This is a genomic window from Propioniciclava soli (assembly GCF_014858005.1).
In the GTDB taxonomy this organism is placed as follows: Bacteria; Actinomycetota; Actinomycetes; order Propionibacteriales; family Propionibacteriaceae; genus Propioniciclava; species Propioniciclava soli.
This window is the reverse complement of the sequence record NZ_JACYOT010000011.1, coordinates 114,679-171,501: the sequence shown is the minus strand read 5'-3', so window position 1 is coordinate 171,501 and position 56,823 is coordinate 114,679. Positions and strand designations below refer to the sequence as shown.

General features: G+C 72.1%; 50 protein-coding genes (2 of these 50 cut by a window edge). 27 read left to right on the top strand and 23 right to left on the bottom strand.

Annotated elements, in window-relative coordinates; all coding sequences use genetic code 11:
- Positions 1–8, top strand: partial view of a GH1 family beta-glucosidase gene (locus tag IFY26_RS12575; protein WP_232549349.1) — the 3' end only. It extends 1,348 nt beyond the left edge of the window; the window shows 8 of its 1,356 coding nt (coding positions 1,349–1,356); its start codon lies beyond the left edge, outside the window; its stop codon occupies positions 6–8.
- A complete protein-coding gene (locus tag IFY26_RS12570) occupies positions 5–1,039 on the top strand; it encodes a LacI family DNA-binding transcriptional regulator (RefSeq protein WP_232549348.1) in 1,035 nt (344 codons plus the stop codon). The genes IFY26_RS12575 and IFY26_RS12570 overlap by 4 nt, the downstream gene beginning before the upstream one ends.
- A gap of 561 nt (positions 1,040–1,600) precedes the next feature.
- On the opposite strand, the gene IFY26_RS12565 is transcribed toward IFY26_RS12570, so the two are convergent.
- Entirely contained in the window at positions 1,601–4,072 is a 2,472-nt protein-coding gene (locus tag IFY26_RS12565) for an ExeM/NucH family extracellular endonuclease (protein WP_232549347.1), read from the bottom strand.
- Between the two features lie 169 nt (positions 4,073–4,241).
- On the opposite strand from IFY26_RS12565, the gene IFY26_RS12560 reads away from it, so the two are divergent.
- From IFY26_RS12560 to IFY26_RS12550, 3 genes are all read left to right on the top strand, one after another.
- A complete protein-coding gene (locus IFY26_RS12560; protein WP_232549346.1) occupies positions 4,242–5,021 on the top strand; it encodes a phosphotransferase family protein in 780 nt (259 codons plus the stop codon).
- Between the two features lie 35 nt (positions 5,022–5,056).
- Positions 5,057–5,323 carry a hypothetical protein gene (locus tag IFY26_RS12555; RefSeq protein ID WP_232549345.1) on the top strand — a complete coding sequence of 89 codons (267 nt, stop codon included), beginning with the start codon at positions 5,057–5,059 and terminating at the stop codon, positions 5,321–5,323.
- A 69-nt stretch (positions 5,324–5,392) separates the two neighbouring features.
- Positions 5,393–10,006, top strand: a complete 4,614-nt coding sequence (locus IFY26_RS12550) for an ATP-dependent helicase (RefSeq protein ID WP_232549344.1) — start codon at positions 5,393–5,395, stop codon at positions 10,004–10,006.
- 53 nt (positions 10,007–10,059) lie between these two features.
- Here the strand turns inward: IFY26_RS12550 and IFY26_RS12545 are convergent, their stop codons facing one another.
- The 3 genes from IFY26_RS12545 to IFY26_RS12535 are packed head-to-tail and all read right to left on the bottom strand — an operon-like array spanning position 10,060 to position 12,353.
- Positions 10,060–11,031, bottom strand: coding sequence for an aldo/keto reductase (locus IFY26_RS12545; protein ID WP_232549343.1), 972 nt, complete (start codon positions 11,029–11,031; stop codon positions 10,060–10,062).
- A gap of 45 nt (positions 11,032–11,076) precedes the next feature.
- Positions 11,077–11,955 carry a pyruvate, water dikinase regulatory protein gene (locus tag IFY26_RS12540; protein ID WP_232549342.1) on the bottom strand — a complete coding sequence of 293 codons (879 nt, stop codon included), beginning with the start codon at positions 11,953–11,955 and terminating at the stop codon, positions 11,077–11,079.
- On the bottom strand, positions 11,952–12,353 hold the full coding sequence (locus IFY26_RS12535) for a hypothetical protein (RefSeq protein ID WP_232549341.1): 402 nt from the start codon (positions 12,351–12,353) through the stop codon (positions 11,952–11,954). The genes IFY26_RS12540 and IFY26_RS12535 overlap by 4 nt, the downstream gene beginning before the upstream one ends.
- A gap of 371 nt (positions 12,354–12,724) precedes the next feature.
- Here IFY26_RS12535 and IFY26_RS12530 point away from each other — a divergent pair, with 371 nt between their 5' ends.
- The 5 genes from IFY26_RS12530 to IFY26_RS12510 all read left to right on the top strand — a co-directional run bounded on the left by IFY26_RS12530 (position 12,725) and on the right by IFY26_RS12510 (position 18,778).
- Positions 12,725–14,092 (top strand): L-serine ammonia-lyase, encoded by a 1,368-nt coding sequence (locus tag IFY26_RS12530; RefSeq protein ID WP_232549340.1) that lies wholly within the window; start codon positions 12,725–12,727, stop codon positions 14,090–14,092.
- Between the two features lie 401 nt (positions 14,093–14,493).
- On the top strand, positions 14,494–14,886 hold the full coding sequence (locus tag IFY26_RS12525; RefSeq protein WP_232549339.1) for a DUF1304 domain-containing protein: 393 nt from the start codon (positions 14,494–14,496) through the stop codon (positions 14,884–14,886).
- 203 nt (positions 14,887–15,089) lie between these two features.
- Entirely contained in the window at positions 15,090–17,387 is a 2,298-nt protein-coding gene (locus tag IFY26_RS12520; RefSeq protein WP_232549338.1) for a beta-glucosidase, read from the top strand.
- A gap of 3 nt (positions 17,388–17,390) precedes the next feature.
- On the top strand, positions 17,391–18,377 hold the full coding sequence (locus tag IFY26_RS12515; RefSeq protein WP_232549337.1) for an acetylxylan esterase: 987 nt from the start codon (positions 17,391–17,393) through the stop codon (positions 18,375–18,377).
- Between the two features lie 26 nt (positions 18,378–18,403).
- The gene (locus tag IFY26_RS12510; RefSeq protein WP_232549336.1) at positions 18,404–18,778 is read left to right on the top strand and encodes a nuclear transport factor 2 family protein; all 375 of its coding nucleotides are present in this window, start codon (positions 18,404–18,406) and stop codon (positions 18,776–18,778) included.
- Here IFY26_RS12510 and IFY26_RS18255 read toward each other — a convergent pair.
- Both IFY26_RS18255 and IFY26_RS12500 read right to left on the bottom strand, forming a co-directional pair.
- Positions 18,765–19,856 (bottom strand): ketopantoate reductase family protein, encoded by a 1,092-nt coding sequence (locus tag IFY26_RS18255; protein ID WP_232549335.1) that lies wholly within the window; start codon positions 19,854–19,856, stop codon positions 18,765–18,767. The genes IFY26_RS12510 and IFY26_RS18255 overlap by 14 nt on opposite strands.
- 9 nt (positions 19,857–19,865) lie before the next feature.
- Positions 19,866–20,864, bottom strand: coding sequence for a zinc-dependent alcohol dehydrogenase (locus tag IFY26_RS12500; protein WP_232549334.1), 999 nt, complete (start codon positions 20,862–20,864; stop codon positions 19,866–19,868).
- A 337-nt stretch (positions 20,865–21,201) separates the two neighbouring features.
- Between IFY26_RS12500 and IFY26_RS12495 the strand changes: the two genes are divergently transcribed.
- The 8 genes from IFY26_RS12495 to IFY26_RS12460 all read left to right on the top strand — a co-directional run bounded on the left by IFY26_RS12495 (position 21,202) and on the right by IFY26_RS12460 (position 27,169).
- Complete coding sequence (locus IFY26_RS12495) at positions 21,202–21,504, top strand: urease subunit gamma (protein WP_232549333.1); 303 nt, start codon at positions 21,202–21,204, stop codon at positions 21,502–21,504.
- Positions 21,505–21,516: 12 nt separating this feature from the next.
- Positions 21,517–21,825 (top strand): urease subunit beta, encoded by a 309-nt coding sequence (locus IFY26_RS12490; protein ID WP_232549332.1) that lies wholly within the window; start codon positions 21,517–21,519, stop codon positions 21,823–21,825.
- Positions 21,826–21,852: 27 nt separating this feature from the next.
- Positions 21,853–23,565 carry an urease subunit alpha gene (ureC, locus tag IFY26_RS12485; RefSeq protein WP_232549331.1) on the top strand — a complete coding sequence of 571 codons (1,713 nt, stop codon included), beginning with the start codon at positions 21,853–21,855 and terminating at the stop codon, positions 23,563–23,565.
- Between the two features lie 7 nt (positions 23,566–23,572).
- Positions 23,573–24,058: an urease accessory protein UreE gene (locus tag IFY26_RS12480; RefSeq protein ID WP_232549330.1), complete on the top strand. Its 486-nt coding sequence runs from the start codon at positions 23,573–23,575 to the stop codon at positions 24,056–24,058.
- Positions 24,039–24,761: an urease accessory protein UreF gene (locus IFY26_RS12475; protein WP_232549329.1), complete on the top strand. Its 723-nt coding sequence runs from the start codon at positions 24,039–24,041 to the stop codon at positions 24,759–24,761. Before IFY26_RS12480 ends, IFY26_RS12475 begins: the two co-directional genes overlap by 20 nt.
- A 13-nt stretch (positions 24,762–24,774) precedes the next feature.
- Entirely contained in the window at positions 24,775–25,398 is a 624-nt protein-coding gene (gene ureG, locus IFY26_RS12470) for an urease accessory protein UreG (RefSeq protein ID WP_232549328.1), read from the top strand.
- Positions 25,395–26,216, top strand: coding sequence for an urease accessory protein UreD (locus IFY26_RS12465; RefSeq protein WP_232549327.1), 822 nt, complete (start codon positions 25,395–25,397; stop codon positions 26,214–26,216). The genes ureG and IFY26_RS12465 overlap by 4 nt, the downstream gene beginning before the upstream one ends.
- Before the next feature lie 68 nt (positions 26,217–26,284).
- The gene (locus IFY26_RS12460) at positions 26,285–27,169 is read left to right on the top strand and encodes an urea transporter (RefSeq protein ID WP_232549326.1); all 885 of its coding nucleotides are present in this window, start codon (positions 26,285–26,287) and stop codon (positions 27,167–27,169) included.
- Between the two features lie 46 nt (positions 27,170–27,215).
- On the opposite strand, the gene IFY26_RS12455 is transcribed toward IFY26_RS12460, so the two are convergent.
- Entirely contained in the window at positions 27,216–29,210 is a 1,995-nt protein-coding gene (locus tag IFY26_RS12455) for a M3 family metallopeptidase (RefSeq protein ID WP_232549325.1), read from the bottom strand.
- A gap of 100 nt (positions 29,211–29,310) precedes the next feature.
- Positions 29,311–30,918, bottom strand: coding sequence for a serine/threonine-protein kinase (locus IFY26_RS12450; RefSeq protein ID WP_232549324.1), 1,608 nt, complete (start codon positions 30,916–30,918; stop codon positions 29,311–29,313).
- A 71-nt stretch (positions 30,919–30,989) separates the two neighbouring features.
- On the opposite strand from IFY26_RS12450, the gene IFY26_RS12445 reads away from it, so the two are divergent.
- Complete coding sequence (locus IFY26_RS12445) at positions 30,990–31,730, top strand: phosphotransferase enzyme family protein (protein WP_232549323.1); 741 nt, start codon at positions 30,990–30,992, stop codon at positions 31,728–31,730.
- Positions 31,731–31,795: 65 nt separating this feature from the next.
- Here the strand turns inward: IFY26_RS12445 and IFY26_RS12440 are convergent, their stop codons facing one another.
- A complete protein-coding gene (locus tag IFY26_RS12440; RefSeq protein ID WP_232549322.1) occupies positions 31,796–32,347 on the bottom strand; it encodes a P-loop NTPase family protein in 552 nt (183 codons plus the stop codon).
- A gap of 237 nt (positions 32,348–32,584) precedes the next feature.
- A complete protein-coding gene (locus IFY26_RS12435; RefSeq protein ID WP_232549367.1) occupies positions 32,585–33,091 on the bottom strand; it encodes a glycine cleavage system transcriptional repressor in 507 nt (168 codons plus the stop codon).
- Positions 33,092–33,265: 174 nt separating this feature from the next.
- Between IFY26_RS12435 and IFY26_RS12430 the strand changes: the two genes are divergently transcribed.
- On the top strand, positions 33,266–34,462 hold the full coding sequence (locus tag IFY26_RS12430; RefSeq protein WP_232549321.1) for an MFS transporter: 1,197 nt from the start codon (positions 33,266–33,268) through the stop codon (positions 34,460–34,462).
- Positions 34,463–34,468: 6 nt separating this feature from the next.
- Here the strand turns inward: IFY26_RS12430 and serB are convergent, their stop codons facing one another.
- Positions 34,469–35,665 (bottom strand): phosphoserine phosphatase SerB, encoded by a 1,197-nt coding sequence (gene serB / locus IFY26_RS12425; protein WP_232549320.1) that lies wholly within the window; start codon positions 35,663–35,665, stop codon positions 34,469–34,471.
- Between the two features lie 55 nt (positions 35,666–35,720).
- A complete protein-coding gene (locus IFY26_RS12420; protein ID WP_232549319.1) occupies positions 35,721–36,929 on the bottom strand; it encodes a DUF2207 family protein in 1,209 nt (402 codons plus the stop codon).
- A gap of 25 nt (positions 36,930–36,954) precedes the next feature.
- On the opposite strand from IFY26_RS12420, the gene IFY26_RS12415 reads away from it, so the two are divergent.
- Both IFY26_RS12415 and ilvD read left to right on the top strand, forming a co-directional pair.
- Positions 36,955–37,467, top strand: coding sequence for a hotdog fold domain-containing protein (locus IFY26_RS12415; protein ID WP_232549318.1), 513 nt, complete (start codon positions 36,955–36,957; stop codon positions 37,465–37,467).
- Positions 37,468–37,582: 115 nt separating this feature from the next.
- Positions 37,583–39,445, top strand: a complete 1,863-nt coding sequence (ilvD, locus tag IFY26_RS12410; protein ID WP_232549317.1) for a dihydroxy-acid dehydratase — start codon at positions 37,583–37,585, stop codon at positions 39,443–39,445.
- A 36-nt stretch (positions 39,446–39,481) separates the two neighbouring features.
- Here the strand turns inward: ilvD and IFY26_RS12405 are convergent, their stop codons facing one another.
- Positions 39,482–39,904: a hypothetical protein gene (locus IFY26_RS12405; RefSeq protein WP_232549316.1), complete on the bottom strand. Its 423-nt coding sequence runs from the start codon at positions 39,902–39,904 to the stop codon at positions 39,482–39,484.
- Between the two features lie 63 nt (positions 39,905–39,967).
- Here IFY26_RS12405 and IFY26_RS12400 point away from each other — a divergent pair, with 63 nt between their 5' ends.
- Positions 39,968–41,368, top strand: a complete 1,401-nt coding sequence (locus tag IFY26_RS12400; protein WP_232549315.1) for a DUF2252 domain-containing protein — start codon at positions 39,968–39,970, stop codon at positions 41,366–41,368.
- A 521-nt stretch (positions 41,369–41,889) separates the two neighbouring features.
- Positions 41,890–42,717, top strand: coding sequence for a shikimate 5-dehydrogenase (locus IFY26_RS12395; protein ID WP_232549314.1), 828 nt, complete (start codon positions 41,890–41,892; stop codon positions 42,715–42,717).
- Positions 42,718–42,722: 5 nt separating this feature from the next.
- On the opposite strand, the gene pdxH is transcribed toward IFY26_RS12395, so the two are convergent.
- Both pdxH and IFY26_RS12385 read right to left on the bottom strand, forming a co-directional pair.
- On the bottom strand, positions 42,723–43,355 hold the full coding sequence (pdxH, locus tag IFY26_RS12390) for a pyridoxamine 5'-phosphate oxidase (protein ID WP_232549313.1): 633 nt from the start codon (positions 43,353–43,355) through the stop codon (positions 42,723–42,725).
- A 27-nt stretch (positions 43,356–43,382) separates the two neighbouring features.
- Positions 43,383–43,562: a hypothetical protein gene (locus tag IFY26_RS12385; RefSeq protein WP_232549312.1), complete on the bottom strand. Its 180-nt coding sequence runs from the start codon at positions 43,560–43,562 to the stop codon at positions 43,383–43,385.
- A gap of 219 nt (positions 43,563–43,781) precedes the next feature.
- On the opposite strand from IFY26_RS12385, the gene IFY26_RS12380 reads away from it, so the two are divergent.
- The gene (locus IFY26_RS12380) at positions 43,782–46,334 is read left to right on the top strand and encodes a PEP/pyruvate-binding domain-containing protein (RefSeq protein ID WP_232549311.1); all 2,553 of its coding nucleotides are present in this window, start codon (positions 43,782–43,784) and stop codon (positions 46,332–46,334) included.
- Positions 46,335–46,423: 89 nt separating this feature from the next.
- A complete protein-coding gene (locus IFY26_RS12375) occupies positions 46,424–47,767 on the top strand; it encodes a pectate lyase family protein (protein ID WP_232549310.1) in 1,344 nt (447 codons plus the stop codon).
- A 91-nt stretch (positions 47,768–47,858) separates the two neighbouring features.
- Here the strand turns inward: IFY26_RS12375 and IFY26_RS12370 are convergent, their stop codons facing one another.
- The 7 genes from IFY26_RS12370 to IFY26_RS12340 all read right to left on the bottom strand — a co-directional run bounded on the left by IFY26_RS12370 (position 47,859) and on the right by IFY26_RS12340 (position 55,198).
- Positions 47,859–48,893 (bottom strand): LacI family DNA-binding transcriptional regulator, encoded by a 1,035-nt coding sequence (locus IFY26_RS12370; protein WP_232549309.1) that lies wholly within the window; start codon positions 48,891–48,893, stop codon positions 47,859–47,861.
- A 69-nt stretch (positions 48,894–48,962) separates the two neighbouring features.
- Positions 48,963–49,886, bottom strand: coding sequence for a glycoside hydrolase family protein (locus IFY26_RS12365; RefSeq protein ID WP_232549308.1), 924 nt, complete (start codon positions 49,884–49,886; stop codon positions 48,963–48,965).
- Entirely contained in the window at positions 49,883–50,842 is a 960-nt protein-coding gene (locus IFY26_RS12360) for a carbohydrate ABC transporter permease (protein WP_232549307.1), read from the bottom strand. Before IFY26_RS12360 ends, IFY26_RS12365 begins: the two co-directional genes overlap by 4 nt.
- A gap of 3 nt (positions 50,843–50,845) precedes the next feature.
- On the bottom strand, positions 50,846–51,784 hold the full coding sequence (locus tag IFY26_RS12355) for a carbohydrate ABC transporter permease (RefSeq protein ID WP_232549306.1): 939 nt from the start codon (positions 51,782–51,784) through the stop codon (positions 50,846–50,848).
- A gap of 17 nt (positions 51,785–51,801) precedes the next feature.
- A complete protein-coding gene (locus IFY26_RS12350) occupies positions 51,802–53,097 on the bottom strand; it encodes an ABC transporter substrate-binding protein (RefSeq protein ID WP_232549305.1) in 1,296 nt (431 codons plus the stop codon).
- Between the two features lie 249 nt (positions 53,098–53,346).
- Positions 53,347–54,123: a VOC family protein gene (locus IFY26_RS12345; RefSeq protein ID WP_232549304.1), complete on the bottom strand. Its 777-nt coding sequence runs from the start codon at positions 54,121–54,123 to the stop codon at positions 53,347–53,349.
- A 325-nt stretch (positions 54,124–54,448) separates the two neighbouring features.
- A complete protein-coding gene (locus tag IFY26_RS12340) occupies positions 54,449–55,198 on the bottom strand; it encodes a helix-turn-helix transcriptional regulator (RefSeq protein WP_232549303.1) in 750 nt (249 codons plus the stop codon).
- Positions 55,199–55,263: 65 nt separating this feature from the next.
- Here IFY26_RS12340 and IFY26_RS12335 point away from each other — a divergent pair, with 65 nt between their 5' ends.
- Positions 55,264–55,983, top strand: coding sequence for a DUF72 domain-containing protein (locus IFY26_RS12335; protein ID WP_232549302.1), 720 nt, complete (start codon positions 55,264–55,266; stop codon positions 55,981–55,983).
- A gap of 29 nt (positions 55,984–56,012) precedes the next feature.
- Here IFY26_RS12335 and IFY26_RS12330 read toward each other — a convergent pair whose 3' ends face one another.
- Positions 56,013–56,823 carry the 3' portion of an alpha/beta hydrolase-fold protein gene (locus tag IFY26_RS12330; RefSeq protein ID WP_232549301.1) on the bottom strand. Its footprint extends 497 nt past the window's final position, so only the last 811 of its 1,308 coding nucleotides appear in the window; the start codon falls outside the window, past its right edge; it ends in the stop codon at positions 56,013–56,015.

Below are 56,823 nucleotides of genomic sequence, written 5' to 3'. Positions count from 1 at the left end.
GCTCATGACCGAGCCCTCACCCCGGGGTGGCCAGGCCCCCACCGCCGGCGCGGCACCCACGCTGCAGGACGTCGCCCGCCTCGCCGGGGTGTCCCGGGCCACGGTGTCGCGCGTGGTGAACGGGGGGTCGCTGGTCAGCCCAGAGACGGCCGAGACCGTGAACGCCGCCGTGCGCGAACTCGGCTACCAGCCGAACCACGCCGCGCGCATGCTGGTGACACGCCGTTCGGGCGTCGTCGCCGTGCTGGTGCCGGAGACCGATCTGCGCGTGTTCTCCGACCCCTACTTCGCCGCCACCTACCACGGGGTCATTTCCTCCTTCTCGGGCCACGAGGCCCAGGTGGTGCTGGCGATGAGCAAACCCGGCGAGCCCGCCGAGCGGTTGGTTGAATACCTGACGAGCGGTCGCATCGACGGCGCCGTCGTCGCGTCCCACCACGGCTCGGACCTCCCGCGCGCCCTGGCCGGGGTGAGCCAACCGGTCGTCTTCATCGGCGATCCCGGCGTGCCCGGGCTGGCCTACGCCGACCTGGACAACACCCGCGGCGCCGTCCTCGCCACCCAACGGCTCATCCAGAGCGGACGCCGCCGCCTCGCCACGGTGACCGGCAGCCTCGACATGGTGGCCGGGCAGCACCGGCGTGCCGGCTTCACCCGGGCGTGCGCCGAGGCGGGGATCACGCCGGTGGCGATCATTCCGGGGAGCTTCACCGAGGCGTCCGGGCGCGAGGCGGCACGCTCCGTGCTGAGCGCCCGCCACGACATCGACGGCCTGTTCGTCGCCTCGGACCTCATGGCCGCGGGGGTGATGGCCGAGTTGCAGCACGCCGGCGTCCGCGTGCCCGAGGACATCGCGATCGTCGGGTTCGACGACTCCGAGATGGCCCGTCGGGTACGCCCCGCCCTGACGACGGTACGCGGCCACGCCCACGAGGTCGCCCAGGAGGCGGGCCGCATGCTGCGGGAGCTGCTGTCGGGCTCCACCCTGCCGGCCCCGGTCATCCTGGCCCCCGACCTGGTGTTGCGCGACTCGGCCTAGCCGCGGCGTCCGGTGGAGCGGTCGCTGCGGTGACGGGTTGTGCGCGGGTCTTGCGGGCGGCTCTCTGGCACTGACGCCGCCACCCTGCCGTACAGGGGCGGCTCCCTGCCGTAGGCGCCGCCACCCTGCCGCAGGGCCACCTCCCTAGTGCTGCAACGGCAGGGGGGTGGCCTTACGGCAGGGGGGCAGCGTCAAAGGCAGGGGGGGCGACGACAGCGGTGGGGAGGTGGCGCCCACCTGTGTCCACTTGGCACGCGTGGGCCTCACGTGGCGCACCTGGGCCTCACGTGGCGCACCCCAGATCCACGTGGCGCAGCGCAGCTCACCTGGCGGGCCTTCTGCGGGCCGCCACGTGAGCTCCACTGCGCCACGTGAGCTGTTGCAGCGCCAGGTGGGGCTCCACTGCGCCACGTGAAGCGCCAGGTGGAATTCCATTGCGCCAGGTGAGGCGCGACTCAGGGGCACCCATCCGCTGGGTACCCACCGGGGGCGTCCACCTGCGGGGTCACCCACCGGGACGACCCCGGAACGACCCGACCCGAGCGACCCCGGGCGCTCCCGTCAGCCCCGACCGCGCGGGCCGGTGTTGACGCCCACGAGCACCGGATCGTGGTCGGAGCTGGCGTAGGGGTCGGGGGCGTGGAGGTCCACCACGTTGTAGTTGCGCCGGCTGTACTGGAACGCCACGGACTCGTCGCCGTTGATGTCCCAGATCGCCGCACCGGTCACCAACCGCCGCGCGGCGCCGTTGGCGAAGGCGTGGTCGAGGGAGCCGAGGCGTCCGGAGAACTGGTAGCTCGTACCGGACGGATCGAACCGGCCGGCGAGGTTCAGGTAGCCGGCGTTCTCGATCAGCTCGATGGGCGTCTCGGCGCTGTAGGCGTTGAAGTCGCCGACCAGGAACACCGCCTCACCCCGGAACATGTCGCGTGTCCAGTCCACGAGCTGCCTCGCCTGTGCGACGCGCGACGGGTTGGACAGGCCCTGGCCCGTCCCGTCGTCCTCACCGGAGCCCTTCGACTTGAAGTGGTTCGCCACCACGACGAACGGCTTGCCGCTCCCGATCACCTTGAACTTCTGCGCCAGCGGGTAGCGGGCGTTCGCGAAGGCCTCGTGCACGTCGATGTACGACGGGCCGAGCAGTTGGACCTGCGTCCGGTCGTAGATGAACGCGGTGCGGATCACGTCCTCGTTGCTCGGCACCACCGTCGGCGAGGGTACATACGCCCAGCGCTCGGTGCCCGCGGCGGCGTTCAGTCCGGCCACGAGGTCGGCCAGGGCGGCGTCCCGCGGGTGGTCGATGTAGCTGAGCCCAGCGGAGTTCTCGATCTCGGACAGGGCCACCACCTCGGCGCCGAGCCCGTTGATCGCAGCCACGAGCTTGGCCTTCTGGTCGGCGAACGCCTCCGGGGTGTACGCGCCGCGGACCTGGCAGTTGTTGGTGGTGACGGGGTTGTTCTCCCGGTCGGTGTAGGCGCGGCACCCCGCCTCGTCCTGCCCCAGATCGGTGAAGTAGTTGAGCACGTTGAAGAAGCCGATCTGCACGGCGCCACCCACGTTCGGAGCCTCGGCCGGTCGGTCGTTCTCCCGCGTGATCGGAATGAGCGGGCCGTCAGCGCCCACGATCTGCCCGGTCGGTTGGTAGTTCCACTGGAACCGGTGGTCCAGGATCACCGGCTGGGTGAACGTGACCTGCGACGCCGTCCGCATCGGCGTGGCCGCCGAGAGGTACGGCAGCGGCGAGTTCTTCGCCGTGGTGTTGGTCAGGTAGTTCCACGACGACCCGTCGTCCAGGGTGATGTACTTCGCCAGGTTGGCGGCCTCGTAGGCGGCGGCCTGCTGCCACGGCACCACGTCGGTCGCCTGGAGCAGCGGATCGGTCCCCACGGCCAGACCGGCCTGCCCATACTGGTTCAGCGCGTAGTTGTTCGTGATCGTGTACGGCCCCTGCGGCAGCACGAGCATGCCTTCGTAGGGCTCCTTCTCGGCATCGGACGCCGGCAGCGTCGCCAGCGGTGTGGCCGTCACCGGGGCACACCCGGTCGTCACCGTGACGAACGGATTGCCCGCGAGCTGCGTGAGCCCGTTGTACTCCGCCGCGGTGCCCTCGACGCGCACGCAATCGCCGATCGCGGTGTTGGACGCGGCCCAACTCGAGTACACGAACACCCCGTCGGACGCCTGCCCCGGCGTCCTCGCGGCGCCGCCGGTGCCGGCCGTCTGGATGTAGATGCCGCCGAAGCCGCCGCTCGGGTACGTGGCGGTGACGACGCCCTCGGTCACGACCCGCTGCCCGGCCAGCGGCGTCGCGTCCCCGGGGCCCTGGATCGCCGCGATGGGCGTCACGTCCGCCGGGGTCGGCGTCGGCGTGGGCGTGGGCGTCGGGCTGGGTGAGGGGGCCGGGCCGGACGCGGTGCTGTTCTGCGGCGTCACGTCGCTGCTGAAGGCGAAGTCGGCGGCGTTGTCGTCGGTGTCAGCTCCCCCGCGCCGCTGCAGCGACCCGGGGGTGCTGTTGCTGCCCGGGTAGGGCGCCGGCGTCGTTTCCGGGGAATTCGAGGCGCCGTAACCCAGCTTGTCGATCACCGTCTCGGCAGCGTCCGGGCTCACCGCCGTGATCGCTCGCGCCAGGAACACCGTGCCGGTGGTGCCCGACGGGTTCACCGACGCCACGAGGTCGGGGGTCGGCAACCCCGCGCCGGTGCTGCCGTTCGAGCCGAGCTGGATCAGGAAGTACCCGCCCGCAGGCACGGTGCCCGACAGCGCCGCGACGCCGCTCGCGCTGCCGACGCCCGTGGCCGAGCGGTACTGCAGCGACGTGCCCGCCAGGTCGACGGCGGCGTCCGCCGAATTGAAGAGATCCACGAACTTGTGCGTGTACGGCTGGTTGGCCGAACCGCCGCGTCCGTAGAACTCGTTGATGACCAGGTCGGTCACCGCGGCCCGCGCGGGCGGCGCGACCGCGACCAGACCTGTCAGGGCGCAGGCCGAGGCGGCTGCGACGATGACAACCCGGCGCAAGGGGGAAGACGACATGGCTGGCTCCTGACACGCGCTCCAGTTGGGGACAGCCGCAGGGTATCGGCCCGCACCGACACTTGGGCACCCCCCGGATCCCCCACCCCGGATGTTCACTCATCAGTGTCGCGCCGGACACCTCCGCCCCACGCTCCGGGGTGTCCGGGCCAACCTCTAGGGTGTGCCCATGCAGACCGTCGTCGATGACATCGTCGTCACCCGCCACCCCCTCGGGACGCCCCACGAGGCGCTGGCCGCCCGGCTCGCCGCGGCGGCGTCCGACCCGTTGCGGACGCTGTACGCCGCGCCCCTCGCCGACCATCCGATCACTGCCCCCAACGGTCAGCTCCTCACGCTGGCTCCACGCACCGAGCCGCTGCCGATGGACGAGGAGCCCCCGTGGCAGGAGGCCGGCCGGCTGCTCGCCCACCTGCACCGGACGCCCCCGCCCCCCGGCCTGCCCGAGCACGGCGGGCACAGCTACCTGCAGGTGGCGGTGGACGCCGCATCGGGCCTGCACCCCGGAGGCGCCACCGACATCCTTCGCGAGCTGGGCGCGTCCCTGCTCGCCCAGTGGCCCGACCCGCCGCGTCCGAGCGTCGTCCACGGCGACTGGGACCTGGGCAACCTCGGCCGTCTCCCCGGAACCACCACGTGGCTGCTGACCGGCCCCGAGACGCTCGGCCTCGGCGACCCGGGGTGGGACCTGGGGCGTCCCGCCGGCCTGTGGGCCGCGGGGCTGCTGGACGATGCGAGCTGGCGCGCCCTGCTCCGCGGCTATGCCGAGGCCGGCGGTGTCATCCCCCACGAGGGCGAGGCGTGGAACGCGCTCGAACACCCCGCGCGCTGCGCCGTGTTCACCGCGACCGTGCGCGAGGTGGGGCGCAGCGGCGCGAGCGAGCCGCGCACCGAGCTGGCCGACACCCTGCTCGAGGCCTGCGTCAAGATGAACGGACGCCGCTGGTGAACCCCGCCCCGCGTTGCCCGCGCTGCGGAGGACGGATGTGGACCGAGCGACGCCGCGGCGAAGACCTGCTCGTCTGCTCCGAGTGCAGCGCCGCGTGTGTGGATGCCCCCGTCCTCGCCCGGTTGCTGGGTGAGCCCGCCCCGGCGCACCGTCCCCCGCCCGAGCACGGCTATCCGGTGCACCACCCCCAGCAGGACGCCGGGCACGTGGCCCGCCGCGGCTCACCGCTGTTCGGGCCTGCCTGGGGGCTCGGGCCACGGCGTCCGGACGCCGACGCCGCCGGCCTGCTGCGCGGCCGATGACCCCCGCCCCCACCGGCGCCGACGGGGTGCGGCACGGATTGTCGGTGCCGGGTGGCAGAGTGGGCGCCGATGGATGACGAGGCCGGCACGGACGCCGCGGTGATGAGCCGCTTCTCCCCCGCCACGCGCGCGTGGTTCGAGGGCAGCTTCGCTGCGCCCACCGCCGCCCAGGCGGGTGCGTGGGAGGCGATCAGCTCGGGCCGCCACACCCTGGTGGTCGCGCCGACCGGTTCGGGCAAGACCCTCGCGGCGTTCCTGTGGGCGATCGACCGCTTGGCCACCGAACCACCGCCCGAGGAGCCCCTGCGCCGCTGCCGGGTGCTCTACGTCTCGCCGCTGAAGGCGCTCGCGGTCGACGTGGAGCGCAACCTGCGCTCCCCGCTGGTCGGCATTGGCCACGCCGCGGTGCGGCTCGGCACCGACCGCCCCGAGATCACCGTCGCGGTCCGCTCCGGCGACACGTCGCCCGAGGAGCGACGCCGGTTCGCGAAGGCGCCCGCCGACATCCTGATCACCACCCCCGAGTCGCTCTACCTGCTGCTCACCTCCCAGGCGCGGGAGTCGCTGCGCGGGGTGACGACCGTGATCCTCGACGAGGTGCACGCCGTGGCCGGCACCAAGCGGGGCGCGCACCTCGCGCTCACCCTCGAGCGGCTGGACGCCCTCCTGGACGCCCCAACCCAACGGGTCGGGCTGTCGGCGACGGTGCGCCCGATGGACGAGGTCGCGCGGTTCCTCGCCGGGGGGCGTCCGGTGACGACCGTGGCTCCGCCCGCCGACAAGCGCTGGGACCTCTCGGTGGTCGTCCCCGTGCCCGACCTCGCCGGGCTCGACACCGCTCCGGCCCCGTCGGGAGACGGCTACGGCGACCCGTCGCCGCGCGCGCAGGCGTCCATCTGGCCGCACGTCGAGGAGCGGGTCGTCGACCTCGTCGAACAGCACCGCTCCACCCTCGTGTTCGCGAATTCCCGGCGCCTCGCCGAGCGGCTCACCGGCCGGCTCAACGAGATCTCCCTCGAACGCAGGGAGGCGGCGTCCGGCCCCGACGCCCGAGCGGACGCCGCCCCCCGCTCGGCCCCGGCCGAACTCATGGGTCAGGCCGGCTCCTCGGCCGGGGCGCCCGCGGTGCTGGCCCGGGCGCACCACGGCTCGGTCTCCCGCGAGCAGCGCGCCGAGACCGAGGAGGAGCTGAAGGCCGGGCGTCTCCCCGCCGTGGTGGCAACCAGCTCGCTGGAGCTGGGCATCGACATGGGGGCGATCGACCTGGTGGTGCAGGTCGAGGCGCCACCCAGCGTGGCGTCCGGGTTGCAGCGGGTCGGACGCGCCGGCCACCAGGTGGGTGCCGTCTCCCGCGGGGTGTTCTTCCCCAAGTACCGCGGCGACCTGGTGGCCAGCAGCGTCATCGTCGAGCGCATGCGGGCCGGCGCGATCGAATCCCTGGCCATCCCCGCCAACCCGCTGGACGTGCTCGCCCAGCAGATCGTGGCCATGGTGGCCCTCGACGACTGGACCGTCGACGACCTGCACACCCTCGTCCGCCGCGCCGCGCCCTACGCGACGCTCACCCGCGGCGTCCTCGAGGCCGTGCTCGACATGCTGGCCGGCCGCTACCCCGCCGAGGAGTTCGCGGAGCTGCGGCCGCGGTTGGTGTGGGATCGCGCCACCGGCACCCTCTCCGGACGCCGCGGATCCCAACGCATCGCGGTGACCAGCGGCGGCACGATCCCCGATCGCGGTCTGTTCGGGGTCTTCCTCGCCGGGGACGGGCCCGGCCGGCGGGTCGGCGAGCTGGACGAGGAAATGGTCTACGAGTCGCGCGTCGGTGACGTGATCACGCTCGGCACCTCCACGTGGCGCATCGAGCAGATCACGCACGACCAGGTGCTGGTCACGCCCGCCCCCGGTGAACCGGGGAGGCTGCCCTTCTGGCGTGGCGACTCCCTCGGCCGTCCGGTCGAGCTCGGGGAGGCGATCGGCGCGTTCCTGCGCGAGGTGGCGTCCCTGGCCCCGAACCCGGCGATGCAGCGGCTGGCCGACGCCGGTCTCGACACCTGGGCGGCGGAGAACCTGCTGGCCTACGTCACCGAGCAGCGCGACGCCACGGGCTCGCTGCCGTCGGATCGCACGATCGTCGTCGAGCGCTTCACCGACGAGTTGGGCGACTGGCGCGTCGTCGTCCACTCCCCCTACGGCGCCCCCGTCCACGCCCCGTGGGCGCTGGCCATCGCGCAGCGGATGCGCGAGCGGTACGGCGTCGACGTCCAGGCCATGCACGCGGACGACGGCATCGTGCTGCGCCTGCCCGACCTCGGCGACGCGGACGGTGAACCGGCCCGGCACGCCGACCTGCTGGAGCTGTTGCTGCTCGACCCCGACGACGTGGCCCCCCTGGTGACCGAACAGGTCGGCGGCAGCGCCCTGTTCGCCAGCCGATTCCGCGAGTGCGCGGGCCGCGCGCTGCTCCTGCCCAACCGGCGCCCCGGCCATCGGCAGGCCCTGTGGCAGCAGCGCCAACGCTCGGCGGCGCTGCTCCAGGTGGCCACGCAGTACCCGGCCTTCCCGATCGTGCTCGAGGCCGTCCGCGAGTGCCTGCAGGATGTGTTCGACGTGCCCGGCCTGACCGAGCTGATGCGCCGTGTCCGGGCCCGCGAGGTGGCCGTGACGGAGGTGACCACCCGTCAGCCGAGCCCGTTCGCCGCGAGCCTGTTGTTCGGCTACGTCGCGCAGTTCCTCTACGAGGGCGACTCCCCGCTCGCCGAGCGGCGGGCCGCCGCCCTCAGCCTTGATCCGGATCTGCTGGCGGAGCTGCTCGGCACCGCCGAGGGCCTGGCCCTGCGCGACCTCCTCGATCCGGACGCCCTCGCCCGCACCCTGGCCGAGTTGCAACACCTCGTCGAGGGCCGCCGCGCCCGGGATGCGGATGAGCTGACCGACCTGCTGCGCACCCTTGGCCCGCTCAGCACCGCCGATCTCGCCGCCCGCGCCGTCGATCCGGACGCGGTACCCGCCCGGGTGGCCGAGCTCGCCGACGCCCGGCGCATCTTCGCCGTCGGCGAGCGGTGGGCCGCGATCGAGGACGCCGGACGCCTCCGCGACGCCCTCGGCGTGGCCCTGCCCCCCGGGGTCCCCCACGCCTTTGCCGAGCCGGTGGCCGACCCGTTCGGCGACCTGCTCGTGCGCTACGCCCGCACCCATGCCCCGTTCTCGGCGGACGCCGTGGGCGCCTGGCTGGGCGGCCTCGGCCCGGCACTGGTGCTGGACGGCCTGCGCCGCCTCGTCGCGGACGGCCGCCTCGTCGAGGGCGAGTTCACCCCGGGGGCGTCCGGACGCGAGTTCGTCGACCCCGGCGTGCTCCGCACGATCCGCCGCCGCTCGGTGGCCGCGCTGCGCGCCGAGGTGGAGCCCGTGCCGGTGGAGGACTACGCGCGCTTCCTGCCCGCCTGGCAGGGGGTGGGTGGCACGCTGCGCGGGGCCGACGGCGTGATGCGGGTGGTCGAACAGCTCGCCGGCGTCCCCCTGCCCGCCAGCGCGCTCGAACCGCTCGTGTTCGCCGCGCGGGTCAGGGACTACGCCCCGGCGCTGCTGGATGAGCTGTCCGCGTCCGGAGAGGTGGTGTGGCGTGGCCACGGTTCGCTCGCCGGCCGCGACGGCTGGGTGTCGCTGTGGCCGGGCGACCTGGCCCACCTCGCACCCGCGCCCACCGAGCCGGAGTCCGACGCCCAGCGCGCGCTGCTGGACGCCCTGGCCTCCGGCGGGGCGCAGTTCTTCAGCGCCCTGGCCCGCGCGGCAGGGCTCCCGCCGACGGCGGAGGCGTCCGATGCGCTGTGGGAGCTGGTGTGGCGTGGGCTCGTCACCAACGACACCCTCGCCCCGCTGCGGGCGCGGCTGGGGGCCGGCTCCACCACCCACAGGACGCGGACGGCCACGCCGCGCTCCCGCTACGGCCGGCCGAGGCTGCCGCGCGGCCCGCGGCCGGAGGTCGCGCGCGACGCCGGCGGCCGGTGGTCGCTCTTCCCCGCCCCGGAGGTCGACCGCACCGAGGCGATCCTCACCACCGCCGAGGTGCTGCTCGACCGCTACGGCGTGGTGACGCGCGGCGCGGTGCAGGCCGAGGAGATCCCCGGCGGCTTCGCGGGGGTCTACAAGGTGCTGAGCGCGGCCGAGGACATTGGACGCGTCCGCCGCGGCTACTTCGTGGAGGGGTTGGGGGCCGCGCAGTTCGGCACGGTCGGTGCCGTCGACCGGCTCCGTGGGGCCGGCGCGTCCGCGTCCCCCGGCGTCCGGACGGCAGCCAGCCAGGGCGCGGAGGCGTCCGGCCCCCGCGCGATGGTGCTCGCGGCCTGCGACCCGGCCAACCCGTTCGGCGCGGCGCTCGCCTGGCCCGACGCCGGCGACCACCGCCCCGGCCGCAAGGCGGGCTCGCTGGTGGCGCTGGCGGAGGGGGAGCTGGCCGCCTACGTCGAGCGCGGCGGGCGCACCGCGCTCACCTGGACCGAGGACGCCCCCACCCTCGCAGCCGTGGCGGACGCCCTCGCCGGGCTGGTCCGCTCCGGACGGGTCGCGGCCCTCACGATCGAGAAGGTCAACGGGGTGCCGACCCTCGACGGACGCCACCCGTTCGCCGCCGCCCTGCTGGCGGCGGGCTTCCACCAGACCCCGAAGGCACTGCGGCTGCGCCGCTGAGGAGCAGGGCGGCCCTGCCGCTGGGGCGCCCTCCTCACCCCCCGGGCGCGGCGTCAGTGGTGGTCGTCCCGCAGCTTGGCGATGTCTGCATCAGTGCGATTGCCGTGAATCGTCACGTGGGCCAGCTCGGCCTCGATGCGCTCGAACTCGGCGTCGGAGAGCACCACGTCGGCAGCGCCGAGGTTCTCCTCCACCCGGGCCTGGGTGCGCATGCCGGGAATCGGCGCGATGAACGGCTTCTTGTGCAGCATCCATGCCAGCGAGATCTGCGCAGGGGTCGCGTCCTTCTCCGCGGCGAAGGTGTGCAGCAGGTCGATGAGGGGCTGGTTCGCGCGGACGTTGTCGGGATCGAACCGGGTGATGGCGCGGCGGACGTCGTCGCCGGGGTACGTCTGGTCGGCCGTCACGGCGCCCGACAGGAAGCCGGAGGCGAGCGGGCTGAATGGCACGAACCCGATGCCCAACTCCTCGCAGGCCGGGATCACCTCGGCCTCGAACATGCGCTCCATCATCGAGTACTCGCTCTGGATCGCGGTCAGCGGCGTGATCGCGTGGGCCCGCCGGATCTGGTCGGCGCTGGACTGTGACTGGCCCCAGCCGCGGATGAGACCGTCGGCGATCAGCTCGCCCATGATCGCCGCGACGTCCTCCACCCCCGCGTCGTCCACCCGGTGCTGGTAGTAAAGGTCGACGTGGTCGACGCCCAGGCGGCGCATCGAGGCCTGCAGGTGCTCGCGGATCTGCCGGCCCAGATCGTCCCGCCCGGACGCCTCCGGCACGTGCAGTTTGGTGGCGATGACGACCTCGTCGCGGATCGGCGCCAGGGCCCGTCCGAGAAGCTCCTCGTTGTGGCCGCCGCCGTAGCCCTCGGCGGTGTCGTAGTGGGTGCAGCCGAGGTCGTGCGCGTGCCGCAGCAGGCGGATCGCCTCCGCCTCGTCCGCGCCGGGGCCGTAGCCGTGGCTGAACCCCATCGCTCCGTAGCCGATCGCGGAAACGGTCAGGTCGCGCAGGTGTCGCTCGTGCACGGTTGCTCCTTCGTGGGTCGGTGGCAGGGGTGGTTGGCGGGTCGGTCAGCTCGTCGGCAGGGTGCTCGACGTGTTGGCCGGACGCCGCAGGCGTCCGCCGTGCTTGCGGGCACGTTCCTCGACCAGGTCGACGATGCGCGCGGCGGCCTCCTCCAGCGCCATGCCGGTCGTGTCGAGCACCGGGCACTTGAGGCGGCGTTGCAGGGCGACGAGGTCGTCGAGTTCGTCGTAGATGGACGCAAGGTCGACATAGCCGTCCTTCATGCCCCGGACGCCCAGGCCCCGGACACGCTCGGAACGGATGAGGCGCAGCCGCTCCGGGTCCAGCGTGAGGCCGACGACGCGCCAGGGGTCGATCCGGAACAGTTCCTCGGGCGGCGCGATGCCCGGCACCAGCGGCACGTTCACCGTCTTGTACCCGAGGTACCCGAGGAAGATCGACAACGGCGTCTTGCCCGAGCGGGAGGGGCCGACGAGGCAGATGTCGCACTCCAGCAGCGACGCCGGGGCGGCACCGTCGTCATTGCGGACCGCGAAGTCGATGGAGGCGATGCGGACGAAGTAGTCGGCCTCGACCCCCACGGGACGCATGGGCACCTGGTCGGCGTCCTGGCCGCTGATGCGCTCCAGGGCGCCCATCGCGTCCGTCATGAGATCGGCATAGGGCATGTCGAGCTCGCAGCAGGCAGATCGGACCAGGCTGGCCAGCTCCTCGTTGACGAGCGTGAAGAAGACCGCGGTGGGCTGGCCGTCACGCTCGCGCAGCGCGTCGAGGGCGGACTGGAGCCGGGCCGCCGTCGTGATGCGACGGTGGCGCACGAGCCGGAACTCGACATGGGGAAACTGGGCGACGGCTGCACGGGCCAGCCGCACCCCGGATTCCCCGGTGGAGTCGGCGAGGAGGTGGATCTCGAGGTCGGTCATTCGGTGGGCCGGCGGTCGCGCAGCGAGTTGAAGAAGTTGGCGTCCATCACCGGCCCCCCGCTCGGGCCGGACGGCGCCGGGTCGTCCTCGTCGTACTCCTCGCTGCCGTCGGGCCGGTTGTCCCACTTCGTCGGGTCGAGGTTCCGGTCGGGGTTCACCAGTGCCTCGCGCGAGAGCGATTCGGCGCCACGGGCAGGCCCGGACGCCGGCGCCTCACCCGCGGCGGACGCGGCGGCGACGGCCGACGACCAGGGGGTGGGCTCGCTGACGGGGGGCGGCGGGGCCGAGGGCGGCGCGTCCGGGCCGTTGCGCCGGACGCTCATCAGCACCAGCGCTGCGATTCCGGCGATGACCAGCAGCCCGATGACCACGAACACCACGGAGATGCCGCCGCTCATGGGTCCTCCTTCGTTGGGGATGGCCCCAGACTAGACGCCCCCGGGCGCCACCACCCCCCGGAACCGCGGGATCATCGGGTGCGGCTCCGGGGCGTGCCCGGGGGTGGGGAAGGGGCCGGCAGGGCCGGTGGGTCAGGACGCCTCGGCGACCTCGCTGAGCACCGGCTGGACGGCCATCAACACGAGAGCGACCATGGCGGTCAGCAGGGCGACATCGGCGAAAGCGATCATGTCCCCCACCCTCCCCGACGCGGCCTCACCCCCGCATCGGCTCCCAGGACCGTGCGGGATCGACCGAGGTCGGGGGCCGGGCCCGACCCCGGTGGCGGGGCGATGCTTCGCGGGTCGGAGCAGCCGCTAGGGTCGGCCCCATGGCGCTCAGCGTGTTCGACCTGTTCTCGGTGGGGATCGGCCCGTCCTCGTCCCACACCGTCGGGCCGATGCGGGCGGCGTCGCTGTTCTGCGCCGAGCTCGGCGACGCGCTCACGCGCACCGCGCGCGTCCGCTGCGCGCTGTACGGCTCGCTGGGCGCGACCGGCCGGGGGCACGGCACCGACCGGGCGGTCGTGCTGGGGCTGCTGGGCGAGGCACCCGAGACCGTCGACCCGCGTGCGGCGACGGTCGAGGTGGACGCCGTCGCCTCCCGCCGCGAGCTGCTGCTGGCCGGACGCCAGCGCATCGCCTTCGACCCCGCCACCGATCTCGTGCTCGACGGCTCGGTCGAGCTGCCCGCCCACCCCAACGGCATGGTGCTGAGCGCGTGGGACGCGGCCGGTGATCTCCTCGCCGAGCGAAGCTACTACTCGGTCGGTGGCGGCTTCGTCGTCGAGGGGGACGCCGCGGCGTCCGACCCGGTGGTGCCCGACGTGACCGAGGTGCCCCACCCATACCACACGAGTGCGGATCTGATGGCGATCTGTCACGAGACCGGGCTGTCGATCGCCAAGGTCGCGATGGAGAACGAGTTGGTGTGGCGCTCGCGCGACGAGGTTCGGGCCGGGCTGCTCCACATTTGGGACGTGATGGAGGGCTGCATCGCCGCCGGCATCGAGACCGAGGGACGCCTGCCCGGCGGCCTGCGCGTCCTGCGGCGCGCGCCGGCGCTGCACACCAAGCTCATCGGCGAGGCGTCCTCGGACGACCCGCTGCGGGCCATGGACTGGATCGCTCTGTACGCCCTGGCCGTGAACGAGGAGAACGCGGCGGGCGGACGGGTGGTGACGGCCCCCACCAACGGGGCGGCCGGCATCATCCCCGCCGTCCTGAAGTACTACACGACGTTCGTGCCCGGCGCGGACGACACCGGCGTCGTCCGGTTTCTGCTCACCGCCGCCGCGATCGGCATGATCTTCAAGAACACGGCCTCCATCTCGGGGGCCGAGGTGGGTTGCCAGGGCGAGGTCGGCTCGGCCTGCTCGATGGCCGCGGCCGGCCTGGCCGCCGTGCTCGGCGGCACCCCCGAGCAGGTCGAGAACGCCGCCGAGATCGGCATGGAGCACAACCTGGGCCTGACCTGCGACCCCGTGGGCGGCCTCGTGCAGATCCCCTGCATCGAACGCAACGCCATCGCGGCGGTCAAGGCCGTCGCCGCCGCCCGGACGGCCCTGCGCGGCGACGGAAGCCACATCGTCAGCCTCGACACCGTCATCACCACCATGCGCGACACGGGGCGGGACATGCAGAGCAAGTACAAGGAGACCGCCCTCGGCGGGCTGGCCGTGAACGTGATCGAGTGCTGACACACCTCGCCGGTGGGGCTGGTGCTCGCTCCGCTCGCGCAAACAACACAGACACACCTCGCCGGTGGGGCTGGTGCTCGCTCCGCTCGCGCAAACAACACAGACACACCTCGCCGGTGGGGCTGGTGCTCGCTCCGCTCGCGCAAACAACACAGACACACCTCGCCGGTGGGGCTGGTGCTCGCTCCGCTCGCCACTGACCAAGGACACACCTCGCCGGTGGGGCTGGTGCTCACTCCGGCATGCGAAACGGGGCCTGCTGACCATCCCCCCGGGCCAGCAAGCCCCGCCTCAACCAACGTTAGGCAGGGCCCCCCGGATTCGCTATCCCCCGGGGAGGTGACTTTGCCGAATCCCGCTGCTCCGGCGCCGTCCGGCGTCCGGCCACAACCCCAGCCCTAGTGTGGACGCATGCTCATCACCGGCCTCGTCCTCGCCACCCTGGCGGCCCTGCTCCACGGCTACATCTTCGCGCTGGAATCGTTCGCCTGGGCTCGCCCGCAGCGCAGCGGACGTTCGGGCACACGGCGCAGGAGGCGGAGCGAACCCGATTCATGGCGTTCAACCAGGGCTTCTACAACCTCTTCCTCGCCCTCTTGGCGGTGGGGGGCGTCGCCGTCGGCCTCGCGGGGGCAACCACCGTCGGGCTCACGCTCGTGTTCGCCGGCGTGGGCTCGATGCTCGCGGCAGCTCTCGTAGTGGGCATCAGCTCTCCGCCGCACCGATCCGCGGCCCTCAAGCAGGGAGCCCTGCCGCTCCTCGCACTGATTGCTCTCACGATCCATCTGCTCTGACACCGCCCCGCTGCCGAGATCAGATCTATCTGCCGCGTCCCAGCGCAACCCCTCCGAACGAACGTCGCCCCCGATGCCACAGACGCCCTCAGTCCGACCTCAGCCTGGGTCACCTGGTCCCCGTCGATGTGACCCCGGCCCGAGCCGCGCCCTACCCTGGCCGGGAACCCCGAATGTTTCGGAATGCAGCGAGGATGGTGCACATGTTCCCTTGGTCAGATGCCACACGGCCCGTCGACGAGCGCGTCGAGGCGCTGCTCGACGCGATGAGCCTGGCCGAGCAGATCGGTCAACTCGGGGCCTTCTGGCCCCGACCCAAGTCCAACGGCGCCGGCCTGAACGACGTGGCCCCCATGGAGTCGGCGATGTCGAGCGGGGAGTTCGAGGAGGTGTCGGCCGACGGGCTGGGCCACCTCACGCGCGTCTTCGGCAGCGCCCCGATCGACCCCGAGACGGGGGTGGCCACGCTGGCGCGCTTCCAGCAGCAGGTGCAGCAGCGCTCCCGGTTCGGCATCCCCGCCATCGCGCACGAGGAGTGCCTGACCGGCTTCACCGCCTACGGGGCCACGGTCTATCCGGCGGCCATCGCCTGGGGCGCCACGTTCGATCCGGAGCTCGTCGGCGAGATGGCCCACGCGATCGGCTCCGACATGGCGGCCCTCGGCGTCCACCAAGGCCTGTCCCCGCTCCTGGACGTCGTGCGCGACTACCGCTGGGGCCGCGTCGAGGAGACCATCGGCGAGGACCCCTTCCTGGTGGGCACGCTCGGCACGGCGTACGTCCGCGGCCTGCAGGACGCCGGCGTCCAGGCGACGCTCAAGCACTTCGTGGGCTATTCCGCCGCGCGGGCCGGCCGCAATCACGCCCCCGTCACCATCGGTACCCGCGAACTCGAGGACGTCCTGCTCCCGCCCTTCGAGATGGCCGTCCGGGAGGGCGAGGTGGCGTCGGTGATGAACTCCTACTCCGACGTGGACGGCGTGCCCGCCGGGGCCAGCCGGCACCTGCTCACCGAGGTGCTGCGGGAGCGCTGGGGCTTCACCGGCACCGTGGTGTCCGACTATTGGTCGATCAGCTTCCTGGAGTCCATGCACCACGTGGCCGACGATCTCACCGAGGCGGGTGCCCTCAGCCTCAACGCGGGCCTGGACATCGAGCTGCCCGAGACCGGCGCCTATGCCCACCTCGCCGAGGCGGTCGAGCGGGGTCTGGTGAGCGAGGGCGTCATCCGCGAGGCGGCACGGCGCATCCTGCGCCAGAAGGTGCAGCTCGGCCTGCTCGACGAGGGGTGGGACGCCGCGGCCGCCGGCCGTGCCGTCCACCTCGACTCCGAGCGCAACCGCGAGATCGCCCGCCGGATGGCGGAGCAGAGCGTCGTGCTGTGCGCCAACGACGCCGGCGTGCTGCCCCTCCGGGCCGACTCGATCGCCCTGCTGGGCCCGATCAGCGAGAACCCGCTCACGTTCATGGGCTGCTACTCCTTCCCCAACCACGTGCTGCCCCGCTACCCCGAGCTCGCGAGCGGCCTGCCGCTGACGAGCCTCGCGGACGCCGTGCGCGCCGAGTTCCCCGACACCCGGGTGGACGTGGTGGCCGGCGTGGACATCCTCGACCCCGACACCTCCGGCATCGAGGGGGCCGTCGCGGCGGCACGCGACGCGGCGGTGGCCGTGGTGGCCGTGGGTGACCTGGCCGGCATGTTCGGCGGCGGCACCTCCGGCGAGGGCTGCGACTCGGTGGATCTGCGGCTGCCCGGCGCCCAGGCCGACCTCGTGCGGGCGGTGCTCGACACCGGGACGCCCACGGTGCTGCTGGTCGTCTCGGGGCGGCCCTACTCGCTGGGCGAGTTCGGCGACAGGGCGGCCGCGGTGGTGCAGGCGTTCATGCCGGGCGCCGAGGGCGGCGCAGCGCTGGCCGGCGTCCTCTCCGGGCGGGTCAACCCGAGTGGCAAGCTGCCGGTCGGCGTCCCCGATCATCCCGGCGGCCAGCCGGGCACCTACATCGCGGCGCCGTTGGCGTGGTTCACCGACGGGGTGTCCAACCTCGACCCGCGCCCGCTCTACCCCTTCGGCCACGGCCTGTCGTACACGACGTTCGCGGTGTCCGACCTGGCGCTGACGGCCGACGAGGTGCCCACCGACGGCACGCTCACCGCGACGGTGCGCCTCACCAACACCGGTGAGCGCGCCGGCGCGGAGGTCGTCCAGTTCTACCTGTCCGACGTGACGGCCCAAGTGGTGCGCCCGATCAAGCTGCTCGCGGCGTTCCGCAAGGTGCACCTGGAGCCGGGGGCGTCCGCCACGCTCCGCGTGGACTTCTCCACCGACCTGATGAGCTTCACGGGGGTCGATCTGACGCGCGTGGTCGAGCCGGGCGCGATGAAGCTCTCGGTGGGCACGTCGAGTGAGAACCTGCCGCTGGTGGCCGACTTCCGGCTCACCGGTGGCCTGCGCGTGGTGGGCGAGGGCCGCACCCTCAGCCCGACCGTCACGGTGGAGTGAGCCATGGCGTTCTTCGACCTCTCGCCGGACGCGCTGGCGTCCTACGCACCACCGCTGGACGAGCCGGCCGACTTCGACGCCTTCTGGGCGCGCACCTTTGCCGAGCACGGTTCGGGGGACGTGGACCTGCGCGTCGAGCCGGTGGCCACGTTCATGACCCTGGTGGACACCTACGACATCAGCTGGCGCGGCTGGAACGGTGAGCGCGTCAAGGGCTGGCTGCTGCTGCCGGCGGGGGCGTCCGGGCCGCTGCCTGCGGTGGTGCAGTACACCGGCTACTCCATCGGACGAGGCATGCCGTTCGACAAGCTCATCTACGTCGCCGGCGGGTATGCACACTTCGTGATCGACGCCCGCGGGCAGGGGTGGGCCACGCCGGCGTCCCACCCCGGCACGGACGACACGGGCACGCGGATGGCCGGTGCCGCGCGCGGGCTGATGACCGAGGGCGTCCTGGCGCCGGAGACGTACTACTACCGGCGGCTGTTCGTCGACGTCGTGCGCCTCGTGGAGGCGGCGGGAACGCACCCCGCGGTCGACCCCGCCCGCATCGCCGTCGCCGGCGGCAGCCAGGGCGGGGCGATGGCGCTGGCCGCCGCAGGGCTGGCGTCCCACCGCGGTGTGGAGGTGGCGGCGTGTTCGGCGGAGGTGCCGTTCCTGTGCCACTTCACCCGCGCGATCGGCCTCACGGACGCCTACCCGTACAAGGAGGTCGCCGACTACCTGGCCGTCCACCCCCAGCACCGCGGGCAGGTCATGGACACGCTGTCGTACTTCGACGGCATGTCGACGGCCGCGCGCGCGAGTGCCCCGGCCCTGTTCTCGGCAGGCCTGATGGACGCGATCACCCCACCCTCGACCGTGTTCGCCGCGTACCACCACTACGCCGGGGCCAAGGAGATCGAGGTGTACCCGTTCAACGGCCACGAAGGCGGCCGCGGCCACCAGGTGGAGCGCATCATGGCGTGGTTGGCGCGGGTGCTGCGCTGAGATCGTTGCCGTCGTACCGTGGCCGCATGACCGATGTCGACGCCGAGCGCGCGATCCGCGCGAACTGGCAGGCCCAGCTCACTGGCATGGACGCCGCCGACACCGAACTGCTGGCGGCCCAGTTCACCCCGGAGGCCACCCTGCGCCACATGACTGGGCACGTGCAGGCCCTCGACGACTGGATGGACGGCATTCGCGCCGGCACGTTCGTCTATCACGAGGTGTTGCCCCGCACCGTCGACGTGACGGTGGACGGCGAGCGGGCGTGGCTCACCGGGCGCATCCTCACTGGCCACCGGGCCGACGGCCGCGGTCAGACGTGGCGTCTGGAACTCGACCAGGACTTCAGCAACGTCGACGGCCGCTGGCTCTGCACGGCGTCCCGCGTCACGACTTGGTAGAGCGACGCCTCCTGCACCCGTCCTTCAAGGCAGCTCCGCTCAGTTCGGCAGCCCCGCTCGGTTTCGGCAGCCCCGCGCGGAGGGCGTCCGGGCTGAGATCACCGGGCCGGACGTCGTCGGCTGCGGCCCGGCGTCCCCACCGAGCCAGCGCCGCGTTGACCGGCGCCTCGCTACCGATCTGATGGGCAAGAGCCACGATCTCACCGTTGAGGAAGTCGGTCTCGACGTTGCCCCGCCCCTTGGTGAGCGACTGCCAAGTGGACCCGCCGAGCTCGTCGGGGGCGCCCGCGACATCGGCTGAGCGCGGCCCGGACGCCCGCGCCGCGGCCTCGGTCGCGTCGTCGACCATGACGATGCCCGCGTCCTCGAAAACCTGACGCGCCTCCTGCCGGGCCGCCTCGACCACGTCGTCGGCGTCCTGGCTGCCGAGCAGCGCCTGCACCACGTTGCCGAGGTTGCTGATGAGCTTGCGGTACTTCCACGGCATCACGTCGGAGGGCAGCGGCACGTCGAGCCGGGCGCTTTCCCAGTCGGCGCGCAGCCGGTTCAGGAGCGCGGAGTCGGCGTCGTCGGTGAGGGTGGCGGGCACCCGGGAGCAGTGCAGCACGGCCGAGGTGGGCGTGAAGCGCGCCACCACAACACCCGGCTCCAGGTTGGCCGTGGGCGCCCACACGCACACCCCGTACACACGACGGAACCAGCGCAGCGCCATCGTCTCCGCGGCGACGCCGTTGGTGGAGAGCACCGCGGGCAGCGTCTCGCCGGCCGTGGCCAGTGCTCCGTCGGGCCCGGTCACCGGCACGTCGGCCCAGCTCGCCAGGGCCTCGGCCACGTGCTGGGTCTTGGTCGCGAAGACGAGGACGTCATCGGGGCGCAGGTCCGCGTCCGACGGGTCGAGCCAAACGGGCGCGCGGAGCGTCTCGGTTCCTTCGGGCGTCATGAGGGTGAGGCCGCGGTCTCGGAGCGCCCGGCCGTGCTCCCCGCGCGCCACCCAGGCGGTGTCGATTCCGGCCTGCGCGAGGCGTCCGCCGATCATTCCGCCGACAGCGCCGGCACCGACGATCACGTAGCGAGTCACGCCGCCACCCTACGAGGCGCCACCCGACGAACTGGGCGTGATGACGACCTTCAACCCCTCGCGCCGCGTGGCCCGCTCGAACGCCTCGTCGGAGGCGTCCAGTCCGAAGGTGTGGCTGACGACGGCCTTCAGGTTGACGTGGCCGCGCTCGACCAGGGTGACCGCGCGCTCGTAGACCTCCGGCATCCGGCGGACGACCGCGATCGTCAGCCCCTTGCGGCGTGCCAGGGATGCGGGGAACGTCGTCTCGTCGGCGTCGGGGATGCCCACGAGCACCACCCGGCCGCCGCGCCGCGCCACCGTCATGGCCTCGCGCACCGGGTCAGGATTGCCGCACACCTCGAACACGACGTCGAAGTCGTCACCAGGCAGGTCATCGGAGTCGTGCACGGCGTCCGCGCCGCAGGCCAGCGCCGCCTCGCGGCGGTGTTCCAGCGGTTCGACGCCGGCGACGTGGCTGGCGAGGCCGTTCTTCGCGAGCTGGATGAGCAGCAGCCCGATGGGGCCGCAGCCCACGACGGCCACGCGATCGCCGAGGCGCACGTGGCCGAGATCCCAGGCGTGGATGGCGACGCCGAGCGGTTCGAGGACGGCGGCGTCCACGGCGTCCATGCCCGGGGGCAGGGGCACCAGGCGATCGGTGGGCCAGCTGATGACCTCGGCGAGGCCGCCGTCGGTGTCGCTGTGCCCGGCGAACTTGATGCGCTCGCACAGGTTGGTCCAGCCCTCGTGGCAGCGGGGGCAGTCGAAGCACGGAATCGCAGGATCGACGGCCACGACCTGCCCCTTGAGGGGTCCGGTCAGCGCGGTGCCGCCGATCTCGTGGCCGGGGATCGCCGGCTGGTCGAGCCCGGCGTCCCCGATGTGGCCGTCGACGTACCAGTGCAGATCCGACCCGCACAACCCGACGGCGCCCACGGCGACGAGCGTGCGGCCGGGCTCCTCCGCGGGTGTCGGCTCCTCGACGATGCGGAGGTCCCGGGCGGCGTGCAGCCTGGCTGCCTTCATGGCGTCATCCCCTTCGACTTCGTTGTGCCCCGAGCCTAGGCGATGGCCGCCGCTCGTGGCGCGTCCAGACTGCGGCCGACACGCACACTTCTGGTTCAAACTCCGCTACCGGAGGCGGAGTTTGAGCACAGAACTGGAGTTTGAGCCCCAACCCGGGGGGCGAGCACGGCGGGCCGGCCCCGTCACCCATGACCACCCGCCGTGTAAGAGCCGTGTTACACCCCGTGGACGCCCCACGTGGCGCCCCCCGACTCGCCTACCGTGTCCACGCAGGGACGCCCCCGCCCGCCGACGGACGAGGACGCCGCGCACCACCGATCCGAACCGGGAGCCCACCATGCACCTCGAACCACGCGAGCAGGAGAAGCTGCTCATCGTCGTGGCCGGAGATCTCGCGCGCCGCCGCCGCGAGCGCGGCCTGAAGCTGAACCACCCCGAGGCGGTGGCGCTCATCACCGCCGAACTCCTCGAGGCCGCCCGCGACGGACGCACCGTCGCCGACCTCATGTCCTTCGGCACCACACTGCTCACCCGCGATGACGTGATGGTCGGCGTCCCGGAGATGATCCATGCCGTGCAGGTTGAGGCCACGTTCCCCGACGGCACGAAGCTCGTCACCGTGCACGAACCGATCCGCTGACAGGAGACCCCCATGATCCCCGGCGAGTACCATCTGGCCGACGAGCCCATCGTCATCAACGCCGACCGCCCGACCATCGAGGTCGAGGTCACCAACACCGGCGACCGACCCGTCCAGGTCGGCTCCCACTACCACTTCGACGAGGTCAACCCGGCGCTCGACTTCGACCGGGACGCCGCCCACGGCTTCCGCCTCGACATCCCCGCCGGCACCGCCGCGCGTTTCGAGCCGGGTGACGCGCGCACCGTCCAGCTCGTCGCCCTCGGCGGCCGCCGCGCCGTCTACGGCCTCGCGAACCGCACCGACGGCCCCCTCGACTGACCCGACGATTCCCCAGGAGCCACGCACATGAGCCGCGAACTGAGCCGCCGCGAGTACAGCGACCTCTACGGACCGACGACCGGCGACGCCGTCCGCCTGGCCGACACCGACCTCCACGCCCGCGTCGAGAAGGACCTCACCCACTACGGCGACGAGGTGGTCTTCGGTGGCGGCAAGGTGATCCGCGACGGCATGGGCCAGAACGGACGCCTCACCCGCGACGAGGGCGTCGTCGACACGGTCATCACCAACGCCCTCATCATCGACCACTCCGGCATCATCAAGGCCGACATCGGCCTGAAGGACGGCCGCATCGTCGGCATCGGCAAGGCCGGCAATCCGGACACCCAGGACGGCGTCGACATCATCGTCGGCACCGCCACCGAGGCGATCGCCGGTGAGGGCCGCATCGTCACCGCGGGGGCCATCGATTCCCACATCCACTTCATCTCGCCGACGCAGATCGGCACCGCGCTGGCGTCCGGCGTCACCACCATGCTGGGTGGCGGCACCGGCCCGGCCGAAGGCACCAACGCCACCACGATCACTCCCGGCGCCTGGCACCTGGCGCGCATGCTCCGCGCCGTCGAGCAGTTCCCGATGAACATCGGCCTCCTCGGCAAGGGACACGCGTCCGCGACGAACCCGCTGGCCGAGCAGATCGCCGCCGGTGCCATCGGCCTGAAGATCCATGAGGACTGGGGCACGACGCGCGCCTGCATCGACACCTCGCTGCGCGTTGCGGACGAGTTCGACATCCAGGTCGCGATCCACACCGACACGCTCAACGAGTGCGGCTTCGTCGAGGACACGATCAAGGCCATCGACGGCCGCGTCATCCACACCTTCCACACCGAGGGTGCCGGCGGCGGCCACGCCCCCGACATCATGCGCATGGCCGGGCTGGCGAACGTGCTCCCCAGCTCGACCAACCCGACGCTGCCGTTCACCCGGAACACCGCCGAGGAACACCTCGACATGCTCATGGTGTGCCACCACCTCAACCCCAACATCCCCGAGGACGTGGCGTTCGCGGACTCCCGCATCCGCCCCGAAACCATCGCCGCGGAGGATGTGCTGCACGACCTCGGCATCTTCTCCATGACGTCATCGGACTCCCAGGCCATGGGACGCGTCGGCGAGACCGTCATCCGCACGTGGCAGATGGCCGACCACATGAAGAAGACCCGCGGCGCGCTGCCCGGCGACAGCGAATTCGACGACAACACGCGCATCAAGCGCTACGTCGCCAAGTACACGATCAACCCGGCCGTCACCCACGGCATCGCCGACGAGGTCGGCTCGGTCGAGGTCGGCAAGTGGGCCGACCTCGTGCTGTGGGAGCCGGCGTTCTTCGGCGTGAAGCCCAGCGTGATCCTCAAGGGCGGCCAGATCGCCCACGCCGTCATGGGGGACGCCAACGCCTCCATCCCCACGCCGGAGCCGACGCTCATGCGCGACATGTTCGGGGCGTACGGCTCGGCCGTGCACGACAGCTCGTTCACGTTCGTCAGTCAAGCAGCGGCGGACGCCGGCGTCCCTGAGCAACTCGGCCTCCACAAGCGGATCCACGCCGTCTCGGGCGTCCGCACCCTCACCAAGGCTGCCATGGTGCACAACGACGCCACGCCCACCATCGAGGTTGACCCCCAGACCTACCAGGTGCGCGTGGACGGCGAGCTCATCGAGTCCGTCCCGGCCCAGGAACTCGCGCTCGCCCAGCGCTACTTCCTCTTCTGAGGACGCCGTGATCGTCACCGAGATCGTCGGCAATCTCGCCGACCTGTCCGAGGCCGAGCGGGCGATGCTTCACGTGGAACACGTGGAGCTCGCCTCGGCCGATCTCACCAAGCGCATCCAGCGCGTCCGCACCGATCACGGCCGCGAGCTGGGCCTGCGTCTGGACGCCGCCACCGACCTCCGCGACGGGGACATCCTGCTGCGGGAAGAGCACAACGTCGTCACCGTCGCCGTGGCCTCCCAGCAGGTCATCGTCATCGCCCCCCGCGACGTCGTCGAGGCGCTGCGCGTGGCTCACGGCCTCGGCAATCGCCACCTGCCCGCGCAATTCTTCACCCACCTGAGCGTCGAGGGCCTCGACACCGCACAAGGAGTCATGGTGGTGGCCGACGACCACACGGTCGCTGCGTTCTGCGACCACGCCGGGACGCCGTATGCCCGCGTCGAGCGCGTGATGGAGGTGCCGTTCCGACATGCAGAGCACACCCACTGACGCGTCCCACGCGCCCAGCGACGCACTCCCCGCGTACCTGCTGCCCCTGCTGCAATTCGCCGATTCCGCGCTCCCGACCGGCGCCTTCAGCCACTCCTTCGGCCTGGAGACCTACGTCAGCGAGGGCGTCGTGACCGACACCGACACCTGCGCCGCCTGGCTCGACGCCTACGTCCGCGAGCAGTTGACGCCCACCGACGCCCTGGCCGCCCACCTGGTGATGACGGCGCCGGACCTCACCACCATTTGGCGCGTCGACGATCTGCTCCGCGCCCAGGCGCTCCCCCGGCAGGTGCGCGAGGCGTCCGCCCACCTCGGACGCCGCACCGTCGCGATCGCCGCCGCCAACCACCCGTCCCCCTGGTTGTGCGCCTACGCCGAGCGCATCGAGGCCGGCCTGGCCGCCGGCCATCCGGCCGTCGCGACCGCGCTGGTCGGCCGCGGGTTGGGAGCGCCGGCGTCCACCGTCGTGGCCCTGGTGCTGCACGCGGCGGTCACGTCGCTGACGCAGAACGCCGTCCGTGCGATCCCGCTGGGCGCGGACGCCGGCCAGCGCATCCTCGCCCACGTCCAACCCCGAATCGCGGAGGCCGTCGCCACCGCCGCCACGCTGCCGATCGAGGCGCTCGGCGCGGTCGCGCCCGGCCTGGAGATCGCCCAGATGCGGCACGAACGCCAACGCGCCCGCATGTTCATGAGCTGAAAGGAAGAGCCAGATGCCCACCTCCCGAGGACCCGTGCGCGTCGGCGTCGGCGGCCCCGTCGGCGCCGGCAAGACCGCCCTCATCGAGCGGATCGCCGCCGCGATGGCCGACGAGATCTCGATGGCCGCCGTCACCAACGACATCTACACGATCGAGGACGCCAAGATCCTCGCCGCCACGGGCGTGCTGCCGGTCGACCGCATCGTCGGCCTCGAGACGGGCGGCTGCCCCCACACGGCGATCCGCGAGGACACCTCGATGAACGAGACCGCCATCGCCGACCTCGTGGCCCGCCACCCCGACCTCGAGCTGGTGTTCGTCGAATCCGGCGGCGACAACCTGTCGGCCACCTTCTCCCCCGAGCTCGTCGATTTCTCCATCTACATCATCGACGTCGCGCAGGGCGAGAAGATCCCGCGCAAGGCGGGGCAGGGCATGATCCGCTCCGACCTGTTCGTCATCAACAAGACCGACCTCGCCCCCCATGTGGGCGCCGACCTTGCGGTGATGGAGGCCGATTCGAAGGTCTTTCGCGGCGCGCGTCCGTTCTGTTTCACCAACCTACGCACCGACGAGGGGCTCGACGGCGTCCTGACCTGGCTGCGCCACGACGTGCTGCTGCTCGATCTCGCATGACGGCGGCGCCCGTCCTCCCTCCGCCGACCCTGACCGGCCAGATCAGCCTGCGCGCCGAGAGGCGGGGTGACCGGACCGTGGTGACCGGCCAGCGCCACGACGGGTCGCTGCGCGTGCTGCGGCCGCTCTACCTCGAACCTGAGGGTCAGGTCACGGCCGTGGTGGTGAACCCCGGCGGCGGGTATCTCGGTGGCGACGCCTACGAACAGCGCTTCGAGGTGGGCGCGGGGGCGTCCGCCCTGGTCACGACCCAGTCGGCCACGCGGATCTATCGGACGCCGCACGCCCGAGCCACCCAGCACACCGAGGTGGTGCTGGACGCCGGCGCCCGCCTCGAACTCGTGCCCGACCAGGTCATCGCCTACGCCGACGCCCGCTACGACCAGAGCTGCCGCGTGGAGATGACCGCCGACGCCACGTTCGTCGCCACCGAGGTGGTGACACCCGGCTGGTCCCCCGACGGCCGGCCGTTCCGCTACGAGCACGTCCGCAGCCGCACCGAGGTGGTGGTGGCCGGGCGATTGACCGCGCTCGACAACCTCGTGCTCGCCCCGCACGACGGGGTCATCGGCGCGCTGGAGGGCTTCAGCCACGTCGGCACGCTGCTCGCCGTGGCCCCCAGCCTCGACCAGGCCCGCGTGGACGCCGTCGCCGCCCTGCTCGCCGACGCCGACGGCGTCCGGTGGGGGGTCTCGCGCCTGGGTTGCCCGGGCCTGAGCGTCCGCCTGCTCGGGCGCGACACCGACACCGTGACGAGATGGCTCACCGCGGTGCTGACCCTGCTGCGCGGCACGCCGCCGACGCTCCGCAAGTACTGATTCCCTCGGCTTGCCGCCGCCCATCCTGACCCAGCGCGTCCCGATCCCGTCCCCCCAGGAGAACCGCCGTGAACGATCTCGCCGACCGACTGCCCCGCCCCGTCACCGTGCTCGGCCGCGGCGTGGGTCAGATCTATCTGCAGCCGAACCTGCTCACCGGTGCGCTGATCCTGCTCGGCGTCGCGCTCGCCAGCCCGCTGATGGCGCTGCTCGCGCTGCTCGGCACGGCCGTCCAAACCGTCAGCGCCGCCGCACTCGGGCTCTCCGCCGACGACCGCCACCAGGGCCTCGACGGGTACAACGGCGCGCTCGTGGGCTGCGCCGCGTGGGTGACGTTCGACGGGGCGCTCTGGCCGGCCGCGCTCGCGACGGTGCTGGGTGCAGCCGCCTGCCCGGCCGTGGGCGCCTGGCTGGCCCGGGCGCTGGCCCCGCTCGGCCTGCCCGTGCTCACCGCCCCGTTCTGCGTGGTTGCGGGGCTGACGCTCCTGGTCGTGCGCACGTTCGTGCCGGCCACCTCCTACGACGCCGCGACCGGCGGCGGCCTGCTCGAGATCGGCACCGGCTGGCTCTCCGGCATCTCCCAGGTCGTCCTCGTCGAGAACGCCTGGGCCGGCCTCGTCATGCTGGTCGGGCTCTGCCTGGCCGGCTGGCGGGTCGGAGCCGCCGCCGCGGTGGGTTCAGCCATCGGCCTCGGCCTGGCGCTGCTCACCGGGACGCCGCCGGCGGTGGTCGCCGCCGGGCTGGCGGGGTTCTCCCCCGTCCTGACGGCCATCGCTCTCGGTGCCGTGTTCCTCACCCCCGGCGCGCGGGCCTGGGGCTGGGCCGCCGCCGGGGCGGCGGTGACGTGGGTGGTCTCGGTCGGGCTCGCCCTGACGCCGATCCCGGTCTACACCTGGCCGTTCATCCTCACCACGTGGGTGTTCCTGCTCCTCACCCGGCGCTCCGGATCCTGACGCGCAGCGCGGCGGGGGTTGCTCCCCGCTGACAGACCGGTGACCCTCAGAGGGTGATGCCCAGCCGGGTCAGCAGCGGCTCGACCTCCGGGTCACGGCCCCGGAAGGTCCGATAGGTCTCCAGAGCGTCCACCGAACCACCGGGCGCGAGCAGCGTGCGGCGGAAGTGGTCGCCGTTCTCGCGGGTGCCGCCACCGTTCTCCTCGAACCAGGCCACGGCGTCGGCGTCCATCACCTCGGACCACTTGTAGCCGTAGTAACCCGCCGCGTACCCCGAGCCCCAGATGTGGCTGAAGTACGTCGACCGGTAGCGCGGCGGCACCAGGGCGTGGTCGACGCCCCAGCGTTCCAGCGCGCGACGCTCGAAGGCCTCGACCTCGTCGGCGGAGGTGGGCAGCGCGTCCAGCGGGGTCTGGTGCCAGGACTGGTCGAGCAGCGTGGCCGCCATGAGCTCCAGCGTGCCGAACCCCTGGTTGAACGCCTTCGCCTCGGTCAGCTTCGCCAGCCACTCCGCGGGCAACACCCGGCCGGGCTGCCACGCCCAGTGCTCGTTGACCTGGGAGGGGAACTCCACGAAGTCGCGCGGCGTCGACGTGCCGGAATGGCTCGCGTACCGGCTGTCGGCGAACAGCCCGTGCAGGGCGTGGCCGAACTCGTGGAACATCGTGATGACGCCGTCCCACGTGATGGTCGTCGAGGACGGGGTGTAGTTGCAGTTGTTGGTGACGACGGGCAGCTGCCGGGTGAGGTGGTTCTGGTTCACCAACGAGTTCATCCAGGCGCCGCCCTCCTTGTTCGGACGCGCCCAGAAATCCATGACGAACAACCCGACCGGTGTGCCGTCGGCATCGTGGATCTCGTACACCTCGGCCTGCGGCGTGTGGCCGACAAGGTCGTCCCGCCGGGTGAACGTGATGCCGTAGAGGTCGTGCGCCGCGGCGTATGTGGCCTCGAGAACGGCGTCCACCCGGAGGAACTGGCGGACGTCGGCCTCGTCGAACGCCGTGGTCTCGCGGCGGACGAGTTCGGCCAGGTACGCCCAGTCCCACGGCGCGAGCGTCGCATCGGGGTCGATCTCGGCCAGGCGGGACGCCAGCGTCGCGGCGTCCGCCTCCGCCTGTGCCTTGGCGGCCGGCCCGAGCGGCCCCATCAGGGCGTTGACCGCGTCCGAGGTCTTGGCGCAGTTGGCCTCCGCCACCAGCGCCGCGAAGTGCTCGTACCCGAGCAGCTGCGCCTTCTCGGCGCGGGCCCGGGCGATGTCGACGATGATCTGGCGAGTGTCGTGCGGCCCGTCGAGCCCGCGGGACGCCGACGCCTCGAAGATGCGCTGCCGCAGCCCGCGTTGGTGCAGGCGCGCCAGGAGGGGTTGCTGGGTGGTGTTGACGAGCTCGATGCGCCACGTGCCGTCCTCGGTGGCGAGGCCGTCGATCTCGTCGTCGCTGAGCCCATCAAGCTCGGCGCGGTCGGTGACGACGACGGCCCCGGCGACCCGGGCGCGGCGGTTCGCGTCCTCGAACCGGGCCCCCAGCTGGGCGAGCCGGGTGTTGAGTTCCCGCAGCCGCTGTTGGGCGTCCGGGTCGAGCGCGACGCCACTCCGGTCGAACGCGCGCAGCAGCTCCCCGAGCGCCCAGGCGTCCTCAGCATCAAGGGTCACCTCGCCGGCCTCGGCCCGGGTCACCAGCTCGGTGAGACGGCCGTGCAGCGCCGCGTCCAGGAAGATCGCGTCGCGGTGCTCGGCCAGCCGCGGGGCGGCGTCGGAGTAGACCGCGTCCAGCGCGTCGTCGGTGTTGGCCGCCTTCACCGCGCCGAGGGGCAGCAGCGCCCGTTCGAGCAACTCCCCGGAGCGCTCCCAGGCGTGCAGCACGTTCTCGACCGTGGCGGGCTCGGCGTTGCCGGCCAGCTCGGCCAGCGCTTCGAGCTGCTCGGCCATGCCGGCCTCGATGGCGGTGCGGTAGTGCTCGGCGGTCAGCCGGGCAAAGTCAGGCAACTGGTAGGGCAGCACCGAGCGTTCGGCGAGTGGGTGCGCGGCGTCAAGCGTCATGGCCCCACCGTAGTCGTGACGGCGATCCGGACGCCGCCGGCCTGGTCACGACCCGCGCGCACCGACCCGAGGCAGAGCTCGCCGGCCCGGGGCAGGGCTCTCACCTGAGCGCGGCCTCCACCAGGCCCACGGCGACACCAATCAGCTGGGACTCGACCGCGGTGACGTCACCCTCCTCGGTGTACTCGCCCAAGGACTCACGGAAGTCGCTGACCGCCGCGACGGTGGCAGCGTGATCGTCGCTGTTCGCCGTGACGTCCGCCCACTGCTCCCGCAGATCGGCTTGGGCGTCGCGCGCCCCGTCCGAGCGGGAGGCGTCGATGCTGGTCAGCGCCGCGTCGACACCCTGGAGGGCAGCGGAGAGCGCGGCCTCGTTGACCGAGGGCAGCGTCACCGAGGGCAGGGAGATCGACGGCAGGGGTACCGGAATGAGGGTGGGCACTGACGTCGGCGCCGGCGCGCTGGTGGTGGGACTTGCCGGCGTCGGCTCGGTGGTCGAGGACGCGGCTGGCGTGGGGGACGGGGGGTTGGCCGGGGTGGCGACGCCGAACACGGAGGTTCCCAGCGCCCACACCACAGCGAGCACCAGCAACGCCACGATGATGACCACCAACCACACGGCCACCCGCCCGAGCGGGCCGCGCCGCGCGGGGCTCCGCTGGCCGGGCGGGAGTGCCATCGGCTGGCCCCCGCCGGCGCGGCTTGCCTGCTGCATCGAGGCCGGCTCCGCCATCTGGCCCGGCGGTGGCGCCTGCCAGGGCGGCGGCGGGGCACTCGCCCGCGCGGCGGCGTCCGCCGGCATGACGGCGGTCACCCCGGGTGCGTCGATGGGCCGGGACGCGACCGCGGTCGGCGGGGCGGGCGGGGCCGGACGGCGGGGGTCCGGCAGGTTGCGCGCCAGGTGTTGCAGGGCGGTGACGACCTCGGTGGTGTGGGGCCGGGCCTCGGGGTTCTTGGCGAGCATGCGGTGGACGAGGTCGTCCACGGTCGCGGGCACGTCGGGACGCCGCTGCCGCACCCACGGCACCGGATCGTTGATCTGGCGGTGGAGCACGGCGACGGCGTGGTCGCCGGGGAAGGCCGGCTGGCCGGTCAGCATCGCCATCAACACCCCACCGAGGGCGTACACGTCGGACGCCGCCGTCGCCCGCTCCCCGCGGGCCTGCTCCGGCGACATGTACGCCGCGGTGCCCAGCGTGGTGGCCGGGCGCGTGAGCGCGGCGCTGGCGTCCAGGGAGATCTGGGCGATGCCGAAGTCGAGCAGTTTGACCGACCGGGCGTCCATCATGATGTTGGCGGGCTTGATGTCGCGGTGGACCACGCCGATGCGGTGGGTGGCGACGAGCGCCCGCGCGACCTCGCCGGCGATGCGGATGGCGTCCGCGAGCGGTAGGGGGCCGTTCTCGCGGATCACCTGCGACAGCGGACGCCCTGGCAGCAGCTCCATGACGAGGAAGGCGGTCTGACCCTCGGTGTCGGCGTCGAAGATCGTGACGATGTTGGGGTGGTTGAGGCGGGCGGTAGCGATGGCCTCGCGGTGGAACCGATCGGCGACATCGGGATCCGTCGCGGCGCTGAGGTCGACGACCTTGACGGCGACGTCGCGGTCGAGCCGGTCGTCGTGGGCGCGGAACACCTGGCCCATCGCGCCGCGGCCCAGGGGCGCGCCGAGGCGGTAGCGGTCCCCGACCACATCCCCTTCGCGCATGGGGCCATGGTACGCAAGCCCCTGCTGAGGAGTGGCGGTGCGGGAGGCGTCCGGCCGGTAGGCTCGGGGGCATGGCGAAGCCGGAGAAGCCACTCGAGGGCGGCAACATGACGCCCGTCTCCCGCCGCGGCGACCAGGTGTTGCGCGAGGCCGGGCCGTGGACGCCCACCGTCCAGCGCCTGCTGGCGCACATTCGCGAGCAGGGTGTCGAGTGGGCCCCCGAGCCGCTCGGCTGGACGAAGGACGGCCGCGAGGCGCTGGCCTACCTCAAGGGCAAGGTGCCGACCTACCCGATGCCCGACTGGGTGTATTCGGAGGAGACGCTGGTGCGCGCCGGCCAGTGGTTGCGCGAGCTGCACGATGCCACGGCCGACTACACCGACCCCGAGGCCCGCTGGCGCGTCGCGGGCCGCAAACCGGCCGAGGTGATCTGCCACAACGACTTCGCGCCCTACAACATGGTGTTCAAGAACTCCGAGCTGGTGGGCGTCATCGACTGGGACTTCGCCGCCCCCGGCCCACGGCTGTGGGATCTGGCGTACCTCGCCTACCGCCTCGTGCCCCTGATGCGCGAGGAGAATCCGGCGGCACCGGCGTTCAAGATCGACCTGGCCGCCCGGTTGCAGACCCTGATGGACGCCTACGGCTCCGACGCCAGCGTGCCCGAGCTGCTGGGCACGATGGTGGCCCGCCTCGAAGACCTCGCGGCGCTCACCCACTCCATCGGGCTCGCCCGTAAGGACGACGCCCTGGTCGACGACGCGGACAACTACACCGCCGACGCCGCGTTCCTGTCGACGCTGCTGCGCTGATCTGTCCCTGGTGATGGGCCCCACTTCGGGCTGCTTGGCTCGGTCTGCTTGGTTCAAGCTGGGGCTCAGCGGGCGGAGTCCAGCAAGTGTTCGACGTCGCGAGGCCGGTGGGCCAGAAATACCTTCGGCCCGGCGGACGCCGCCGCCCACGCCCGCATGCGGGCCCGTTTCCGTGGGAACGATCGGAAATGCCACAGGATCAGCGAGTCGCGGCTGAACAGCTGCCGGAAGCTCTCGGTGTTGCCGTTGCAGATGGGCCGGCGGTCGCTGGCCCTTGCGACCGACCTGAGCAGGAGGCGTCCCAGGCTGAGCCAGCGGGGGTAGTCGAGGGCGACGACCACTTCGGTGCGCTCCCAGACCATGTCGATCCACTTCCCATAGGCGGAGTCGAGGACCCAGGCGTCCTCCGCCGCCAAGACGGACGCGATCGCCCGCTGCTCGCCGACCGGCCGTTCCACCCAGCCGGGGAGCCAGCCGATCTCGTCATCGACGAGGTGGACGGGTAGGGCCAGCGCCTCGCCGAGCTGCTTGGCAAGGGTCGATTTGCCCGCACCGCTGACGCCGTAGACCAAGATCCGCCGGGCGGCCACGACGTCGGCGGCGGTGGCGAGAGGCATGACGCGAGCATAGGGAACCGGCAGGGCCCTCGTGGTGCGGGCCGCTGTCGGGTGGGCCGTCCCAGGGTGGGCCGCGACCGGGCCACCTCGCTCCCCGGGCGTGGCAGTGCTCCTCGGGCGTAGCGCTGCTCCCCGTCCGAAATGACCTCGCTCCCCGGCCCTAGCGGCGCCCTTCGTGCAGGAAGAGCCCCGCGATGCGCGGGGAGCGAAGTGACCCGTCGGCCGGGAAACCTCGACCTACGACGCCGCCAGGGTGATGTCCACCATCAGTTCGTCGGCGAGCCGCTCGAGGTCGGCGCGGAGGGCGTCCAGATCCGTGGCGTCCGAGAGGGGCGCGACCAGTCGTGCCTCGAACAGGACGCCGCCGGCCATGGGGGCCTCCCGGGTGTCGGTGGTGAGCTCGTCGATGCTGACGCCATGGCGGCTGAACACCGCGGCGACCTCCTTGACGATGCCCGCGCGGTCGTTGCCGAGCAGCTCGAGCGTGATGACCTGCCCGGTGGGGGCGTCCGAGCGGCCCGGGGCGTGGTGGACGCCGACGTGCAGCACCCCGCCCAGCTCGTGCAGCGCACCGCGGAATGCCTCGCCGCGGTCGTCCGGCGCCTCGATCACGACGATGCCGGCGAATAGGCCGGCGAGTTCGGTCATGCGGCTGCGTTCCCAGTTGCCGCCGTGGGCGGTCACGACGTCCGCCAGCGTCTGGACGAGCCCGGGGCGATCCTCACCGATCACCGTCAACACCATGGTGGCCACGGCCTCACCCTAGCCCAGCCTCACCCCCCACTCGTCGCGACCATCCCGGCCCCATCAGAGAACCCCCGACGAACCCGCTCGCGACAACGCAGGACACGATGCGGCGCCACGACTTCGCGCGGCGTAGGCTCAGCAGGTGGTGTCGGGGACGAGGGGTGCAGACGCGTGAGCTCGGACGACAGCCGCACCCCCACGAAGACGCCCATCCCGCGAGAGATCTGGATCCTCGTCGTCTCGGCACTGCTGATCGCGCTCGGCTTCGGCCTCGTGGCCCCGGTGCTCCCCCAGTACGCCCAGTCGTTCAACGTCGGCGTGGCGGCGGCGTCCGCGATCGTCACGGTCTTCGCCGTCACCCGCCTCGCCTTCGCTCCCGCCACCGGCCCGCTCATGGCCCGCTTCGGCGAACGCTGGACCTACGTGGCCGGCCTGTTCGTCGTCGCCCTCAGCTCGTTCGGGTGCGCCTTTGCGCAGGGATATTGGGATCTCATCATCTGGCGCGCCCTCGGCGGCTTGGGCTCGGTGACGTTCACGGTGGCGTCCATGGGCCTCATGGTGCGGCTCGCCCCGCCGGAGGCCCGCGGTCGGACGTCGGGGCTGTACGGCTCGGCCTTCCTGCTCGGCAACATCTGCGGCCCGATCCTCGGCTCGCTGCTGGCTGGCTTCGGCTTCCGCGTCCCGTTCCTCATCTACGGGGTCATGCTGCTGATCGCCACCACGTTCGTCGCGGTCTTCCTCCGCGGCGCCGGCGGACGCGAGGCCGCCGACGACGTCCGCCCCCGCGTCCTGCTCGCCGACGTGGTGCGCGACCCGATCTACCGCTCGCTGTTGGTCACGGGATTCGCCAACGGCTGGACCAACTTCGGCGTCCGCATCTCCCTCATCCCCCTCATGGCCGCCGCGGTGCCCACCCTCGGCGTCGCGATGTCCGGCATGGCGCTCACCGTGTACGCCCTCGCCAACGCCATCGCCCAACAATTCACTGGTCGCTTCGTGGACGCCGTCGGACGCCGCCCCGTCCTCATGGTCGGCCTCACCGTCTCCGGGCTGGCGAACCTGGTGTTTGGCTGGTCGACGACGCCGCTGTTCTATCTGGGCCTCTCCGCGGTGGCCGGGCTGGGGGCGTCCATGATCATGCCCGCCATGCAGGCCCAGATGGCCGACCTCATCGGCGCCGACCGCAACGGCGGCTCCGCTCTGAGCACCTACTCCATGGCCGGCGACCTCGGCTCGATCGGCGGCACGCTGGTCGCCGGCATCATCGCCGAGGTGCTGGGGTTCGGCTGGGCGTTCATGGTCACCGGCGCGGTGCTGCTGCTCGCGATCATCCCGTGGGTCGTGATCGGACGCCGCACGCCCGCCTGAGCCGCCTCAGCCGACGGACGCCGCCCGCGCGGCCGCGGCGTCCTCGACCTCCTCGCGGCTGAACCCCAACAGGTATAGCACGGCGTCCAGGTGGGGCAGGCTGAGCGCGGTGTCGGCGGACGCGCGGACGGCCGGCTTGGCGTTGAAGGCGATCCCGAGGCCGGCGGCGGCGAGCATGTCGAGGTCGTTGGCGCCGTCGCCGATCGCGACGGTCCGCGACAACGGCAGCCCCTCGGCCGCCGCGAAGCGCCGAAGCGTCTCGGCCTTGGCCGCGCGGTCGACGACCGGGCCCGCGACGCGTCCGGTGAGCACCCCGTCTGCCACCTCGAGGGAGTTCGCGTGGACGTGCGTGATGCCCAGCTCGGCCGCCAGCGGCGCGACCACCTCGAGGAAGCCGCCAGAGACCACCCCGACCGCGAAGCCGAGGTCGCGCAGCGTGGCGACGAGCGTGCGGGCGCCGGGCGTGAGCCGGACGGCGGCGCGGACGTCGGCGAGGATCGACTCGGGAAGCCCGGCCAGCGCGGCGACACGGTGGTGCAGGCTGGCGGCGAAATCAAGCTCGCCGCGCATCGCGGCCTCGGTGACGGCCGCCACCTCGGCCTCCCGCCCGGCGTGGGCGGCCAGCAGCTCGATCACCTCGTCCTGGATCAGGGTGGAGTCGACGTCCATCACCACCAGGCGTCGCCCCTGGCGCGACAGGCCGGCTGGCGACACCGACACGTCGAAGCCGGTCTCCGCAGCAGTGGCGGCGAGAGCCGGCCGGAGCCGATCGACGTCGGTGCCGGAGACGATGAACTCCAGCGTCGTCATGGGGGTCCGCGAGAGCCGCCGGATGCGGTCGATGGTGCCGCCGTGCTCGGCGATGACCCGTCCGGCCTCCGCGAGGTGGGTGGCGCGCAGGGGGCGTCCGAGCAGCGACACCACGACCCGGCGGGCGCGGGGCGGGTTGTCGCCGACGCCCTCGTCGATGCTGAGCCGGTACCCGAGGCGGGCGCAGGTGCCGGCGAGGCGGTCCTCGAGGGTGTCGAGATCCTCCGGCAGCGATCCGAGCAGCACCGCGATCGTCACCTGCCCGCGGACCAGCACCTGCTCCAGGTCCAGCACCTCCGTGCCGAGCCCGGCGATGGCCCCCATCAGCGCGGCGGTGATGCCGGGCCGGTCGGGCCCCGTGAGCGTGGCGGCGAGTGTGAGGCGATCAGTCACGGGCACGATCCTGTCACGGGCACGCCCTGACACGGACGCGACCCTGTCACGCGCCTCAGAAGTCGAACCCGCCGAAGTCGACGCCCCCGCCGTCGCCCCCACCTCCGAAGAAGCCGCCACCATCGCCGCCGTCGCCGCCGAACAGACCACCGCCACCGTCGCCACCGTCAGCCATGCCACCTTCGCCCAGCCCGCCGCCGTCGAGGGCGTCCATGCCGGTGTCCGCGCCGACGTCGGCGTCGAAATTGCCCATGTCGCCCAGCGCACCCAGGCCGCCGGCGTCCGCGAACGCCGCCCACGTCATGAGGGTGAACGCGTCGTAGGCCGGCAGGACGAACCAGACCGGCGCCAGGTCGGCCTCCTCCAGATCGTGTGCCACGACCTCCGACCACTGGGGCAGGATGCCGAACAGCACCGCGTAGGGCAGCAGCCGCTCGTGGAGCTTCGCGATCTCGCCACGGCCCTGCACGGCCGGCAGCCGCGTGGCGGTGTCGGGGGCCTGGAGGGCCTTCAGGCGGTCCGCCTCGGCGAGGGTCATGTAGTGCTTGAGCCCGTCGAGCTCGTCGTTGAGGCGGCGGCCCTCCCCGGTGAGCCGCCACGGGCGGACCTTGATGAGGTTCGTGGCCAGGCCGCCAAGGAACGCGAAGGCGAGTACTGGGGCGGCCGCCGCGTTGCTCAGGCCGAGGAACGCCACCAGCGCCAGCATCGGGATGAGCCAGCCGCCCGCCCGCACCAGCGCGTGGCCGGCGGACGCCGTGCGCTCCACCCAGCCGCGCCGGTTGACCTCGTACCAGGCCTCGTGCAGCGCGTTGGAGAACCCGAGCCGCGTCTCGCGGTCGGCGACCAGGTCGGCGCTCAGCTCCATCGAACCGGGCGGGAAGATGCCCCGATAGATCTGCAGCGGCACGGGCTCCAGGGCCGGCTCGTCGAGCGAGTTCCGCTGCACGAACCACGTCTTGGATCCGCCCGCGGGGCGCTGCGGCGTCCGGGCGTACGGGTCGGCGGGGGCGGCGTCCGCGTCATCACGGACGCCGACCTGCCACACCCCCTTGAGCGCGAGATCAAGGATCTCGGCGGGGACGACGGCGCTGCCCTTGACGTCGCGGCGCAACTGCGCCGACAGCCCGGGTGAGAGCGCGCGGGGCGGCGCGAAGGCCACCGCGACGGTCTCGTTGCCGGGGGCATCCTTGCTGCGGAACGCGATCACGATGCGCAGCACGGCGACGACCACGGTCGCGATGGCGAGGGTGGTGGCCCAGATCATGCTCCCCAGCCTAGGCTGCCCATCCATGGGAACCCGATCCGCGCCACCGGGCCGCACCTCGCTGACGAACACGTGGGGGCTGTGGCAGCGCACGCAGCGCCTACCCCCCGGCGTGGGCACGCGGCTGTTCTCGGCGGCGGTGGCGCTGAAGGCGCCCTACTTCCGGACGGTGCTGCCCCACGTGCGCGTGCTGGAGCCGGGCCGGTGCGTCGTCACCGCACCGGTGTGGTGGGGCGTCCGCAACCACATCGGCACGTTCCACGCCATCGCCGCGTGCAACCTCGCCGAGGTGGCGATGGGGATGCTCGCCGAGGCGACCGTGCCGCCCACGCACCGCTGGATCCCCAAGGCCATGACCGCGCAGTACCAGGCCAAGACCCGCGGTGGGCTGACGGCCACGGCGTCCCTCGACCCCCTGCCCGACTTCGCGGCGATCACGTCCGGCGTCGACGTCGTCGTGCCCGTCAGTCTGGTGGACGCCGCCGGCGTCGAATCCGTCCACTGCAACATCACCATCTGGGTGACGCCGCGGCGCTGAGCGCAGGAGCCATCGGCGCGCGAGCCGAGGGAGGGCGTCCGCGTTCGGGACCGGCTCGGCCGGCCCAGCGGCGGGGCGACTACGCTGGGCGGGTCCGTCTTCGCGAGGAGGATCGATGGGCCAGCTCCGTTCCCGCACGTCCACCCACGGCCGCAACATGGCCGGCGCCCGCGCGCTGTGGCGCGCGACGGGCATGGGCGAATCCGACTTCGGCAAGCCGATCGTGGCGATCGCGAACAGCTTCACCCAGTTCGTGCCCGGCCATGTGCACCTGAAGGACATGGGCCAGCTCGTCGCCGGAGCCGTGCGCGAGGCGGGCGGCGTCGGACGCGAATTCAACACCATTGCGGTCGACGACGGCATCGCCATGGGCCACGGCGGCATGCTCTACTCGCTGCCGAGCCGCGAGGTGATCGCCGACGCCGTGGAGTTCATGGTGAACGCCCACTGCGCCGACGCCCTCGTGTGCATCTCGAACTGCGACAAGATCACCCCCGGCATGCTGCTGGCCGCGCTGCGGCTGAACATCCCGACCGTGTTCGTCTCCGGTGGGCCGATGGAGGCCGGCCGCCTGCTGGGAGACAAGGTCATCTCGGGGGCGCCCGATGAGGGCGGCAACGAGCGCCTCGACCTCATCGACGCCATGGTCAAGGCCGTCGACGAGTCGGTCTCCGACGAGCAGATCGCCGCGATCGAGGCCAACGCCTGCCCCACGTGTGGCTCCTGCTCGGGCATGTTCACCGCCAACTCGATGAACTGCCTCACCGAGGCGCTCGGGCTGTCCCTGCCGGGCAACGGCTCCACGCTGGCAACGGCGTCCGCCCGCCGCGAGCTGTTCCTGCAGGCCGGACGCCTGTCCGTCCAGCTGGCCCAGCGGTTCTACGACGAGGACGACGCCTCGGTGCTGCCCCGCTCGATCGCCACCAAGGCGGCTTTCGCCAACGCCATGCGGCTCGACATCGCGATGGGCGGCTCCACCAACACGGTGCTCCACATCCTCGCCGCAGCCCAGGAGGCCGGCGTCGATTTCACCATGGCTGACATTGACGCGCTCAGCCGCGTCACCCCGTGCCTGAGCAAGGTCGCGCCGAACACGACGAAGTACTACATGGAGGACGTGCACCGGGCCGGTGGCATGCCGGCGATCCTCGGCGAACTGCGCCGCGGCGGGCTGCTGGACGAGTCGGTGCACGCGGTGCACGCGGACTCCCTGGCGCAGTGGCTCGACGACTGGGACATCCGCGGCGGCAAGGCCACGCCGGAGTCGTTCGAGCTGTGGCACGCGGCGCCGGGTGGCGTCCGCACCACCGAGGCGTTCAGCTCCACCAACCGCTGGGCCGATCTCGACACCGACGCCGCCGACGGCTGCATCCGCTCGGTCGAGCACGCCTACACCACCGACGGAGGGCTTGGCGTCCTCACCGGCAACATCGCTCCGGACGGGGCGATCGTCAAGAGCGCCGGCGTCCCCGAGCACCAGTGGACGTTCTCCGGGCCGGCCAAGGTCGCCGAATCCCAGGAGGAGGCCGTCGAGATGATCCTCGGCGGCAGGATCGTCGAGGGCGATGTCGTCGTCGTCCGCTACGAGGGCCCGAAGGGCGGCCCGGGCATGCAGGAGATGCTCTACCCCACGTCCTACCTCAAGGGCGTGGGGCTCGGCCCGAGGTGCGCGCTCATCACCGACGGGCGCTTCTCGGGCGGCTCGTCGGGGCTGTCGCTCGGCCACATCAGCCCCGAGGCGGCTGCCGGTGGTGCGATCGGGCTGATCCGCGACGGCGACGTGATCTCGATCTCCATCCCGGAGCGCTCGATCAACGTGGAGGTGTCCGACGAGGAGTTGACGCGCCGCCGCGAGGAGCAGGACGTCGCGGGCTGGCGTCCGGCGCAGCGCGAGCGAGTGGTCAGCAACGCGCTGAAGATCTACGCCTCCCTCGCGCTCAGCGCCGACAAGGGTGCCGCGCGGCGTCAGCTCGACTGAGCGGGGTCCCGGCCGGGTCCGAACGCGGGATTGGCGTCAGTCCGCGTGGGGGCGGGGCGCCGTGGCCGCCGTCACCACCGAGGGCGGCCGGCGCAGGGAGAGCGTGAACAGCGCGACGGCGGCGATGCAGACGAGAATGCCGAGGATGATGTGGGGCGGCCGCCAGTGGAGCTCCCCGATCGCGAACTGCACCACGGCCAACCCGAACACGCTGAACCCGTGCATGACCAGGCCCTTCTTGCGTGCCTGGCGCCCGTAGCTCAGGGACGACAACGCGGCGATGAGCGTCGTCACCATGAACACGTAGCCGGTCGCCTGGTGCGAACCCAGCAGAGTCGGCTGGCCCAGCCACACCGCGACGCCGAGGCCCAGCATGGCGAGCGCCACCAACGCGCTGACGCCGGACGCCCACCGGAAGACCTTGTGGGACAACAGGGGCTCAAGCGTCACGACTGCCACGGCGCACACCCTACCGGCCGGCGCCGAGACTGGGGCGTCCTACGATGCGGGTGAGGAGGTGCCATGCCCGAGACCCGCACCGCTGACCCAAGCCTGCACCTGGCGGACGCCTTCACGTCGTTCCGCATCCCGGCGTCCGACCGAGGCGAACGGGTGGTTCACGGCAAGAAGCTGCGTGCGGTGACGCCGCACACGTTGCTGGGCCGCTGGCAGCCCACCCCCGACCGCCCGGGCGTCGTCGACATCATCGAGCGCACCCATGAGGGACGCCTGGAGTGGCTGCTCGGCGTCCGCACCGCCCGCATGGCGGCCTCACCGTTTGGGCTGCTGCGGGGGACGGCGAACCTCATGGCGTGGGACGTGGCACACCTGCCGAGCACCGGCGTCCAGACCACGGCGTGCGGCGACGCGCACATCGGCAACATCGGGTTCTACCGCTCGCCCGAGGGCGCGCTCGTGATCGACCTCAACGACTTCGACGAGGCCCACACCGGTGCCTGGGAGTGGGATCTGCGGCGGCTCGTGGCGTCCATCTGGGTGCTGGGCCGCGACAACGGGGCATCGGAGGACGCGTGCGACGAGGCGGTCCACGCCTGCGTGCGCGCCTACCGCGACGAGGTGAGCTTCCTCTCCAAGCAGCCGCTGTTGTGGCGGGCGTACAACCACCTCGACGTCGAATCGCTCGGCGACACCGTGACCGAGACCTCCCTGCGCGACGAGATCGAGCGCGCCGCGAAGGCGGCCCGCAAGCGGACATCGGACCGGCACCTGCCCAAGCTGACCGGCGACGCCGCCTCGACGCGCATCGCCGAGGACCCCCCGGTCGTCACCCACCCGTCCGAGGAGGAGTTCGAGGCGCTCGCGGAGGGGCTGGACGCCTACCTCGCGACGTTGACGCCCCAGTGGCGCCGGATCGTCGGCGGCTACACGCTGCACGACATCGCGCACAAGGTGGTCGGCGTCGGGTCGGTGGGGTTGCGGGCCTGGGTGGCGCTGCTGGTGGGCTCGCGTCCGGACGACGTGTTGTTCCTGCAGTTGAAGGAGGCCCGCCGCTCCGTGCTGGCACCGTTCGTGCACGGCGACACCGCCCGCCACGCCCACCAGGGGCAGCGCGTCGTGGAGTACCAGCAGCAGCTCCAGACGGTCTCCGACCCCCTGCTGGGCTGGACGACGGTGGGCGAGCACCAGTACTACGTGCGCCAGTTCCGCAACATGAAGGGCGGCGTCCCCCTGGACGCGATGAGCGCCACCGCCTTGGTCGACTACGCCGGCATCGTCGGTCACCTGTTGGCCAAGGGTCACGCGCGCACCTCGGGGGCGTCGGTGATCTCGGGCTATCTGGGCAAGTCGGACACCCCCGCCGACGCCTTCGCCGCGTTCGCCCGCGACTACGCCGACCAGACCGAGGCGGACCACGCCCAGCTCGTCAAGGCGGTGAAGACCGGACGCCTGCCGACCGCCTGAGGCGGGTTGGTTGCTGTGGCCGCCGGGGCGGCCGGGCTGCCGACGGCTCACCTGGGGCTGACGTGGCGCCCTCCGGACGCACGTGGCGCAGCGTGGGCTGACGTGGCGCCCTCCGGACGCACGCGGCGCAGCGTGGGCCCACGCGGCGCACCTCCGAGTCACGTGGCGCAGTGGAGCTCACCCGGCGGCCCTTGCAGGGGCCGCAAGGTGACGTGCGCTGCGCCACGTGGGGTGCAGGTGCGCCACGTGAGGCCGGAATGCGCCACGTCGCACCGAAATGGTCCGGGTGAACCCTCCCGCGAGGCACCCGGCACCCCGCCGGTTGCAAGCTGACCAGGGGTGTGCCGAGGTTCGCGACGAAAACTCGCCACTCGATCGCGTCTGCGTTCCGAAAAGGGCAGTCCCACTGAACTCGCCCAAAATCGAGTGCTCGATTTTCGTCGGCTCCCCCTGACAAGAGCTTTCTGGCCGCTCTCCGCGAACTGCTCGATCGCTGACGCGCCCCGGCCTACGCTGCGGGCATGAGGACCATCGCCGGCGACCTGACCAAGGACACCCAGCTCTGCATCTCTCTCGCCGCCCGCCCGGGCAACACCGGCACGCGCTTCCACAACTTCCTCTACGACGCCCTCGGCCTCGACTTCGTCTACAAGGCGTTCACCACCACCGACATCACGGCCGCGATCGCCGGCGTCCGCGGCCTGGGGATCCGTGGCTGCGCGGTGTCGATGCCCTGGAAGTCCGACGTCATCGCCCTCATCGACGAGATGGAGCCCTCCGCCGCGGCCATCGACAGCGTGAACACCATCGTCAACACCGATGGCCACCTGGTCGCGTACAACACCGACTACCTCGCGATCGAGCACCTGCTTGCCCAGTACGACGTGCCCACCCAGGGCGAGGTGGCCGTGCTCGGGTCCGGCGGCATGGCGAAGGCGACCGTCGCAGCCTGCGCGAACAACGGCTACACCGGCATGGTCGTCGCCCGCAACGAGACCACCGGGCGCGCGCTGGCCGACCAGTACGGGTTCGAGTGGGCCGCCGAGCTGGGCGCGCGGCGTCCGCACACGCTGATCAACTGCACCCCGGTCGGCATGGAGGGCGGCCCGGACGCCGATGCCCTGCCGGTGTCGCTCGCGGCCGTGGACGCGGCAGGCGTCGTGTTTGATGTGGTGCCGAGGCCGGCCCGGACGCCGCTGGTACGCGCCGGTGAGGCGCGTGGCACGGTGACGATCACCGGCGCGGAGGTGATGAGCCTCCAGGCCCTGGAGCAGTTCGTTCTCTACACCGGTGTGCGACCCGACGACGCGCTCGTCGCCGAGGCGACCGCGTACTCACGCCACTCCTGAACGCCCTACGGCGCCAGGCGCTCCCGCACCCACCGGCCATCGGTCAGCGTGTAGCGCAGCCGATCGTGGAGGCGGGATTTCCGCCCCTGCCAGAACTCCCAGGCGGCCGGCACCAGGCGGTAGCCACCCCACCACGGCGGACGCGGCGGCTTGAGCCCGTGCTCGGCGGTCGCCTTGGCGGCATTGGCGACGAGCACGGCGCGGTTCGCGATGACCTCCGACTGCGGTGACGCCCACGCCCCGATCCGCGAGTCCAAGGGGCGGACGGCGAAGTAGGCGTCCGACTCGGCCTCGCTGACCTTCTCGACCACACCCTCGATGCGCACCTGCCGCTCCAACTCCTGCCAGTGGAACAGCACGGCGGCGTGCGGATTGGCGTCCAGATCATGACCCTTGCGCGAGGTGTAGTTGGTGTACCAGACGATGCCGTTGGCGTCGAAGCCCTTCATGAGCACGATGCGGGCCGATGGGCGACCCGCGGCGTCCACCGTCGCGAGCGTCATGGCGTTGGCCTCGACGTGGCCGAGGTGGGCGACGTCGTCGAACCACCGCTCGAACAGTGCGGTGGGGGCGTCCGCCGCGCCCTCCTCGTCCAACTCGTCGCGTTCGTAGCTCCTGCGCATTCCGGAGATGTCCACGACCCCACCCTACGATCCGCTCGACGCTCACGGGGAGGGCGTGGCGGTGACGACCGGAGTTCGCTCCGGCGCGGAGCTACCGGACGCCCCGCCCACCAGCCCGGCGCCGAACACGGCGCTGAACGCCAGCAGACTCACCGCCGCGATGGCCACGATGCCCTTGAGCCGGTTGATCTCCGCCCGGCGTTGCTCCGTCTCGTGCTCCATGATGGCCCCCTCCGCACCGTCTGAGGGTCGCGTCCCCCCTCAGCAAGGACGCACGAGCCGGTCGACAGGTTGCCTGCGCGTGTTCCCGGCCTACGGCGGCGGCGTCCGGCGGCGTCGGCGTCCGGCGGCGCGTCCGCATTTGGACCCGAGACAATGGCGCCATGGCACCCGTTTCTCGGGTCCAAATGCCCAGCGGGGGGCCGGTGGAATACTGACCCCATGAGCACCACCCCGGATCTCGCACGCCAGGGCGGCAAGGGCGCCAACCTGGTGCGGCTGGCCGCCGCCGGCCTACCCGTGCCGCCCTTCGTGATCGCCGAGACCGACGCCTACGCCGCGTTCGTCGCCGCCGCCGGGCTCGATGCGGTGATCGCCGACGCCCTCACCGCGGACGCCGCGCAGGCCTCCGAGACGATCCGGACGGCCTTCGCCGCCGCCCCGCTGCCGGATGACCTGCGGGCCCGCCTGGTCGAACTCATCGCCCCGCTGGCCGGCGGCCCGGTGGCCGTGCGGTCGTCCGCCACCGCCGAGGACCTGCCTGGCTTCAGCTTCGCCGGCCAACAGGACACGTTCCTCGACGTGACCGGGGTGGACGCGATCCTGCACCAGATCGTCGCCTGCTGGTCGTCGCTGTGGACGGAGCGGGCCATCACCTACCGCGAGCGCAACGGCATCGGTCACGACGCGGTCGCCCTCGCCGTGGTCGTCCAGGCCATGGTGGACGCCGACGCGTCCGGCGTCCTGTTCACGGCCAACCCGCGCACCGGCCTGCGTGACGAGACCGTCATCGACGCGACGTTCGGGCTCGGCGAGGCCCTGGTGTCGGGCCAGGTGACCCCGGACACCTTCACCGTCGAGACCGCCACCGGAACCCTGCGCTCCCGCGACATCACCGGCCCCACACCCACCCTCACCACCGCCCACGTGGGCGCGCTCACCGCGCTCGGCCGCCGGATCGCCGACCTCTACGGCGAACCCATGGACGTCGAGTGGGCCCGCGTCGGCGACGAACTGAGCATTCTGCAGGCCCGGCCGGTGACCAGCCTCTACCCGGTGCCGCCGGCCCCGGACGGCCCCCCGCAAGCCTGGGTGAGCTTCGGCTCGGTGCAGGGAATGCTCGAACCGATCACCCCGCTCGGGCAGGACGTGCTGCGCGTCATGCTCTGCGGCGCGCCCCGCGCCCTCGGACGCCGGGTGCCGTGGCGGACGGCGCCCTACCTCGCCGTGGCCGGGGAGCGGCTGTGGCTCCGCGTGGACGCCGCCCTGCGCACCCGGCTCACCGCCCGGCTGGCCGCCCGCATGTTGCCCGTCGCCGACCCGGGAATCGCCGCGATCGTCGCGCGTCTCGCGTCCGAGCCCGCCTTCGCCCCCACCGCGGCCGGGCCGCAGCCAGCCCTCGTGGCCGGGGTGCTGCGCTTCGCGGCCCGGCTGGCGCCGCGCGTCCGGGCCGCCCGCAGCCATCCCGTCCGGGCCCGCCGCCGGGCCGAGCGGGCCTGCGCGGACGCGCTCGCCCAGGTGGCGCAGGCGCTGGAACGCGCCGCCACGGCCCCCACCCCGCAGGCGCGGCTCGCCGCCCGCGTGGCCGCGGTGGAGGACGCCGCCCCCCTGCTGCTGCCGACGATCCTGCCCCACTTCGCGCCGATCATGGTGCCCTCGCTCCGGGCGCTGGGGCAGCTGCGCCGCCTGGCCGGCCACACCGGGCTGCCGGACGCCGAAGCGCTCGCCCTCGCCGCCCTGCGCGGTCTGCCGGGCAACGTCACCACCGCGATGGACGTCCGGCTGGCCGAGACGGCCGAGACGATCCGGCGGGACGCCACCGCCTGGGGCTGGGTGGCCGAGACGCCGGCGTCCGACCTCGCCGAGCAGTACCTGCGGGGCACCCTGCCGCAGGGAGCCCAGGCGGCGATCGCGGCGTTCCTGGCCGACTACGGCATGCGCGGCGTCGCCGAGATCGATCTCGGCACGCTGCGGTGGCGCGACGACCCGACCTCCGTGGTGCAGGCGCTCAAGGCGCACCTGGCCCGGCCGGATTCCGGCCTGACGCCACGGGAGGAGTACACGGCGGGCCAGCGGGACGCCGGCCGGTCGCTCCGCGCGCTGATGGACGCCTCGACGCCGCGCCGGGCCGCGGCGATCCGCAACGAGGCCACCGTGCTGCGCGGGCTGTTCGGGGCTCGGGAAACCCCGAAGTTCACGCTAATCCGGGCGTTCGGGCTCATCCGCGACGCGCTCGACGCCTCGGCGACCGAGTTGGTGGCCGCCGGGCGGATCGCGGCGGCGTCCGACGTGTACCTGCTGCACCTCGACGAGCTGCGCCGCGCCTTCGACACCGACTGGCACGCCGTGGTGGCGGAGCGGCGGGCCGTGCGGGACGCCGAGAAGCGCCGCGGGCAGGTGCCGCGGGTGCTGGTCTCCGACGGCCGGGCGTTCTTCGACGGCCTGTCGGGCGAGGGTGAGTTCGGCGGCGTCGGGGTCTCGCCGGGCGTCGCCGAAGGGCTGGTGCACGTCGTGCACGACCCGCGCACCGAGCAGCTCGCGCCCGGGGAGATCCTGGTGTGCCGGGGCACCGATCCGGCGTGGACGCCGCTCTTCCTGCCCGCCGCCGGGTTGATCACCGAGGTCGGTGGCCTGATGACGCACGGCTCGGTCGTGGCCCGCGAGTACGGCATTCCGGCGGCGGTCGCGGTGGACGGAGCCACCACCACACTGGTGACGGGGCAGCGGATCCGCATCGACGGGACCTCGGGGGCCATCGAGCTCCTCCCGACCTAGGGATTGCGCTTTCCCACATCCTGCACCAGAGTGGACCCCGGCGGCGCCGATGCCGCCACCGCCCCGCTTCCGGACGAAGGAGTTCCCCCATGTCCTTGACGAAGAAGACCGTGATTGCCGGCCTGGCGCTGACACTCGTGGGCCTGACGCCCACCGTGGCCACCGCCGAGCAGAGGGTCGCCGGCCAGCCCCGCAGCGATCTCGGCCGGCAGGTGCTGGCCGCCAACGATGGCTGGGCGTCCGCCGAGGGCGGCACGACCGGCGGCGCCGCAGCGACCGCCGCGAACGTCTACCACGTGTCGACGTGGCCCGAGTTCCAGGCCGCACTGGGCGGGCCCGGCAACGCGGGCCGCACGAACACCGAGGCGCGCATCATCTACGTCCACGGCGAGCTGAACGCCTACGAGACCGCCGACGGCACCCTTGCCACCTGCTCCACCTTCGAGGACGCCACCGGGTTCAGCCAGGCGGCCTACATCGAGGCGTTCGACCCCGCCGGCCCCTGGGGCTGGACCGACCCCGCAGGCGAGCTCGTCACCCTGCAGGCCGCCGCCGCCAACGCCCAGGCCCTCCAGACCCAGCAGCACATCGGGTCGAACAAGACGATCATCGGCGTCGGTGACGACGCGCGGATCGTCGGCGCCAACCTGCGCATTCGCGATGCCGACAACGTCATCGTGCGCAACCTGACGGTCTCGGACTCCACCGACTGCTTCCCGGAGTGGGATCCGGGTGACGGCCAGACCGGCAACTGGAACAGCCGCTACGACAACATCTCGGTGTGGACGTCGACGCACGTGTGGGTCGACCACACCACGCTCGACTCGGGCACCATGCCCCCGGACGCGCTGGGCACCGTGTACGGGCGGCCGTACGAGGTGCACGACGGCCTGCTCGACATCACCCACAGCTCCGACCTGGTGACCGTCTCCTACAACCGCTTCGAGGCCCACGACAAGACCATGCTGATCGGCTCCTCCGACAGCCGGACGGCCGATCGCGGCACCCTGCGCGTCACCATCCACCACAACCGGTGGACCGACATCGGGCAGCGCGCGCCGCGCGTCCGCTACGGCCAGGTGGACGTGTACAACAACCATTACGTGCAGACCGCCGACCAGGACTGGTATGCGTACTTCTGGGGTCTGGGCCGTGAGTCCCAGCTCTACGCCGAGAACAACTACATCGAGCTCGCCCCGGGCACCGATGCGGCCTCCGTCGTGCGCGTCTTCGGGGGCACGGCGATGACCGAGATCGGTACCCGGGTGAACCGGCGCCGGGTCTCGGTGGTGGACGCCTACAACGCGGCCACCCCGTCGGCCCCCATCGGGAGCGACGCGGGCTGGACGCCGCAGTACCGCCTCCGCGTCGACCCGACGATGGCGGTTCCCCGCCGGGTGGAGCGCGAGGCCGGCGCTGGCGTCCTGGGCTGAGCTGAGGCGTCCTGGCGGAGGGTCCACCACGAACTCACGGGCATTTGGACCCGAGGAAATGGCGCCATGGCGGCATTTCCTCGGGTCCAAATCACCGATCGCGGGGCGGGGGGGCGATGGAGTCGCGCACCACCGGCGGGCAGGCCACGCGGGTGACCCCCTCGGGCGCCTCACCGTCGAGGACGCCGAGCCGCGCCAGGAGCGCCTCGGTGGCCAGCTGGCCCATGCGGCGGTGGGGCAGCGCCATCGTGGTCAGCTTGGGGTACAGCTCGCTGGCCACGTTGACGTAGTCGTCGAAGCCCACCACCGAGAGGTCACCGGGAATCGACAGGCCGAGCCGGCGCGCAGCGTGGTAGACGCCGGTGGCCGCGATGTCGTTGAACGCGAAGATCGCGGTGGGCCGATCGGGAGCGTCGAGGGCCCGGAGGGCGAGTTCCTCGGCGAAGCCCGAGCCCTCGTGCCAGTGCGGGGGCACGAGCACCCGCCCCTCCCCCAGACCCGCCTCAGTGAGCGCGGCCCGGAAGCCGTCCACGCGCAGCTGACGCGCCAAGCCGTCGCCCACCGGTTCGCTGATGTGCGCGATGCGGCGGTGCCCGTGGTCGAGCAACAGGCGGACGGCCGCGCGCGCGGCCCCGAAGTCATCGGGGACGAAACAGGGCGCCGCCGGGTCGTCGGACACTGCATTCAGCCCCACGGTGGGGATGCCCTGGGTGAGGGACGCGAAGGGGAGGCGCCGGTGGTACATCGCACCCACCAGGAACCCGTCGACCTGCCGCGCCACCAATGACGCGACGGCCTGCCGGAGGTGATCCGGTTGGTCCTCCGTGCCGAGCCAGAGCACCAGATGGTCGTGCCGCCAGGCGACGTCCAGCGCCCCCTGCACCATGGGGGCCGAGCTGGCCGTGGTGATCAGCGTGTCGGTCACGGCGCCGATCGTGTGGGTGCGCCGCGTCCGCAGGCTGCGGGCCACCGTGTTCGGCGTGTAACCGAGCTCGTCGGCCGCCGCCCGAACGCGGGCGATGGTCGTGGCCGGGATACGGTCGCTGGCCTCGTTCAACACCAGCGACACCGTCGCCGGTGACACCCCGCAGGCCGCCGCGACGTCCTTCAGCCGGACCCGTGCCACACCCACCTCTTTCTACCCTGACGCCCCCCACGTGGGGAGCCGGACGCCATGGTGCCACGCCCTCGAGGCTCAGCTCTCGAACGTGACCGGCACCGGATCGAGCAGTTCACCGACGAAGGCCTCATCCACCATGTCGCTGAAGCCGAGCAGCTTGGGTTCGCCGTCCAGGTCGGTGATGAGCCGCGCCGCATACAGCGACGCGTGGTCGACGCGGCGGGCCCGGTTGACCTCCCACGGCCCGAGCAGGCCGGGCCCGTCCAGCAGCCACATCCCACCCAATTGGCCCGGCGGGTGCAACGCGGGGTTTAGTTCGGGCGTCCCGGTGCAGAAGACGAGGTGGGGGCGTCCGTCGAACTCGGTGTAGGAGAAGACCTCCATCTGCCCGAACTTTCCGGGCTCCGACAAGGGCGGACGCGCCTCCCACGCATCCAGGTCGGCCGACCAGGCGTGCCCCACCACGCCGCGGGAGAACGGCTCGCCGTGGTTGGCGCGGGCCGTGATGAGCATGTGCCAGCCGTCGCCGTCCGGGTCGGCCACCACCCAGGGGTCGCGCCACGCCTCGTCGTGCCACGGGCCACCCAGCTTCTCGTACCAGGCCGCATCGGCCTCGACCAGCGGGGCGTCGCCGAAGCGCTCCCAGTGGATGAGGTCGTCGGAGTCGGCGCGCCCGATGCGCTGCACCAGGCAATCCTCGGCCCGCGAGGCCCCCGTGTAGAACAGGTGGTACCGCCCGGACGGGCCCTGCACCACCGATCCCGTCCACGTGGTGCCGTCGTCCCAGCCCGGCGAGGTGCGGGGGGCGAGGGCGTCCGGGAGCACCTGCCACGTGCGCCAGTCGTCACTCACCGCGTGGCCGATCGAGGGATTCATGTGGCGGGCGTGCGCATCGCCGAGTGACCGGTACGCCTGCAGGTAGAACAGGTGGTGGCGGCCCTCGTCATCGGTGAACGGCCAGGAGTCCCAGACCCAACGGTCCTCCAGACGCAGGCTCACCCCTTCACCCCCGAGCTCGCGATCGAGGAGATGAAGGCGCGCTGGAACATGAGGAACACCAGGATGACGGGAATGGTGATCAGCGACGTGTAGGCCATGATCTGGCCCCACGGCGTCCCCTCGGCCGTGGCGGACGCGAAGAAGTAGCGCATGCCGACCTGGACGGGCCGCATGTTCTCCTGCTGGATGACCAGCAGCGGCCACAGGTAGGAGTTCCACTGGGGCAGGAACGTCAGGATCGCCGACGTCGCGAACGCCGGCCCCGCCAGCGGCGAGATCACCGAGCGGTAGATGCGGAACCAGCCGGCCCCGTCGACGCGCGCCGCCTCGTCGAGTTCCTTGGGAATCGAGCGGTAGTACTGCGTGAACAAGAAGATGGAGAACGCGTTGGCGATGAACGGGATGATCAGCACCTCGTAGCTGTTCGCCCAGCCCATGCGCAGCGCGAAGCCGTCGGAGTGAAGCACCACCCGCGGCAGATTGGACACGAGGTACACCATCGGGATCGCGAACGTCTCGAAGGGGACGATCAGCGTCGCGATGATGATGCCCAACAGGACGCCGCGTCCGCGGAAGTTCAGGCGCGCCAGGGCGAACCCGGCCATCGAGTTGACGATGAGCCCGAGCACCACGATCGAGACGGTGACCACCGTCGAGACCCAGAAGAACTGCCCCACCGGCACGCGGTCGAAGACGCCGGCGTAGTTGTCGAGCGACAGGTCACCGACGGGCAGGAACGCCCGCCAGCTCGTCAGGTCGGCCAGGATCTGGTCGCGCGGCTTGAAGCTCGAGCTGATCATGAACAACAGCGGCAGAACGAACGTGACCGCGAGCAGCACGAGCGGGATGTAGGTCCAGGGATTGCCCTTGTCGGTACCCGAGGACCGCAGCGGCCGCGTGGGCGGCTTGGCGGCTGCGGCTGCGGTGGTCGCCGGGGTGGGAGCGTTGGAACTCATGGCTCAGTCCTCCTTGGTGAGGGCCCGCTGCAGCAGCGTGACGGCCAGGACGATGATGAAGAAGATGAGGCTCAGCGCCGAGCCGTAGCCGACGTCGCCGCGTCCCGAACCCATCTGGATGATGTGGTACACGAGCGTCGTGGTGGCGTTGGCAGGGCCACCGCTGGTCATGACGTCGATCTGGGTGAACAGGGAGAACGCCGCGATCGTGATCGTGATGAAGATGAACACGAACGTCGGCCGCAGCCCGGGGATGGTGACGTTCCAGAACTGCTGCCACCGGCTCGCGCCGTCCAGCGAGGCCGCCTCGTAGAGATCGTGGTTGATGGTCTGCAGGCCCGAGAGCCACAGGATCATGTGGAAGCCGACCCCCTGCCAGATCGACATGACGATGACCGCCGGGAGCGCCGTGGTCGGGTCGTTGAGCCAGTCGACGTTGAACCCGAAGATGGCGTTGATGAGCCCGTCCTGCTGGTACATGAACCGCCACAGCATCGCCACGACCACCATCGACGTCACCACGGGCATGAAGAACATCACCCGGAAGGCCGTGATGCCGCGCAGCTTCTGGTTGACGAGCAGGGCCAGTGCCAGGCCGAGCCCACCCTGCACGGGCACGACCACCAGGACGAACACGGCGATGTTGCGCAGGCCGGCCCAGAACGTCGGGTCGGCGGTGAGGGCACGCACGAACTGCGCGAGCCCGACGAACTCGGGGGCGAAGTCGGCGCCCAGCCGGGCGTTGGTGAAGCCCAGGGCAAAGCTCATGATGACGGGGACGATGAGGAAGACGGTCAGCAACACCACGGCCGGGGCGAGGAACAGGTAGGCCGCGCGGCGCTCCTGGGCGTTGATGGACGACGCGCCGCGCCCGGGGGTCGCTGCGGTACCGCGGGCCGGTGCGGCGCCAGCGGCGCGGGAAGGGTGGACGGTGGATGACATGGCGGGGCTCCTCTCGGTCACCGGTTGTACCGGGCGGCGTTGATGTCGGCGTCGATCTCGCGGACGGACTGGTCGAGCACCTGCTCGGGGTCCTCCCCGGCGACGAGGTTCTGGAACTGCTGCTGGAACACCTGGCTGATGACGGGGTAGGCCGGCGTCACGGGTCGGACGAGGCCGAACTGCTCCGACATGGGTGTCAGGAACTCCAGGGGCTCTCCGGGCCCGTAGTAGCCGGACGTCGTGAGCTCCGCCGCGGTGGTGGTGGCCGGGATCAGCGAGGTAACGTCGGAGAACTGGGCGATGTAGCGGTCCTGCATCGAGAAGCGCAGGTACTCCAGGGCGCCCTCGCGCTGCCGGTCGGTGCAGGTTCGCGTCAGGCCGTACTGCCACGAGCCGACGCCGACCTTGGGTCCGTCGCCGAAATCGGGCGGGGGCAGGACGAGCAGGTCGTCGCCGAACTCGGTGTAGTTCTGGAGGTAACCCCAGTTGCCGCTGTACTGGATCGCCACCCGCTCGTTGCGGAATTCGGTGCGGTCCTGGGCGTTCGAGCGCGGGGCCAGGCCGGAGTCGAACTGGTTCTGGAACCATTCCGCGAAGGCGAGCGACTCCGGGCTGTTGAGCACGCCGTCGGCGCTGGCGTAGGTGTTCCGGTCGACGAGGTCCCCGCCGAAGCTCTGCAACAACGGGGAGAACGCGTAGGTGTACCACTCGGACTGGTCGCTGGGCCCCCAGTCGACCGCGTGGTCGAACTGGCCCGAATCCTGGATGCGGCGCAGCGCGTCGTCGAACTCGCTCGCCGTCCACGGCTGCTCCACCGTCGGGATGCGGATGTCGAGCCCCTCGAGCACCGAGCGGCGCGAGAACATGACGGTCGTGGCGTCCCAGTAGCCCACCGTGTAGATCTCGTCGTTGTAGCGGCCCACCGTGGAGGGCAGGAAGTTCGCGACGTCGCTCTCCGTCAACCCCGACGGCACGAGCCAGCCGTTCCACGCCCAGTTGGGCATGATCGGGCCGTCCACGTCGAGAATGCAGGGCAGGTCGTTGGACGCCGCCGCCCCCTGCACCGAGGTGTTGTAGGCGTCCTGCGGGAAGTCCTGGCGGACGACCTCGTAGGCGTCCGTGGAGGCGTTGTAGTCGTCGATGATCTGCGAAATCACCTCCATCTCACCCTCGTTGCCGGCGGAATGGGTCCACAAGGTGATGGGGACGGGGCCGGTGCCGTCCCACCCGTCACGGTCCTGGCTGCTGCATGCGCTGCCCGCGACAGCGAGCGCGGCGGCCATCGCAACGACTCCGATCGTGCGTCTGTTCATCGGCGTTCCTCCTGGGAGCTGGTCATTGCTCGGGGAACCGGGGCATCCGCCTCGGGGGGTGATGAAAACGCTACGCCGAGCGACGCTCGTTGGTAAATCGTTTGAGCAGACCGTTACGGTTTCGTTATCCCAGCCCCGGTTGGGTCCAGGCCTGGGGGTCTCCGGGGCCCCTGGACGTGACATTTGGACCCGAGGTTGTGGCGCCATGGCGCCACAACCTCGGGTCCAAATGCCCGATCACCCGTGCGATCAGGCGCCGGCCGCCTCGCTCGGTGAGATCACCATGAAGCTCGCCCCGGGGGGGTCAGCGACGGCGGCGAGGCGTCCGAACGGGGAGTCGTCCGGGCCGTCCAGCACCGTGCCGCCGAGTTCGCGCACCCGATCGAGCGTCGCGTCACACTGCTCCACGACGAAGTACGCGCGCCACCCCGCTTCGGGGCCGTTCCCACCGGCGCCGCCGCCGATGCCGAAGCTGGCCTCCTCGGCGGGGCCGGCGGTCGCGTACTCGGCGGCGTCCATGCCCATCGGCACCATCGTCACCTCGAACACCGTGCTGTAGAACTCCAGCGCCACCTCGTAGTCGCTGGTCATCAGCTCGAACCAGGCGGGCGTCCCGGGCTTTCCGGAGAAGACGAACCCCTCGATCTCAGCCCCCTGCCACAACCCCACGGCGGCGCCCGTCGGGTCGAGCAGCACCGCGTGGCGCCCGGCGCCCCCGGCATCCGTCGGTGCCATCACCTCCGTCGCCCCGGCCCCGAGCGCTCGGGCGAAGGTGGCGTCGATGTCGTCCGTGCCCAGGAACACGCTCCAACTGCTGGGGATCTGATCCCCCGCGGGGCACGTCATACCCGTCACGTCCATGCCGCCGGCCACGAGGTCACCCCCCGCGGTGATCATGTGGTAGTGCCCCATCTCCTCGCCGCTGTCGGTCAGCTCCCACCCAAAGAGCTGCTCGTAGAAGGCCTTGCTGGCCGCAAAGTCGGTCGAACCGAAATCCACCCACACGGGCTGGCCAAGTGTCGTCATGACGTTCTCTCCTTGTTTGTCGGTCTGAGCTTGTTGATCTGAGCTTGCTGGTCTGGCACGCCCAACGCTACGGAGCCGCCGGCCGCCAGGTTTGTCCGATCCTGCGCTCCTTTCGACCCCACGTGGCGCACCCCAACGTCACTTGGCGTACCCCATTACCACGTGGCGCAGCGCAGCTCACTTGGCGTGCCGTGTAGGGCCCTCCACGTGAGCTCCACTGCGCCACGTGCGCCTCAAGTCCGCCGCGTGAGCACCAAGTGCGCCACGTGAGACCGAAGCGCGCCACGTGCGTCCGACGCGCCACTCCGGACGCCCCGAGGGCCATTCACTCCGGACGCCACAGGCTCGGCAACGCGGTCAGGATCGGCACGGTCGAGTTCGCCGGGGAGAAGCGCAGCGTCACCGCGCACGGCGCCACAATCGGCTGGGGGTGCACCGCCACGATCAACCGGCTGGGCGCGATCTGCTCCGCCGGATCCGCGCCGGCGGGCAGCACGTTCGCCAGCAACCACGGGTACCCCGGGCACAGCGGGATCTCGACGTCGACGGCCGCGTCCAGCAGCACCCCTCCGCGCGGGACGCCGAGCGGCGCCGGTTGGGCGAACCAGCCGGCCCAGATCTGGACGTCCCGGGATGGGCGCACGGCGTCCGGCACCACCATGCGCACCCGGACGCCCGGCTGCCCGGGGTCACCGAGGCGGAACGGACGCAGCGGGGCGTCCGCCAACCGGGCGGCGAGCTGACGCATCTGGGCCGGCGGCACCCCGACCGTGGCCCGGAACCGCCGCGCGAAGCTCGACAGCGAGTCGAACCCGACCGCGGTGGCCACGTCGATCACCGGATCGGTGCCCGCCAGCAGCAGCCGCTTGGCCGCGTCCATGCGCAGCACCGTCAGGTACTGGCCGGGCGACATCGGAAGCACGGCGGAGAACAGCCGCGAGAAATGGAACGGGCTGTAACCGGCCGCGTCCGCCAGGTCGCCCACCGTGATCCCCTCGGTGGCCCGTTCGCGCGCCAGCGTCAGTACTGTGCCCAGGGCGGACGCCTCAAGCGCGGGGCTGTGCCGTGGGGTCACCCGTTGATGCTAACCCCGCGCCCCGTGGGCGTGAACCCCCGGGCCGATCGGCGTACGGTCAGGCCATGGGCACCTGGATCGGCACGTCGGGATGGTCCTACGACCACTGGAACGATGTGCTGTACCACGGCTGCACCCCGCGCGGCCGGCTCGCCCGCTATGCCGAGGCCTTCGCCACCGTCGAGCTCAACGCCAGCTTCTATCGGTGGCCCCGCGACGCCAGCTTCACCTCGTGGCAGCAGCGCCTGCCCCAGGGGTTCCGGCTGACGGTCAAAGCCCCGCGCGCCCTCACCCACGCGCGCCGGCTGGCCGAACCCGAGTACTGGGTGGGCCGCATCACTGCCGCCTGGGACAGGCTGTACGACAAGCGCGGCATGCTGCTCGTGCAGCTGCCGCCCGATCTCGAGCGGGATGACGCCCGCCTCGACCACTTCCTCGGCCTCCTGCCGTGGTGGGTGCCGGCCGCCGTGGAGTTCCGGCACCCGTCCTGGGTGTGCCACGACGTGTTCGCCCTGCTGGAACGGCGCCGCGCGAGCTACGTCGTGATGTCCGGCGCCGGGCTGCCGTGTGTGCTGCGCGCCACGGGCCAGGCGGTGTACGTCCGCCTCCACGGCCCCGACGATCACTGGCTCTACGGCGGTTCGTACACCGACGACGACCTCCGCTGGTGGGCCGACCGGATCCGCGAATGGGAGGCCCAGGGCCGCGATGTGTACGCCTACTTCAACAACGACGGTGACGGCAACGCCGTCCGCGACGCCCGGACGCTGCGCTCGTTCCTCTGAATCACCCCGGACGCCGCGGGCGGCGGCCCTCAGGAGGGACGCAGCGCCTCGGCCAGCGGCCCGACCAGGCCCGCCCGCCAACAGGCCCAGTCGTGTCCGCCCTCGAACGGCGTCAACGACACCCTGCGGCCCGCCCGGCGGTCGTCGTCGTGCAGCGCGCGGTGCATTCCCCGCGCATGGTCGAGCATGTCGCCCTCGTAGGTGCCCGCCTGCAGCGCGATCGAGCGCCAGCCGGGCGCCGCCAGGAGCGGCTCGGCCATCCCGAAACGCCACAGTGACGGGGACTGCGCGATCGCGTGCCGCACCTGGCCCTCGCCCAGCGCGAGGGCCCAGAGGGCGGCGATCCCGCCCAGGCTCTGGCCGGCGACGACGGTCGCGTCGCCGGCAGGATCCACGTCGAACTCGGCCCGCACGCGGGGCAACACGCGCTCCAGCACCGCGTCCACGAGCCCGCCGGGGACGCCGAGCCGGCCCCACCGCGCGTCCACGTCACCGGAGTCCACCATCACCACGTGCAGGGGCGCGATGACGCCGGCCGCCACCGCGCGGCCGATCAGGTCTGGCACTGTGTGCCGCCAGACGTCGCCGTCGAACAACACGAGCAGGGGCGTCCGCGTGGCCGAGCGCGGTGCCAGCACCCACAGCCGGTCCACTCCCGAGTCGCCCGGCACGTCCAGTTCGACGAGCGGTGAGGCATCACCCGCTCCTGCCGCCCCCTTCCGCCGTCCGCCCGCGGCAACGGGACGCAAGGGAGCGGGCGGCGCGGGCCGCACGGGCGCGGGCCACAGGGGCGGCGCGTACGGACCCGCCGCCACCGACGACGGGGTGTCGCGCGAGCCG

What these genes read in the sequence shown, in the direction of transcription:
- IFY26_RS12560 (WP_232549346.1), top strand. Translation starts at nt 4,242, where the DNA reads ATGCAGACCGTCGTCGATGACATCGTCGTCACCCGCCACCCCCTCGGG.
- IFY26_RS12355 (WP_232549306.1), bottom strand. Translation starts at nt 51,784, where the DNA reads ATGTCATCCACCGTCCACCCTTCCCGCGCCGCTGGCGCCGCACCGGCC.
- IFY26_RS12540 (WP_232549342.1), bottom strand. Translation starts at nt 11,955, where the DNA reads ATGACCGACCTCGAGATCCACCTCCTCGCCGACTCCACCGGGGAATCC.
- IFY26_RS12550 (WP_232549344.1), top strand. Translation starts at nt 5,393, where the DNA reads ATGGATGACGAGGCCGGCACGGACGCCGCGGTGATGAGCCGCTTCTCC.
- IFY26_RS12495 (WP_232549333.1), top strand. Translation starts at nt 21,202, where the DNA reads ATGCACCTCGAACCACGCGAGCAGGAGAAGCTGCTCATCGTCGTGGCC.
- IFY26_RS12530 (WP_232549340.1), top strand. Translation starts at nt 12,725, where the DNA reads ATGGCGCTCAGCGTGTTCGACCTGTTCTCGGTGGGGATCGGCCCGTCC.
- IFY26_RS12420 (WP_232549319.1), bottom strand. Translation starts at nt 36,929, where the DNA reads ATGATCTGGGCCACCACCCTCGCCATCGCGACCGTGGTCGTCGCCGTG.
- IFY26_RS12375 (WP_232549310.1), top strand. Translation starts at nt 46,424, where the DNA reads ATGTCCTTGACGAAGAAGACCGTGATTGCCGGCCTGGCGCTGACACTC.
- IFY26_RS12500 (WP_232549334.1), bottom strand. Translation starts at nt 20,864, where the DNA reads ATGAAGGCAGCCAGGCTGCACGCCGCCCGGGACCTCCGCATCGTCGAG.
- IFY26_RS12350 (WP_232549305.1), bottom strand. Translation starts at nt 53,097, where the DNA reads ATGAACAGACGCACGATCGGAGTCGTTGCGATGGCCGCCGCGCTCGCT.
- IFY26_RS12335 (WP_232549302.1), top strand. Translation starts at nt 55,264, where the DNA reads ATGGGCACCTGGATCGGCACGTCGGGATGGTCCTACGACCACTGGAAC.
- IFY26_RS12455 (WP_232549325.1), bottom strand. Translation starts at nt 29,210, where the DNA reads ATGACGCTTGACGCCGCGCACCCACTCGCCGAACGCTCGGTGCTGCCC.
- IFY26_RS12435 (WP_232549367.1), bottom strand. Translation starts at nt 33,091, where the DNA reads ATGGTGTTGACGGTGATCGGTGAGGATCGCCCCGGGCTCGTCCAGACG.
- IFY26_RS12555 (WP_232549345.1), top strand. Translation starts at nt 5,057, where the DNA reads ATGTGGACCGAGCGACGCCGCGGCGAAGACCTGCTCGTCTGCTCCGAG.
- IFY26_RS12570 (WP_232549348.1), top strand. Translation starts at nt 5, where the DNA reads ATGACCGAGCCCTCACCCCGGGGTGGCCAGGCCCCCACCGCCGGCGCG.
- IFY26_RS12535 (WP_232549341.1), bottom strand. Translation starts at nt 12,353, where the DNA reads ATGAGCGGCGGCATCTCCGTGGTGTTCGTGGTCATCGGGCTGCTGGTC.
- IFY26_RS12360 (WP_232549307.1), bottom strand. Translation starts at nt 50,842, where the DNA reads ATGAGTTCCAACGCTCCCACCCCGGCGACCACCGCAGCCGCAGCCGCC.
- IFY26_RS12380 (WP_232549311.1), top strand. Translation starts at nt 43,782, where the DNA reads ATGAGCACCACCCCGGATCTCGCACGCCAGGGCGGCAAGGGCGCCAAC.
- IFY26_RS12345 (WP_232549304.1), bottom strand. Translation starts at nt 54,123, where the DNA reads ATGACGACACTTGGCCAGCCCGTGTGGGTGGATTTCGGTTCGACCGAC.
- IFY26_RS12445 (WP_232549323.1), top strand. Translation starts at nt 30,990, where the DNA reads ATGGCGAAGCCGGAGAAGCCACTCGAGGGCGGCAACATGACGCCCGTC.
- IFY26_RS12490 (WP_232549332.1), top strand. Translation starts at nt 21,517, where the DNA reads ATGATCCCCGGCGAGTACCATCTGGCCGACGAGCCCATCGTCATCAAC.
- IFY26_RS12510 (WP_232549336.1), top strand. Translation starts at nt 18,404, where the DNA reads ATGACCGATGTCGACGCCGAGCGCGCGATCCGCGCGAACTGGCAGGCC.
- IFY26_RS12515 (WP_232549337.1), top strand. Translation starts at nt 17,391, where the DNA reads ATGGCGTTCTTCGACCTCTCGCCGGACGCGCTGGCGTCCTACGCACCA.
- ilvD (WP_232549317.1), top strand. Translation starts at nt 37,583, where the DNA reads ATGGGCCAGCTCCGTTCCCGCACGTCCACCCACGGCCGCAACATGGCC.
- IFY26_RS12520 (WP_232549338.1), top strand. Translation starts at nt 15,090, where the DNA reads ATGTTCCCTTGGTCAGATGCCACACGGCCCGTCGACGAGCGCGTCGAG.
- IFY26_RS12400 (WP_232549315.1), top strand. Translation starts at nt 39,968, where the DNA reads ATGCCCGAGACCCGCACCGCTGACCCAAGCCTGCACCTGGCGGACGCC.
- IFY26_RS12415 (WP_232549318.1), top strand. Translation starts at nt 36,955, where the DNA reads ATGGGAACCCGATCCGCGCCACCGGGCCGCACCTCGCTGACGAACACG.
- ureC (WP_232549331.1), top strand. Translation starts at nt 21,853, where the DNA reads ATGAGCCGCGAACTGAGCCGCCGCGAGTACAGCGACCTCTACGGACCG.
- IFY26_RS12465 (WP_232549327.1), top strand. Translation starts at nt 25,395, where the DNA reads ATGACGGCGGCGCCCGTCCTCCCTCCGCCGACCCTGACCGGCCAGATC.
- IFY26_RS12450 (WP_232549324.1), bottom strand. Translation starts at nt 30,918, where the DNA reads ATGCGCGAAGGGGATGTGGTCGGGGACCGCTACCGCCTCGGCGCGCCC.
- ureG (WP_232549328.1), top strand. Translation starts at nt 24,775, where the DNA reads ATGCCCACCTCCCGAGGACCCGTGCGCGTCGGCGTCGGCGGCCCCGTC.
- IFY26_RS12475 (WP_232549329.1), top strand. Translation starts at nt 24,039, where the DNA reads ATGCAGAGCACACCCACTGACGCGTCCCACGCGCCCAGCGACGCACTC.
- IFY26_RS12440 (WP_232549322.1), bottom strand. Translation starts at nt 32,347, where the DNA reads ATGCCTCTCGCCACCGCCGCCGACGTCGTGGCCGCCCGGCGGATCTTG.
- IFY26_RS12385 (WP_232549312.1), bottom strand. Translation starts at nt 43,562, where the DNA reads ATGGAGCACGAGACGGAGCAACGCCGGGCGGAGATCAACCGGCTCAAG.
- IFY26_RS12395 (WP_232549314.1), top strand. Translation starts at nt 41,890, where the DNA reads ATGAGGACCATCGCCGGCGACCTGACCAAGGACACCCAGCTCTGCATC.
- IFY26_RS12565 (WP_232549347.1), bottom strand. Translation starts at nt 4,072, where the DNA reads ATGTCGTCTTCCCCCTTGCGCCGGGTTGTCATCGTCGCAGCCGCCTCG.